Source organism: Sporolactobacillus nakayamae (assembly GCF_900113325.1).
Classification (GTDB): domain Bacteria; phylum Bacillota; class Bacilli; order Bacillales; family Sporolactobacillaceae; genus Sporolactobacillus; species Sporolactobacillus nakayamae.
In genome coordinates, this window is sequence record NZ_FOOY01000024.1 from 1 (window position 1) to 57671 (window position 57671).

62 protein-coding genes, 2 pseudogenes and 1 riboswitch (1 of these 65 running past the window's edge) are annotated in these 57671 nt (G+C 41.6%); of the genes and pseudogenes, 26 read left to right on the plus strand and 38 right to left on the minus strand.

The genetic code is table 11. From position 1 onward, the window contains the following. A partial coding sequence (locus BM003_RS14160) for a helix-turn-helix domain-containing protein (RefSeq protein WP_425441056.1) occupies positions 1-313 on the minus strand: 313 nt, incomplete at its 3' end. An 89-nt stretch (positions 314-402) separates the two neighbouring features. Between BM003_RS14160 and BM003_RS14165 the strand changes: the two genes are divergently transcribed. Further along, the gene (locus BM003_RS14165; protein WP_177184802.1) at positions 403-750 is read left to right on the plus strand and encodes a hypothetical protein; all 348 of its coding nucleotides are present in this window, start codon (positions 403-405) and stop codon (positions 748-750) included. A gap of 60 nt (positions 751-810) precedes the next feature. Here the strand turns inward: BM003_RS14165 and BM003_RS14170 are convergent, their stop codons facing one another. Then, positions 811-2283 carry a nicotinate phosphoribosyltransferase gene (locus BM003_RS14170; protein ID WP_093674190.1) on the minus strand — a complete coding sequence of 491 codons (1473 nt, stop codon included), beginning with the start codon at positions 2281-2283 and terminating at the stop codon, positions 811-813. Positions 2284-2632: 349 nt separating this feature from the next. On the opposite strand from BM003_RS14170, the gene BM003_RS14175 reads away from it, so the two are divergent. The 3 genes from BM003_RS14175 (at position 2633) to BM003_RS14185 (ending at position 5218) form a co-directional block, all read left to right on the plus strand. Continuing rightward, complete coding sequence (locus BM003_RS14175) at positions 2633-3157, plus strand: phosphatase PAP2 family protein (RefSeq protein ID WP_093674308.1); 525 nt, start codon at positions 2633-2635, stop codon at positions 3155-3157. Positions 3158-3301: 144 nt separating this feature from the next. Further along, positions 3302-4111, plus strand: a complete 810-nt coding sequence (yidA, locus tag BM003_RS14180) for a sugar-phosphatase (RefSeq protein ID WP_093674192.1) — start codon at positions 3302-3304, stop codon at positions 4109-4111. Between the two features lie 111 nt (positions 4112-4222). Next, on the plus strand, positions 4223-5218 hold the full coding sequence (locus tag BM003_RS14185; RefSeq protein ID WP_093674194.1) for an asparaginase: 996 nt from the start codon (positions 4223-4225) through the stop codon (positions 5216-5218). 81 nt (positions 5219-5299) lie between these two features. Here the strand turns inward: BM003_RS14185 and BM003_RS17720 are convergent, their stop codons facing one another. From BM003_RS17720 to BM003_RS14195, 3 genes are read right to left on the minus strand one after another with little or no spacing between them, the layout of a single operon-like run. After that, positions 5300-5467 (minus strand): hypothetical protein, encoded by a 168-nt coding sequence (locus BM003_RS17720; protein WP_177184803.1) that lies wholly within the window; start codon positions 5465-5467, stop codon positions 5300-5302. Positions 5468-5497: 30 nt separating this feature from the next. Further along, entirely contained in the window at positions 5498-5911 is a 414-nt protein-coding gene (locus BM003_RS14190) for a DUF4064 domain-containing protein (protein ID WP_093674196.1), read from the minus strand. A gap of 33 nt (positions 5912-5944) precedes the next feature. Further along, positions 5945-6469, minus strand: coding sequence for a YcxB family protein (locus BM003_RS14195; RefSeq protein ID WP_093674198.1), 525 nt, complete (start codon positions 6467-6469; stop codon positions 5945-5947). Positions 6470-7139: 670 nt separating this feature from the next. On the opposite strand from BM003_RS14195, the gene BM003_RS14200 reads away from it, so the two are divergent. Beyond that, positions 7140-8024: a helix-turn-helix domain-containing protein gene (locus BM003_RS14200; protein WP_093674200.1), complete on the plus strand. Its 885-nt coding sequence runs from the start codon at positions 7140-7142 to the stop codon at positions 8022-8024. Positions 8025-8164: 140 nt separating this feature from the next. On the opposite strand, the gene BM003_RS14205 is transcribed toward BM003_RS14200, so the two are convergent. Together BM003_RS14205 and BM003_RS14210 are read right to left on the minus strand one after the other, a co-directional pair. Continuing rightward, a complete protein-coding gene (locus tag BM003_RS14205; protein WP_093674202.1) occupies positions 8165-9784 on the minus strand; it encodes a M20/M25/M40 family metallo-hydrolase in 1620 nt (539 codons plus the stop codon). A 115-nt stretch (positions 9785-9899) separates the two neighbouring features. Beyond that, positions 9900-10460 carry a cysteine hydrolase family protein gene (locus BM003_RS14210; RefSeq protein ID WP_093674204.1) on the minus strand — a complete coding sequence of 187 codons (561 nt, stop codon included), beginning with the start codon at positions 10458-10460 and terminating at the stop codon, positions 9900-9902. A gap of 116 nt (positions 10461-10576) precedes the next feature. Here BM003_RS14210 and BM003_RS14215 point away from each other — a divergent pair, with 116 nt between their 5' ends. Further along, positions 10577-10978, plus strand: a complete 402-nt coding sequence (locus tag BM003_RS14215; protein WP_177184804.1) for an Lrp/AsnC family transcriptional regulator — start codon at positions 10577-10579, stop codon at positions 10976-10978. Between the two features lie 73 nt (positions 10979-11051). Here BM003_RS14215 and BM003_RS14220 read toward each other — a convergent pair whose 3' ends face one another. After that, on the minus strand, positions 11052-12032 hold the full coding sequence (locus BM003_RS14220) for a ketoacyl-ACP synthase III (RefSeq protein ID WP_093674208.1): 981 nt from the start codon (positions 12030-12032) through the stop codon (positions 11052-11054). 132 nt (positions 12033-12164) lie between these two features. Continuing rightward, a complete protein-coding gene (locus tag BM003_RS14225; RefSeq protein ID WP_093674210.1) occupies positions 12165-12650 on the minus strand; it encodes a Dps family protein in 486 nt (161 codons plus the stop codon). Between the two features lie 236 nt (positions 12651-12886). Here BM003_RS14225 and BM003_RS14230 point away from each other — a divergent pair, with 236 nt between their 5' ends. Further along, complete coding sequence (locus BM003_RS14230; protein ID WP_093674212.1) at positions 12887-13882, plus strand: acrylyl-CoA reductase family protein; 996 nt, start codon at positions 12887-12889, stop codon at positions 13880-13882. A gap of 68 nt (positions 13883-13950) precedes the next feature. On the opposite strand, the pseudogene BM003_RS14235 reads toward BM003_RS14230, so the two are convergent. Both BM003_RS14235 and BM003_RS14240 read right to left on the minus strand, forming a co-directional pair. Beyond that, positions 13951-14217: pseudogene (locus tag BM003_RS14235) on the minus strand (hypothetical protein); the annotation flags it as partial. Positions 14218-14403: 186 nt separating this feature from the next. Next, entirely contained in the window at positions 14404-14928 is a 525-nt protein-coding gene (locus BM003_RS14240; protein ID WP_093674216.1) for a DUF4179 domain-containing protein, read from the minus strand. A 230-nt stretch (positions 14929-15158) separates the two neighbouring features. On the opposite strand from BM003_RS14240, the gene BM003_RS14245 reads away from it, so the two are divergent. Together BM003_RS14245 and BM003_RS14250 are read left to right on the plus strand one after the other, a co-directional pair. Next, positions 15159-15608: a MarR family winged helix-turn-helix transcriptional regulator gene (locus tag BM003_RS14245; protein WP_093674218.1), complete on the plus strand. Its 450-nt coding sequence runs from the start codon at positions 15159-15161 to the stop codon at positions 15606-15608. Then, entirely contained in the window at positions 15605-18835 is a 3231-nt protein-coding gene (locus BM003_RS14250; protein WP_093674220.1) for an MMPL family transporter, read from the plus strand. The genes BM003_RS14245 and BM003_RS14250 overlap by 4 nt, the downstream gene beginning before the upstream one ends. A 44-nt stretch (positions 18836-18879) precedes the next feature. Here the strand turns inward: BM003_RS14250 and BM003_RS14255 are convergent, their stop codons facing one another. Beyond that, positions 18880-19305 carry a GNAT family N-acetyltransferase gene (locus BM003_RS14255; RefSeq protein WP_093674222.1) on the minus strand — a complete coding sequence of 142 codons (426 nt, stop codon included), beginning with the start codon at positions 19303-19305 and terminating at the stop codon, positions 18880-18882. A gap of 26 nt (positions 19306-19331) precedes the next feature. Further along, a complete protein-coding gene (locus BM003_RS17725) occupies positions 19332-19469 on the minus strand; it encodes a hypothetical protein (protein WP_177184805.1) in 138 nt (45 codons plus the stop codon). 208 nt (positions 19470-19677) lie between these two features. Here BM003_RS17725 and BM003_RS14260 point away from each other — a divergent pair, with 208 nt between their 5' ends. Next, complete coding sequence (locus BM003_RS14260; RefSeq protein WP_093674224.1) at positions 19678-21000, plus strand: hemolysin family protein; 1323 nt, start codon at positions 19678-19680, stop codon at positions 20998-21000. A gap of 48 nt (positions 21001-21048) precedes the next feature. On the opposite strand, the gene thyX is transcribed toward BM003_RS14260, so the two are convergent. From thyX to BM003_RS14300, 8 genes are all read right to left on the minus strand, one after another. Further along, a complete protein-coding gene (gene thyX / locus BM003_RS14265) occupies positions 21049-21795 on the minus strand; it encodes an FAD-dependent thymidylate synthase (protein WP_093674226.1) in 747 nt (248 codons plus the stop codon). 36 nt (positions 21796-21831) lie between these two features. Next, a complete protein-coding gene (locus BM003_RS14270; protein ID WP_093674228.1) occupies positions 21832-22194 on the minus strand; it encodes a DUF6176 family protein in 363 nt (120 codons plus the stop codon). Between the two features lie 15 nt (positions 22195-22209). After that, positions 22210-22467 carry an alpha/beta fold hydrolase gene (locus BM003_RS14275; protein WP_093674230.1) on the minus strand — a complete coding sequence of 86 codons (258 nt, stop codon included), beginning with the start codon at positions 22465-22467 and terminating at the stop codon, positions 22210-22212. 3 nt (positions 22468-22470) lie between these two features. Further along, positions 22471-22947, minus strand: coding sequence for a dienelactone hydrolase family protein (locus BM003_RS14280; RefSeq protein WP_093674232.1), 477 nt, complete (start codon positions 22945-22947; stop codon positions 22471-22473). Positions 22948-23061: 114 nt separating this feature from the next. Beyond that, entirely contained in the window at positions 23062-23376 is a 315-nt protein-coding gene (locus BM003_RS14285) for a hypothetical protein (protein ID WP_093674234.1), read from the minus strand. Further along, positions 23373-23582, minus strand: a complete 210-nt coding sequence (locus tag BM003_RS14290) for a helix-turn-helix domain-containing protein (protein WP_093674236.1) — start codon at positions 23580-23582, stop codon at positions 23373-23375. The genes BM003_RS14285 and BM003_RS14290 overlap by 4 nt, the downstream gene beginning before the upstream one ends. A gap of 12 nt (positions 23583-23594) precedes the next feature. Then, positions 23595-23807, minus strand: a complete 213-nt coding sequence (locus BM003_RS14295; RefSeq protein WP_093674238.1) for a MarR family winged helix-turn-helix transcriptional regulator — start codon at positions 23805-23807, stop codon at positions 23595-23597. Between the two features lie 553 nt (positions 23808-24360). Further along, entirely contained in the window at positions 24361-24987 is a 627-nt protein-coding gene (locus BM003_RS14300; protein ID WP_093674240.1) for a GNAT family N-acetyltransferase, read from the minus strand. Between the two features lie 108 nt (positions 24988-25095). On the opposite strand from BM003_RS14300, the gene BM003_RS14305 reads away from it, so the two are divergent. Together BM003_RS14305 and BM003_RS14310 are read left to right on the plus strand one after the other, a co-directional pair. Then, a complete protein-coding gene (locus BM003_RS14305) occupies positions 25096-25386 on the plus strand; it encodes a helix-turn-helix transcriptional regulator (RefSeq protein WP_093674242.1) in 291 nt (96 codons plus the stop codon). Then, entirely contained in the window at positions 25387-26046 is a 660-nt protein-coding gene (locus BM003_RS14310) for a helix-turn-helix transcriptional regulator (protein WP_093674244.1), read from the plus strand. A gap of 21 nt (positions 26047-26067) precedes the next feature. On the opposite strand, the gene BM003_RS14315 is transcribed toward BM003_RS14310, so the two are convergent. The 3 genes from BM003_RS14315 to BM003_RS14325 form a co-directional block, all read right to left on the minus strand. Further along, positions 26068-26487: a CBS domain-containing protein gene (locus BM003_RS14315; protein ID WP_093674246.1), complete on the minus strand. Its 420-nt coding sequence runs from the start codon at positions 26485-26487 to the stop codon at positions 26068-26070. A gap of 120 nt (positions 26488-26607) precedes the next feature. Further along, entirely contained in the window at positions 26608-27843 is a 1236-nt protein-coding gene (locus BM003_RS14320) for an MFS transporter (protein WP_093674248.1), read from the minus strand. A 143-nt stretch (positions 27844-27986) separates the two neighbouring features. After that, positions 27987-28322, minus strand: coding sequence for a winged helix-turn-helix transcriptional regulator (locus tag BM003_RS14325; RefSeq protein WP_093674250.1), 336 nt, complete (start codon positions 28320-28322; stop codon positions 27987-27989). A gap of 135 nt (positions 28323-28457) precedes the next feature. On the opposite strand from BM003_RS14325, the gene BM003_RS14330 reads away from it, so the two are divergent. The 3 genes from BM003_RS14330 to BM003_RS14340 all read left to right on the plus strand — a co-directional run bounded on the left by BM003_RS14330 (position 28458) and on the right by BM003_RS14340 (position 32428). Continuing rightward, on the plus strand, positions 28458-29636 hold the full coding sequence (locus BM003_RS14330; RefSeq protein ID WP_093674252.1) for an MFS transporter: 1179 nt from the start codon (positions 28458-28460) through the stop codon (positions 29634-29636). A gap of 183 nt (positions 29637-29819) precedes the next feature. Continuing rightward, positions 29820-31718, plus strand: coding sequence for a heavy metal translocating P-type ATPase (locus BM003_RS14335; RefSeq protein WP_218143271.1), 1899 nt, complete (start codon positions 29820-29822; stop codon positions 31716-31718). Positions 31719-31852: 134 nt separating this feature from the next. Further along, positions 31853-32428 (plus strand): DUF2087 domain-containing protein, encoded by a 576-nt coding sequence (locus BM003_RS14340; RefSeq protein ID WP_093674254.1) that lies wholly within the window; start codon positions 31853-31855, stop codon positions 32426-32428. Between the two features lie 229 nt (positions 32429-32657). Here BM003_RS14340 and BM003_RS14345 read toward each other — a convergent pair whose 3' ends face one another. Together BM003_RS14345 and BM003_RS14350 are read right to left on the minus strand one after the other, a co-directional pair. Continuing rightward, entirely contained in the window at positions 32658-32774 is a 117-nt protein-coding gene (locus BM003_RS14345) for a DUF2000 family protein (RefSeq protein ID WP_093674256.1), read from the minus strand. An 81-nt stretch (positions 32775-32855) separates the two neighbouring features. Then, a complete protein-coding gene (locus tag BM003_RS14350; protein WP_093674258.1) occupies positions 32856-33644 on the minus strand; it encodes a class I SAM-dependent methyltransferase in 789 nt (262 codons plus the stop codon). A 280-nt stretch (positions 33645-33924) separates the two neighbouring features. Here BM003_RS14350 and BM003_RS14355 point away from each other — a divergent pair, with 280 nt between their 5' ends. After that, entirely contained in the window at positions 33925-35850 is a 1926-nt protein-coding gene (locus tag BM003_RS14355) for an acyltransferase family protein (RefSeq protein ID WP_093674260.1), read from the plus strand. A 30-nt stretch (positions 35851-35880) separates the two neighbouring features. Here the strand turns inward: BM003_RS14355 and BM003_RS14360 are convergent, their stop codons facing one another. Further along, on the minus strand, positions 35881-37317 hold the full coding sequence (locus BM003_RS14360) for an aminotransferase-like domain-containing protein (protein WP_093674262.1): 1437 nt from the start codon (positions 37315-37317) through the stop codon (positions 35881-35883). Positions 37318-37504: 187 nt separating this feature from the next. Between BM003_RS14360 and BM003_RS14365 the strand changes: the two genes are divergently transcribed. The 4 genes from BM003_RS14365 (at position 37505) to BM003_RS14380 (ending at position 40618) form a co-directional block, all read left to right on the plus strand. After that, complete coding sequence (locus BM003_RS14365; RefSeq protein WP_093674264.1) at positions 37505-38119, plus strand: LysE/ArgO family amino acid transporter; 615 nt, start codon at positions 37505-37507, stop codon at positions 38117-38119. Between the two features lie 462 nt (positions 38120-38581). Next, entirely contained in the window at positions 38582-39022 is a 441-nt protein-coding gene (locus tag BM003_RS14370) for a PTS sugar transporter subunit IIA (protein WP_177184807.1), read from the plus strand. A gap of 22 nt (positions 39023-39044) precedes the next feature. Then, a complete protein-coding gene (locus tag BM003_RS14375) occupies positions 39045-39341 on the plus strand; it encodes a PTS sugar transporter subunit IIB (RefSeq protein WP_093674268.1) in 297 nt (98 codons plus the stop codon). Continuing rightward, positions 39338-40618, plus strand: coding sequence for a PTS ascorbate transporter subunit IIC (locus tag BM003_RS14380; protein ID WP_093674270.1), 1281 nt, complete (start codon positions 39338-39340; stop codon positions 40616-40618). Before BM003_RS14375 ends, BM003_RS14380 begins: the two co-directional genes overlap by 4 nt. Positions 40619-40778: 160 nt before the next feature. On the opposite strand, the gene BM003_RS14385 is transcribed toward BM003_RS14380, so the two are convergent. After that, positions 40779-41051 carry a hypothetical protein gene (locus BM003_RS14385; protein ID WP_093674272.1) on the minus strand — a complete coding sequence of 91 codons (273 nt, stop codon included), beginning with the start codon at positions 41049-41051 and terminating at the stop codon, positions 40779-40781. Positions 41052-41392: 341 nt separating this feature from the next. Between BM003_RS14385 and BM003_RS14390 the strand changes: the two genes are divergently transcribed. Beyond that, a complete protein-coding gene (locus tag BM003_RS14390; protein ID WP_093674274.1) occupies positions 41393-41878 on the plus strand; it encodes a flavodoxin domain-containing protein in 486 nt (161 codons plus the stop codon). On the opposite strand, the gene BM003_RS14395 is transcribed toward BM003_RS14390, so the two are convergent. Beyond that, positions 41858-42508: a Type 1 glutamine amidotransferase-like domain-containing protein gene (locus BM003_RS14395; protein WP_177184808.1), complete on the minus strand. Its 651-nt coding sequence runs from the start codon at positions 42506-42508 to the stop codon at positions 41858-41860. The two genes, BM003_RS14390 and BM003_RS14395, sit on opposite strands and share 21 nt — an antisense overlap. Positions 42509-43271: 763 nt before the next feature. Continuing rightward, positions 43272-43784, minus strand: coding sequence for a class I SAM-dependent methyltransferase (locus tag BM003_RS14400; protein WP_177184809.1), 513 nt, complete (start codon positions 43782-43784; stop codon positions 43272-43274). 358 nt (positions 43785-44142) lie between these two features. Here BM003_RS14400 and BM003_RS14405 point away from each other — a divergent pair, with 358 nt between their 5' ends. Next, the gene (locus BM003_RS14405) at positions 44143-45051 is read left to right on the plus strand and encodes an AEC family transporter (RefSeq protein WP_093674280.1); all 909 of its coding nucleotides are present in this window, start codon (positions 44143-44145) and stop codon (positions 45049-45051) included. Between the two features lie 59 nt (positions 45052-45110). Further along, the gene (locus tag BM003_RS14410; protein ID WP_093674282.1) at positions 45111-45587 is read left to right on the plus strand and encodes a hypothetical protein; all 477 of its coding nucleotides are present in this window, start codon (positions 45111-45113) and stop codon (positions 45585-45587) included. An 81-nt stretch (positions 45588-45668) separates the two neighbouring features. On the opposite strand, the gene BM003_RS14415 is transcribed toward BM003_RS14410, so the two are convergent. The 8 genes from BM003_RS14415 to BM003_RS14450 all read right to left on the minus strand — a co-directional run bounded on the left by BM003_RS14415 (position 45669) and on the right by BM003_RS14450 (position 53378). Next, positions 45669-46133 carry a flavodoxin gene (locus tag BM003_RS14415; RefSeq protein ID WP_093674284.1) on the minus strand — a complete coding sequence of 155 codons (465 nt, stop codon included), beginning with the start codon at positions 46131-46133 and terminating at the stop codon, positions 45669-45671. Between the two features lie 220 nt (positions 46134-46353). Next, positions 46354-47340 carry a 3-oxoacyl-[acyl-carrier-protein] synthase III C-terminal domain-containing protein gene (locus BM003_RS14420; RefSeq protein WP_093674286.1) on the minus strand — a complete coding sequence of 329 codons (987 nt, stop codon included), beginning with the start codon at positions 47338-47340 and terminating at the stop codon, positions 46354-46356. A 103-nt stretch (positions 47341-47443) separates the two neighbouring features. Beyond that, positions 47444-47773 (minus strand): hypothetical protein, encoded by a 330-nt coding sequence (locus tag BM003_RS14425; protein ID WP_093674288.1) that lies wholly within the window; start codon positions 47771-47773, stop codon positions 47444-47446. Between the two features lie 64 nt (positions 47774-47837). Continuing rightward, positions 47838-47920, minus strand: a riboswitch (cyclic di-GMP riboswitch). A gap of 123 nt (positions 47921-48043) precedes the next feature. Next, positions 48044-48949 carry a VanZ family protein gene (locus BM003_RS14430; RefSeq protein WP_093674290.1) on the minus strand — a complete coding sequence of 302 codons (906 nt, stop codon included), beginning with the start codon at positions 48947-48949 and terminating at the stop codon, positions 48044-48046. A 36-nt stretch (positions 48950-48985) separates the two neighbouring features. Then, positions 48986-49897 carry a D-alanyl-D-alanine carboxypeptidase family protein gene (locus tag BM003_RS14435; protein WP_177184810.1) on the minus strand — a complete coding sequence of 304 codons (912 nt, stop codon included), beginning with the start codon at positions 49895-49897 and terminating at the stop codon, positions 48986-48988. 363 nt (positions 49898-50260) lie between these two features. Next, positions 50261-50779, minus strand: a complete 519-nt coding sequence (gene tpx / locus BM003_RS14440) for a thiol peroxidase (protein WP_093674294.1) — start codon at positions 50777-50779, stop codon at positions 50261-50263. Between the two features lie 158 nt (positions 50780-50937). Then, a complete protein-coding gene (locus BM003_RS14445; protein WP_425441055.1) occupies positions 50938-51330 on the minus strand; it encodes a MarR family winged helix-turn-helix transcriptional regulator in 393 nt (130 codons plus the stop codon). Positions 51331-51965: 635 nt separating this feature from the next. Continuing rightward, positions 51966-53378: an MFS transporter gene (locus tag BM003_RS14450; RefSeq protein ID WP_093674298.1), complete on the minus strand. Its 1413-nt coding sequence runs from the start codon at positions 53376-53378 to the stop codon at positions 51966-51968. A 995-nt stretch (positions 53379-54373) separates the two neighbouring features. Between BM003_RS14450 and BM003_RS14455 the strand changes: the two are divergent. From BM003_RS14455 to leuC, 3 genes and pseudogenes are all read left to right on the plus strand, one after another. Further along, a pseudogene (locus BM003_RS14455) lies at positions 54374-55510 on the plus strand (2-isopropylmalate synthase); the annotation flags it as partial. Between the two features lie 63 nt (positions 55511-55573). Further along, positions 55574-56668: a 3-isopropylmalate dehydrogenase gene (leuB, locus tag BM003_RS14460; RefSeq protein ID WP_093674302.1), complete on the plus strand. Its 1095-nt coding sequence runs from the start codon at positions 55574-55576 to the stop codon at positions 56666-56668. Positions 56669-56699: 31 nt separating this feature from the next. After that, positions 56700-57671 carry the 5' portion of a 3-isopropylmalate dehydratase large subunit gene (leuC, locus tag BM003_RS14465; RefSeq protein WP_093674304.1) on the plus strand. 438 nt of this gene lie beyond the right edge of the window, so the window shows 972 of its 1410 coding nt (coding positions 1-972); its start codon is at positions 56700-56702; its stop codon lies beyond the right edge, outside the window.

Below are 57671 nucleotides of genomic sequence, written 5' to 3' on the forward strand. Positions count from 1 at the left end.
GATTCTTTTTACTCTTAAAGCGAGGATGCTTGGCTTGTTTTTTAAAGAATCGGCCATAAGCAGTGGAAAGGTTCTTTAAACTGTTCTGCAAGGCAAACTTATCTGGTTCTTTGAGCCATGGTAACGCGTGTTTTAGTTGTGTCAAGGCTTTACTGCAAGTGTTATAGGTTAAGCCCTTACCGGTTTGTTGATACGTCTTTTCCCAAGAATCTAAAAAATGATTATAGACAAACCGGCTGCATCCGATGGATTTATTGATCAGAACGGCTTGTTCTTCCGTAGGGAAAAGCCGAAATTTAAACGCTTTTTGGATGATCACAGCCGTTCCTCCTCGTCTGCAAAAATAGTATCTTTATTATAGCGTGTATGTTCGCTTTTTGTAAAAAAAGAGCGTCCTTACTCATGACTGAAGTCACGAGTAAGGACGCAGGAAATCAACCCGAAGACTGGTCGCATATCGATGAAATGTGCCACATCTTTCGTGCGGCAGGCGCGACGATTTACTTTGTTGAATTGGAGGCAGATGTCAACGTGCGTCTGGAACGAAATCGAATGCCGGACAGACTTGCGGAAAAACCGACCAAGCGCAACATTAAGCAATCTGAGCAAAATTTACTTGAATCAATCGGTCACTATCGTTTGAATTCTCAACCAGGTGAAATAAGAGAAACAAATTATTTAAGGATTAACAACACAAATTTGAGTGCGGCACAAGTTGCGCAAAAGATAAAAAACACGTTCCATTTGTAATCATGAAAAAAAGCCCCGGTGAAGCGACAGTCCGCTTCCCGAGACTTTTTTTATACTGATTTACTTACCGCTGAATTCCTCTGAATAACTATTCAACAGATTATGTTTGGCATTCCAAACATTCCAAGAAAGATCCACGAAGTATTGGTGCGGATTTTCAAAACGCAGCACTTCCGCCCATTGACGTTGTACCTGTTCCTGCGCAAATTCACGTATTTCCCTAACGGAAGGATTCTGATAGCACAGTTTACCATGATTATAAATCTGTTTCCGAAGCAGCTCCGCCTTGTAGCGTTTCAGTCTCTTCTTTTTCCATGTAAACACAGGGTCAAATAAAGTAAGTGGTTTTGATTCATCAATCGTCTCCGAATCGTCGCAAATCAAATCGGCAATCGCTTTATCCGCGTCTTTATCATAAATGCGATAGATCTTCTTGAATCCTGGATTCGTAATTTTTTCTTCATTTTCACTAATTTTAATTCGCGGAATAATCTCGCCGTTCTTCTCAACAGCGACCAGTTTGTAGACGCCGCCAAACACCGGTTCCGAACGCGCGGTAATCAGCCGTTCGCCAACGCCAAAAGAGTCGATCTTCGCGCCTTCAGCAAGGACATCTTTAATAATATGTTCATCGAGTGAGTTCGAAATGACAATGACCGCTTTCGGGAACCCGGCGTCATCCAAAGCTTTTCTGACCTTTCTCGTCAGATAGGTAATGTCCCCGGAATCAATTCGAATACCCAACGGCTCATGGCCTTTCGCCCGTAATTCTTTAAAAACCTGAATGGCATTCGGAAGTCCGGACTTCAGGACATTGAATGTATCGATCAAGACGAGGCATTGATCCGGATAAGCATTTGCCCAAGCGCGAAATGCTTCCAGTTCACTGTCAAACAGCTGAACCCAGCTATGCGCCATTGTTCCGGATACCGGGATATCAAACATCATCCCTGCCAGCGTGTTAGCCGTCGCCGCACATCCGCCAATCACCGCTGCCCGAGCGCCATAGATCGCGCCATCGTAGCCCTGTGCACGTCTGGAACCGAATTCCATAACAGGCCGATTTCCGGCGACACGGCAGATTCGATTCGCCTTCGTCGCGATTAGTGTCTGATGGTTAATCGTAACAAGAATCATCGTCTCCAAGAGCTGCGCTTGAATAGCCGGCCCTTTTACAGTCACAAGCGGTTCATTGGGAAATACCGGATAGCCTTCGGGAATTGCCCATACATCACATGAAAATTTGAATGTTGAAAGATAATCGAGAAATTTCTCTGAAAAGGTATTTGTTGAGCGCAAATAATTAATATCGTCTACAGTAAACCGGAGATTTTCGAGGTATTCAATCAGCTGCTCCACTCCGGCCATAACACAATAACCGCCGCCGTCAGGAACTCTACGGAAATACATATCAAAATAAACAATCTGGCCGCCTACCCCTTCTTCGAGATAGCTGTTCCCCATTGTTAGTTCATAAAAATCAACCAGCATAGTGAGATCTCGGTCATTTCTCACGTCAAACCTGGATTCCATGGTCTTGTTTCCTCCAATGTGTCGTTTATGTATTTTCTAAGGGATATATTGAATCGAGTATACTATTGACGAACAATCTTGTAAACTGTGGCTCAATTTTAATATTCTGAGCTGATGTCGCTATACTATGAACTAAGCGCTTAAATAATTGATCTGCATTAGAAAACTTTAACGCAATCTTTAGCATAGGTTTATGTTTTCTCAATAACGATAAATTACTATATAATAATAGAAGAAGCACATTGAATTGATCAAAAAATGAAGACCATTGTCGAATAGATATCGTGGTAACACAATTTGATAAAGACTGGACGCGTGCTCCATTAGGAGGTGACTAATCGTGCAACCCATGAATGAACTATATGAAATGGAATGCCGTATTTTCAGGAAAATTAATCAGCATTTCGAACGGAAAATGTGGAATGCATATTTTCGAACCATTACTAATATCGGCGGCGCCGTATTGGAAATATTGCTCGTTTTATTTCTGTTAATCTTTGCACATGGGCAGTTACGTTTGACTGCCGTCGCATGCGCAGTGTCCTTAGCACTCAGCCATATTATCGTTCAAATTTTCAAGAAATGCTTTCCAAGAAAACGTCCTTATTTAATTCTTAATGGAACGAACCATCCAATTAACGCATTACAGGATCACTCATTTCCATCGGGGCACACAACTGCAATATTTTCAGTTATTATACCACTTATTCTGCTTCACCCGTCGCTATGTCTGATTTTGCTCCCTGTGGGATTCAGCGTCGCTGTTTCACGCATCTTCCTCGGATTGCATTACCCATCAGATGTCTTAGCGGGCATGCTGCTTGGCAGTGTTACAGGCTATATTTGCTTCGTGAAAATTGTCCTGCCGTTCTAACACCATAGACATGTAAAGCAGCTGATCGAAATGGATCAGCTGCTTTGTTTTTGTAATGTATCCAGCAAAATAAGTCGCCATTTCTTTCCTCTGATAAGCAGACGGTTGTATACTTGGAGGAGACCAAAATTAGGAGGGGAAATCGTGATAAAACTGATTGCTATCGATCTGGATGGGACATTGCTCGATGACAAGAAACAAATATCTGAGCGAACGCAGACTGCATTGAAAGCAGCCAAACAAAAAGGGGTTAAAGTTGTTTTATGTACCGGTCGGCCGCTTCTTGGTATTAAAAGCTATTTAGAGCTCCTCGGTCTGACTGACAAGGGAGATTTTGCAATTACGTACAACGGTGGCCTCGTGCAGAAAACCGATTCAGGTGAGGTCATCTCAGAAAAAATTCTGACACGAGACCAGCTGCTCTCGATCTATGATCTCAGCCGGGAGCTTGACGTGCCCATGAACTTCATCGATTTGAAACAGGTCTACTGCCCTCCCTACCCTGAAAGCAGGCCCTCTTTGTATGGCCAGATCATGAAGGCGCTTCCTTTCACCACTATTGAGATGGATCGCATTTCTGACTCGTTCAAAGCAAACAAGGCAATTTTCTGCGCGAGCCAAAAGATATTGGATTCCGCAATCAGTCAAATTCCATCAAGTTACTATGATCGTTTTACAATTATGAAATCCCGGCCATTTTTGCTCGAAATTCTGAACAAAGAAGTGGACAAAGGCAAAGGCTTGCGAGCGCTCGGCGGATTTCTCGGGATTGCGCCCGAGGAGATGATGACCTTGGGTGATGAAGAAAACGACTTGGCAATGATCGATTATGCCGGACTTGGCGTCGCGATGGGAAACGCAATCGAGCCTTTGAAACAGAAAGCGCAGTTTGTGACGCGAACCAATACTGCGGATGGAGTAGCATATGCCGTTGAAAAATTTGTGTTGAACTGAGCGATCTCTTGAAAATGTGTGACACCAGTAATAAAGGTGTCTTTTTTTTTCGCCGAAATATGCAAAAGCCAGTATAATAAAATTATTACGTTCTGAAATGGGGAAGATTTCTTGAAGAAAATTCTTGTTTTGGCGACCGGGGGCACCATCGTTTCAACCGTACAGCAAAACGGACTTGCTCCCGGTCTTAGCTTGAATGAGCTCGCTCATTATTTTACAGATCATCATCAGCCTGATACTGCTATTTCTTTCAAAATATTAATGAATAAAGACAGTACGAATATGCAGCCTGAGGACTGGCTGACGATCGCGCGTGCCATTCAAGCGAATTGCGATAAATTCGATGGTTTTATCATTACACACGGAACAGATACAATGGCTTATACTGCGGCAGGGCTCTCCTACTTGCTCCATGGAATCGATAAAACGGTCGTGATCACCGGATCTCAGATACCTGTAAGTTTTAAAAAAACGGACGCGAAAAAGAATATCAAAGACGCACTCATCTTTGCTGCAAATTCTGATTTACCCGGCGTTTTTATCGTTTTCGATGGAAAGGCAATTTTGGGAACACGCGCCATTAAAATGAGAACAAAGAGCTATGATGCGTTCAAAAGTGTCAATTTTCCATATATCGCTTCGATCAGTGATGGTAAGATCACGGTGGACTATCGGCCGCAACTTGAATCTATACCGTTCCAAAGCAAGATGGATCTCTGTCCCGATGTCTTTTTATTGAAGGCATTTCCTGGTCTCCCGCCCCAATTTTTCGATTTTATAAGTGAACACACAAAAGGATTAATCATCGAAAGTTTCGGAAACGGTGGACTTCCGTTTGAGCAACGTGACCTTGTTTCCGGCGTTCAAAAACTTGTTCAAAGTGGTTTGCCTGTTATCATAACCACGCAATGCCTTGAGGAAGGACAGAATATGGCTCTGTACGAAGTGGGCAAAAAGGTTGCTGAAGCCGGCGGAATCACTGCCGGCGATATGAATACCGAGGCAATTGTCGCCAAACTCATGTGGATTCTCGCAAACACATCCAACCCGGCGGAAATTAAACGCAGACTTCAAACACCAGTCGCGCACGATCTAAGTTACGTGTAAGGTTCTACGTTTTATTCCCAAACGAAAAAAATCGCCCCCATAGTGTAATGGGGGCGATTTTTTGATTTAACTATAGTTCTTTCAATGACGCATTTCCATTAATTGCAAAGCTTCTTTTCTTGAAATGTATTTGTTATCCAATGTAAAGCTCCACATACTCATGAAAGCAGCCACTAGAACCATTAACGCACCGATCCATGTTGTGTTAATTAGTCCAATATGCGCAACAACAACTTGATCACTCGACATTTTTTCTAATTAACTCAATTTTTGTTTTCTTTAGGATTCGTAGGAATCCATCGGCAGCTTTGGTTTTCTTACAAGCGCCATAATCCCGGCAATAATTAAGAGAATACCCGGTACGAGCAGTTCGGGCAAACTTAATACACCGGCAATGAGAATAAACACACCTGCTGTTTTCGCTTTTTTCATTTTCAGCAACAGAAAAAGCCCAATTGTCGTTAACAAAAAAATAACGATTGTAACCGCTAAAATAACATCACCTGCCAATTGAGCAATGTGAACGATTTCATTAAATTGTTGCTGCGTTAAATTTTGCTCCTCACTTGCCGCTTTTAACTGCATTTGAACTTGTGAATAATCTACAGTAACGAGCCGAATGCCTATTAGCAAAGCTAAGAGGTTCAAACATCCTCCGATAACAGTTAATGCAATTTCTCCAGTTCTTTTCAAATAAAGCCCTCCTGTGAGTTATCTCGAACCCAATTATTCTTTTACTACGGATTCTGGAATAATTTTTTTAAGTTGCTCACCCAAATCATGCGCCTCAATCTCGGATTTGGGCAAAATAATTGCCGCCATCGGATTGATATAGAAGTAAAGATAATCATCTGTTTCAGAAATTTTCACAATACCGGACCATGCTGAACGATACTCGCGGTTCGATCCGGCTCCCTCGATCAATCCTTCTTCCGTTATCTCCAGCCTTTCATCCATGGGGAGCTGATCGCCCATTTTTTCATCAATCATTTTTGAAAGATTGCGACGAACACTTCGAAAAAAGATTTTTGGGATAATGAAAAACCACAAGATCGCAAGGATACAAAAGAAGTAAAACAAGCTGGCAATAAACACGCCGGTTATTTGGGAAATGATTAAAGGGAAAATAATGAAGATGAGCGCAAGCAATCGCGTCGTGATTAATGAGCGTTTCATGACTAAAGAATGCTCATACGCGTTAAGATTGAAAGCGATGTAGTCTTCCTTAGTCAGTTGATAGTGAAAATCCAACTGCAACACCCCATTGTGGATATTTCAAGAAAAATATAGCTAAGTTAACTATACAATACTTCCCAATGCAGTTCACGGAATTTCTTCGGATTACCGATTGTAAAGATTAAAGAAAACAAGATCCCACAGAGGCATCTCAGCAGGATCTTATTTAAAAGGATCTATTTTTCAGTCTTGTTCACGTTTATCAGTGGTTGCTAATTGTAAACTGACGTTATTCAATCTATACTGCTCCGAACAACAGATGTTCTTGAACCATTAATGAGCAAGAAGCTTGGCACGAATTTCAGTTGATCAGGTAAGCGCCTGTAAGCGCCTGTATAGTGTCTATATTTAAGACAAAAAAATGAGCTGAGAATCGAATTGGGCCAAGTTCACCCAATAATCAACTCTCAACTGCCACCAACGCCATTTTCTCGCGAGTATGAACTTTAACATGCGATGAAAATATGGCATTGGAAGACTGCAAAGCAGTCCAGATAGGTTTGCTATTGTTAAGGGGAGCACCAAAAATAGCTGAACAAATCAACTTACCAACCAATTTAACAAAACCATACAAGATCAGGACTGAACATGGCCGGCACCTCCTTTTGATAGATTTATCGTAGCATGATTCGACATAAATGTATTAAAATGTATCATATACTCACATAATAGGAGGAACCGACTTATGAAATATCAATTGGGAGACGTGTTAAAGAAGGTTCGTCAATCTAAGCGCTATACGCAAAAATATGTGGCTGGTGATCAAATGTCTCGAGCAACATATGCAAAAATAGAAGCATGTGACATGCAGCCTACCGTAGGAAAATTTATGCATATATTAAAAAAACTAGATATATCCTATGAAGAATTAACCTATATACAGAATTCTTATAGTCTAAACGGTAAAGATGAGATCATTCATGATTTTTTCAAACTCACATCCAGTGCAGACATTCAAAGGGTAGATAATTTAAACAAAAAATGTGAACTCTATTTGAAAAGAAGCTTTGATAATGTTGTTCAAGATATTCATTATGTATGCAGAGCACTTTCTTCAATTCATTCCGAACAAGCATTTGAGCAGGCATTGCCTTACGCAAATAAAGTATGGGATCGCTTAGCAAAATTGGATAATTGGTACTCAGTAGAACTAAAATTGATAAATAATATCTTCTTTTTTTTCCCACTTGAAACCGGCATATCAATCGCCGAACGTGCTCTTAAAGAAATTGAACGATTTACTTACATCATTAGAAATGATGAATTGAAATCTTCATATTTATTAAACTTAACAATTTATCTAATAAAAAATCAAAAATATGAAAAGGCATTACTATATGCCAATAAATCAATAGAAGAATGTATGCAAATTAAAAGATTTGAAGGCTTGGCGGCTGCCTATGTGAGAAAAGGCATTACCTCGATTAAAATAGAGAAATCACACCAAGGACTAGAAATAATAAAAAAAGGTTTATCAATATGCAAAGTTCTTGATTTGAACTCATTGTTCGAAGCCCTAACTCAGGAAGTCCATGAACTTACCTCAATTGATATTGATCTAAAAATTTGATTTCACAAAATATATAAACTTTTTCCTCACTCCTCTTCCCCTAATTTATTTCCCCATCTAATTTTATCTGAATATTCTTTCTACTTAGGCTGCTGCGCAGACTGCGTCAACCCGAATTTTATTTTAATCTTATATATTTCTCAGCTTAATAGTTCACGAATACCAAGGATCAGTAGATCTTTTAGCGGACCGAATGCAAAGTCTGCATCCAATCGTTCCGTCCATTGATGTGCATCGCGCCCAATTGGGCCAAGATTTAATACGGGAACGGAAAGCTGCTCCATAGCATCAAATGGGATTGTATAACCGCGATTCCAAATCGGCATATTTGCTGTCAATTCATTCATAGACGTAAGCTTTGCCGGCATGCCAATGTAACTCAAATCCGAGATTCCGCTAAAATAATGCTGTTCCGTTAAATCTGTTTGGTAGACATCATGTGCGCATTTCTGAATTTTTTCAACCGCATCCTGAATCATTGGGCGATGATGCGATTGTACCGCCGGATAAAAGGGCGGTGTATAGAATAAAATGATCATCGGCGCAAGCGCCTTACAGTGAATAGCGAGTTGATCAACGATTTGTATGGATATCTCCCGATCATCTTTATCGCCACGCTCTTCAACCAGAGCATCAATGAGCGTATCAACCGGTTTATCCCCCATTAACTGCCGTGCTTCGCGAATCAACGCTTCAAAGGTGAGCACACGCACTTTTCGTTCTGCCGCAGTCGAACCAGTGAGCGCCGCGTACTGTTCAGCCTCTTTCTGATATAAAATTTCAATTTTTTCGGCGGCTCGGGCTGCTTTTTCAAGTAATAACGGTGTAACTTCTTCAATTGATCGTTCTAATAAGAACAGATTAAAAAGTGTGACCGACCGGTTCGGAATTTGAACGGAATAGGATTCTTTCAATCCTTTTTGAATCAAGTTAGTTGGGGGCGGTGCAGCTTTTCCCTCATCCTCATCACACAAATCGGTGTTCAGTTCAAGTTCCGCTGTCACAAGCGACGCCATCAGATTGCCATTCAATCCGGAAAACGGCTCGCCAACATGCGTTTCTTTTCCATAGCACATAAATCCCGGCATCACCTTACCGATTGAACCGGTATAAATGTAATTCGTTTGATCTCCCGGGTAAAGAGAAAACATCGGTTCGGAATTTACCGCAGCACGATAGTCTAAATGGTATTTTTCTTTCAACTTAAGAAGATGGGGAACCGCTGCTCGCATACCGACCGAATTCACTTCCTCATCCGGAACAGAAATGAGGAGAAGATTGCCGTCGAAATTTCCTTTACACGCGTTTTCAATTAGGGATAGATGCAGCGCGAGTCCGCTTTTCATGTCCATCGCACCTCTACCGAACAGCCAGTGACCTGACTCGATATCTTCACGAACCGCTTTAGGAAGATCGTCCTTCGCCTCATGAAAGTGATCGGTTAATTTTTCAATATCGAAAGCAACGTCTTTCCATTTTCCATAATCCTGGACATCAACGACATCAAAATGACTGAAAAGAATGACCGTCTTTGCTGTCGGCTGAGAAGCACGCACAAACGCGGAAATAAAAGAGCGCCCATCTTCTGTAGGCATTTGATTCAAAAACTCCGGATGTTTTTGAAAATAGTCTAGTTCAGCCAACTTATGTAAAACAAACTTAGGAAACTTTTTCTCTGCTTGCGAGCCTGAAACACTGGGAATGTTCACCAGTTCGCTCAATAATTTTGTCAACGCTTCTCTTGTCTGCCACTTACTCACCAGAACACCGCCTTAATGCTTGAAATGAGATCTGAATTAATCTTCATTATACATTGAATTGCAGCCTTACGAAGATATTTTATTTCATTGAATCGATGAACAAAATCAACTTAAACTAATCATTCTCATGAGTTTGTAGAAAATCACTCGTTGTACTTACTCTCGCAAAGCTTTGCAAAGCGGCAAGGAAAGAAGCTTGCACTTGATCGGCTCGTACGGTGCCATTTTCTATTACTAAATCTTTCGTTGCACAGGCATCACTAAGCAACGAACAACGATAACCAAGTTCAGCCGCCTGCCGTGTTGTTGAATCCACACACATGTGAGTCATCATACCGCAGATCACTAACGAATCGACTTGATTGCTCGTGAGTATCTCCTGCAATCGCGTCTTAAGAAAACTATTTGGAAAGCTCTTCTGGACAATGAATTCTTTCCCGTAATTTTTGGCAGTCAGCACAGAGTGGATCTCTACGCCAAACGTATCCTCAAGAAAAAAAGTGGCGTTCGCATTTTTTGCGACATGCTGAACAAATACGATCGTCTTTCCTGCCTCACGAAAATGCCTGAGCACTTGCTCAATATGATCAAGCGCAGCTTTTGGATTATCGAGCTGCATCCTTCCTCCTGCAAAATAGTCATTCTGGACATCGATAATAATCAAAGCTTCGTTCATGTTGTCACCCTCCAAAAGATCTGATATGGTGATTGTACATGAATGCGACTCTTGTATTACAGTTGCTGATGAATAGAATTGCTCCATTATTTTTTCAAAATGAAAGGAAATTAATGATGGATGAACTTGACCGGAAAATCATTCGATTATTAACTAAAAACAGCCGACTAACTTGGAAACAACTTGGCGAGAAAATTCATATGACCGGACAAGCAACAGGCCTTCGCGTCCAGCATCTGATGGACCAGGGTATGATTCGCCGTTTTACTATCGAACAGCACTATGATTCCATTCAGTTTATAACCGTTTATATGTCTTCTTCCGATTACAGCGGATTTGAACAAATGATCGCTGAGAATCCGCATTGTATCGAGGCTCATAAAATTTCTGGTGACGGCTGCTACATGTTAAAAGCCTGTTTTCCGGATGCGCCAATGCTTGATAAATTCTGCATGCAGCTTTTACGTTTTGGCAGGTATAAAGTGAACAGTTCACTAAGACAGCTTGATTGTCATTGACCGTATAGGAAAATGGACCGGAAGAAAACAACAACGTTTTTCCTTCCGATCCATTATTTTTCGAAAAAATTTTTTAGATGTTCCATTCAATAATTTGACCGCAGTGACAAAGTCCTCCGCCGAATCCGTATAAAAGCAAACGATCATTTTTCTTGATTTTCCCTGCCTTGACTGCTTCTGACAATGCCAAAGCAATTGAAGCCGATGACGTGTTGCCGTAATACTCTAAGCTGTAGAGAACTTTGTCCATCGGAATCGCTAATCGTTCAAATATTGCTTCAATCAATCGCAAGTTTGCGCTATGCGGGATGAACCAATCAATATCTGAGATCTGTAATCCGCTGTTTTCCAGAAGTGCCGGAATTCCGGCGGTTACTGTCTTAACCGCCCATTTGAATACTTCGCGACCGTTCTGAATCATTTTTCCTGTGTCAATCAGTTTTTCTCCATCCATAACCGTTGATAATCCTGTGCGATAAAGAGCTTTACCGAGACTTCCGTCGGCACCCATATAGGAGCCGAGAAAATCGCCTCTTTTATCCGTATGTTCAACAAGCGTGGCTCCTGCTCCATCCCCAAGAAGCACGCATGTGGTTCGATCCGTATAATCCGTTACCTTCGACATTGTCTCAGCGGCAATCACGAGCACCTTCTTATTCAATCCACTCGTAACGAGCCCGTTCGCTACGTGCAGTGCATATTCAAAACCCGAGCAAGCGGAACTTAAATCAATCACACCTGCATGTTTGAGTTGAAAGGCTGCTTGAACCCTCGCGGAGACACTCGGAAATCCGTAATCCGGGGTGGTGGTTGAGACAATCACCAAGTCTACATCAGTAAGATCACTTGTATAACGGGCAACGAGATTATGCACCGCTCCGCAGGCCAAATCACTGGCAAATTCTTCAGGACCTGCGATTCGGCGTTCTTTCATTCCCGTCCGCCTTACGATCCATTCATCTGATGTATTGACAAGTTGTTCTAAATCGTGATTCGTCATTCGCTGTTCCGGAACATATGCCCCAATGGCAGTTATTGTCGCTCTTGATTCCAATTAATATCCACGCTCCTTGTTGCTTCCTATAAACATTATATCAGATATTAGTACCAGGTATAACACAAAAAGCAAAAAAATAAATCGAGATGCGTAAATGCATCCCGACAATTTTTCAATTAAAATTCATTCTCATTTAGGATTGTTTTGCGGTACCGGATCTTTGCCAAGAAAAGCGGTGTAGAACCAAATTTCCTTATCCAGCTTATTCTTCACCGCGATCAGCATATCGTTCGTCACGGCGTCACCTTCGTTATCCGAAAGAACAATTCCTTCGGCTAATTCATCACGTAATTGCACGAGATCGTCAACAGCGACCTGTACCATTTCAAGTTCCGTCATCGGATTTGTGTACGGTTTTTCCTTCAAGCTTGCATGTTCCAAGAATTCCTGTAAAGTTGAATAGGGTTCGCCGTTAATTTGCAACAAGCGTTCTGCCAGTTCGTCAAGAATGGCTGTCGTCTGATCATAGAGCTCCTCAAATTTAACATGGAGTGTGAAAAAATTATGTCCTTTGACGTACCAATGCAATTGATGCAATTTTGTATAGAACAAACCATAATTTGCCACCTGTTGATTTAGAAAGGTTTTTGTTGTTGTGCCTTGTGCAACTGCCATAGAAATCGCTCCTTTTTATTTGTAATCATTTCTTTAATATAATCATTATAATTTAATAAACGATTTTTGTCTACACCCTTGCTTACTCGTGAGGGCTATGACACAAAATTGACATAAATAGTAAACGTACGCGCGCACATACAAACCTCATGACCGATGCGTGACCAGTAGCATTGCTTATTAAGCAAGCAATGCCGTATCCTATTTTTAGAATCATTTTATAGGAGGTCAACTAAATGTCCCAATCCTTTTCCGCCTTCGTTGTTGACAAAAAAGCCGACCAGCACACCGTAGAAATAAAACAACTCGAATTAGGCAACCTGCCAAAAGAAGATGTGCTCATTAAAGTTCTCTATTCTAGTGTCAACTATAAAGATGCGCTCGCATGTACTCCTGATGGGAAAATTGTTACTGCTTATCCGTTTATCCCAGGAATTGACCTTGCCGGAGTGGTCGTCTCATCGAAGGATCACCGCTTCAAATCAGGAGATCAGGTTATAGCGACTGGTTTTGAAATCGGTGTCACTACCTTTGGCGGTTTTAGCGGCTACGCTTCTCTCCCGGGTGACTGGATTGTCCCCTTGCCCTCGCAAATGACTTTGGAAGAATCAATGATTTTCGGAACAGCGGGTTTCACGGCCGCACTTGCCATTGCCAAGCTCGAACAAAATGGACTCACACCGGAAAAAGGAAAAGTCCTTGTCACCGGAGCGACCGGTGGTGTCGGAACAACAGCTGTAGCCATGCTTTCGCGACTAGGCTATGATGTGATTGCAAGTACCGGCAAATCTTCGCAAGCCGACTATTTAAATCAACTTGGCGCTACTGCCGTCTTACCGAGAACTGCCATTTATGATGGAAAGATTAAGGCTCTAGACAAAACACAATTTGCGGCAGCGATTGACCCGGTCGGTGGAAATCAACTTGCCTCACTATTGAGCAAAATTAACTATGGCGGATCAGTGGCTGTATGCGGCTTGACTGGTGGCAGCAAAGTGCCGACGACGGTTTTCCCTTTTATTCTTCGGGGAATTAATCTGCTCGGTATTGACTCTGTATATTGTCCAATGCCGTTGCGGAAAACACTTTGGAACCGTATGGCAACAGAATTAAAAGACAGCCAGAAGCTTGCGATGATTAAGAAAGAAATACCCTTTCAAGCGCTTCCGGAGGTCCTGCCAAAACTGCTTGAAGGGAATTCTGTCGGTAGGATTGTTGTAAAGATGGTATAATACCATTCGACAATGGTTAGAAAAAACACATTACCCTTGGAGAAAATTCCGAGTAATGTGTTTCTTTCTTAATTCATTTTCTTTTTATCCTTACTTCTGATCACAATATTATAGTTGTCGTCGCCGATTGCTTTTATTGCTTCATCCGAAGTTAAAAACTGTTGCACATGATCTTCAATCTTCTTAGTGATCTTTTTAACATCTGGATCCGTGGAATTTAAAGACATTGTTATATAAAGGTTCATGGTATTCGATGTTGCTTTATATCCCACTCCTTTGACTCTATATTCTTCTTTTGCCATTAACTCTTCGGCAATTGATGTGAAGACATGATTCCATCTATTTTCTAAATTCCGTTTCTACAGGTTAAATTTGTATATTTTGATAGGATAATTTTCAAAATTAAATTTTCGGGCTACAGAAGTGATTTTTTGTTTAATTTCATCTGTTCTTTTCTCAGTAGTCGGCATTTCAACCTCAAAATGGAAATTAGATTTTTCACTAATCCTGCCGATACCCACTTAAACATTCGGATACTTTTGAAGTTCAACTTGAATTTCCATCAATGCTTTACTTGTTTTATCCATACTTGGATTTTTTTCAATCTTGGAAATGTCTCTTTTCCTTTCCACACGTACTACAAATGCATCATAACCTCTTGATTCCATAATCTGCTCGACTTGTGCTTTAATGTCTTCTTTAACCTGGTTAAAGTACTGCTCCGAACCGTCGACCCAAACGCCAATCTCCTTTCTCGGGCTATAACGAATGCCCGTTCCTTCAATCTGATAATGTTTGGCTTTTAAATCGTTCGTAATCACTGTTAGAATATTCTTCGAGTGAAAGATCCTATTGAAATTGGGGATTTTTGATGCGACTTCTGCCATCGCAGGTGATATAAAAGCAGAACCGACAAACACAGCAATAACTATTGCAACAGCCGCTGCGATAGCTAAGCTCTTTTTCTTCAAGCTCCATTCCGGACTTTTCGCAGACTTCTTATCCTTAATCGCCTGATCAACCCCAGCAACAACTCTCTGGTGCAATTCACGATCAAAGAATTTGAGCTTAATTTCATTTTAATCATTTATTTCCTCCTTTTTGATTCATCTATTATTAGACGGACGAGAAGTAAGTTTAGACGAACCAAAAAATATATTTTTTTAATCGGATCAGATCATCGAAAAATCATTCATTTTAGTTGACTGTATAAACCAAATATTGTTACCCTATAAAATAGTTAACACAGTTATCTATTTAAGAAGGTGAGAAAGAGTTGGAATTGGATTCGGTAAAATCCTTGATTAGCGCTTATGAAGATGTATCCATTTATACATCTAATAGAGTTCACGAAGCTGTTGAAGGGGTCATCAAAACCCATGGCATCACTTTTGAACAGCTTTGCCTGCTCAGGATGCTGGAGAAGAAACCGGGCATCAGCCCGATTCAAATTGCGAATCTGCTGGATATTAATAAAAGTGGCGTCAGTATTCGCGTCAGCCGTTTAGTGGATAAGGGGTATATTGAAAAACGGATGATCGATAACCGCAGCTTCGGATTATACACTACACGCACAGGAAGATCTATTTTTCTTGAAGGAGAACGTAAGATTCACGATCTTGTAGGTAAATGGATCGAAGAGGTCGGTGAACAGGACAGCAAGGAATTTGTTCGCATCTATTTGAAGATCAATGAAATCATCATGAGACAGAAGGAGAAAAAATGAAAAAAATTATCACATTGCGGTGGGTTCTGCTCGGTGTTTGGATTATCGGTCTGGCTATCCTTATTTTTACTGCACCAAATTTTAATGATTTGGTACGTGATAAAGGCGGCTACTCAATACCTAAAAATTATCCGACGCAGCAAGCCGCTAATTTAGAAAAGAAGTTCAGTGACAGTAAAGATACAACCACCTATGTGGCAGCTTTTCACTCGAGTAAAGGGTTGTCCCAAGAAAAATTAAATGCTATTGAAAAGACGTTAGATCATGTCAAAGAAAACAAAAAGGATCTTAAGATTGAAAGTGTCATCGATGTCTTTGATCATAAAGATTTAAAAGATCAGCTGCTTTCAAAGAACAATAAAACGTTAATGGCTGCCTTCCAAGTCCAAAATGTAAATCCGACCACCGTTCACACACTTCGTAATAAAATTGATGCTGAGATTAAAACAGACGGTGTCAAAACCTATTTAACCGGCCAGGAATTGATTAATGATGACATGAGTTCAGCTGCTGAAGCAGGTGTAAAGAAAACAGAAGGTCTTACACTGATCTTCATACTCGTTGTTCTTTTCCTTGTTTTCCGTTCAGTTATCGCACCTTTTATACCGCTTGTTACAGTTGGTATCAGTTATGTCGTTGCACAATTTGTTGTTTCTTTCCTTATCAACTATTTCAATTTCCCGGTTTCGAACTTTACACAAACATTCATGATCGCTGTCTTATTCGGTATCGGTACCGATTATTGCATTCTCCTTTTAAGTCGATTTAGAGAGGAGCTTGCAAAGGGGAATGACAAATATCAGGCCACCCAAGCAACGTTCCGGACGGCCGGGCTGACTGTACTGAAAAGCGGAATTCCCGTTTTCATCGCCTTTCTCTCGCTTGCATTTGTTGAGTTCAGCCTGTACCGAAGCGCGATTGCTGTGGGCGTAGGGGTCATATTCCTGCTGCTTGCTTTGTTTACGTTGCTCCCGCTTTTCATGGTCACACTTGGTAAACACCTCTTTTGGCCGATGGGTGGAAAAATAAAAGAACCTAAAAGTGACCTATGGGCAGCTGCCGGCAAGCTCGCGTTTGCGCGCCCACTCGTCGCGCTGCTGATCGTCGCTTTATTTACTGTCCCACCGATCATCACCTATAATGGGGCGCTTTCATTTAATTCCCCTGAGGAATTACCGAACACTTATGGAGCAAAAGCCGGCTTTAATGTCATTTCCAAAGACTTCGGTGCGGGGAACATGTCTCCGGCTACGATTTATTTGCAAAATGATGATAACATGCGTTCATCAGATTATGTTGCGCTGATCGAACGCATTTCCTTAGCAATAAAAAAAGATCCGAATGTTGAGAAAGTGATGAGCGTTTCACGTCCGTTAGGTAATCGACTGAATGACATCTATGTAACCAAACAATCAGACACTGTTCATAAAGGATTGAAAAGTGCCTCCGGCGGATTGGGAACCTTGCAGAACAGTCTGCAAACAACGAGTAAGAAAATAGACAAATCACAGCCGCAATTAAATTCAGCGCTAACCAGCATCGACAAGCTGCAAAGCGGAACTTCCGCTACAAAAGACGGGGTTCAGAACATACAGTCCGTACTGGCGCAAATCTCAGACGGAATCAAATCAGGTTCAGCCGGAACTTCGGAAATCAGAAAAAATGTTCAAGATGCGCAGAAACAGCTGAAACAGCTCCAAAGCGGTCAAGAACAGATTCAGAATGGCTATCAACAGGTTGCTGAGAACTTGCAAAAAGTCTCAGACCAACTCGGCCAATTCTCATCATCAAGCTCCGGCGGCCAGCCCGCCATTGACACAAGCGACTTAGAAAAGACACTTGGCCAGATTCAGGTAAATCTGCAAGCGTACATTAAGGCTCATCCGGAAGCGATGCAAGATCCGAATTTTGTTCAATTAGCAACTGGATTAAAGCAGTTACCGACAGTTATGGAAAATCTTCAGAACAGCATTCAAACGGAAATCGCCAATCAAACGAAAACAGCAAAGGCTCAGATTACTCAACTGAACAGCGGCATTCAGAAATTGGCGGATGCGATGAACCAACTGAACAGTCAGTCTGCTAAAGTGACGCAGGGCATCAACAGCTTTCAATCCGGTCTCACCCAATTAGATACCGGTCTCGGCAAATTGGAAAACGGATTGAATCAAGCAAGCAGCGGCCAGGATCAAGTCATCCAAAATACGCCACAGCTGACCAATGCGCTCACACAAATTGCTTCCGGTCAAAAACAGTTAAAGAGTGGATTCAGTGATGTTCAAGACCAAATGCAGACATTGTCCGGTGGGCTTGCAAAAGGTGCGGATGGTGCAAAAAAGATTCAAAATGGCGTTAACTCGGCAAACAATTTCATTGGCAACTGGACTAAAGTTTCCTATGAACAGTCAGGAATTTATGTACCGGATCAGATTTTCACGAACAAAGAGTTTAACGATGCTCTAGATCAATATATGAGCAAAGATGGAAAAATCACAAGTATTCAGGTGACTTTGAAAGATGATCCTTATACAAATAAGGGAATTGCTCATTTTCAGGAATTCAAAAAAGAACTTCCGTCCATCTTGAAAGGAACGAAACTTGAAAACGCACATGTAGGGATCAGCGGCATCTCCAGCTTTAATAGTGATTTGAAGCAGCTTTCAAGCTCTGACTATCAGAAAGCCGTTACTTTTGTCAGTATCGGTGTGTTCATCGCTCTTGTAATTGTCTTGAGGTCGCTGACTATGCCGATCTATTTAATGGCATCGCTGCTCTTGACCTACTTCTCAGCGATGGGCTTTTCAGAATTGATATTCTCGAAACTGTTCCACTACTCCGGACTAACGTGGACAACTCAGTTCTTCGGATTCATTGTGCTCGTCGCCTTGGGCATCGACTACTCCATATTTGTTATGGCTCGATTCAATGAGTACGCCAATCGAGCCATTCGTGAACGCATGTTGCTGACACTCTGGCATATGGGCAGCGTAATCTTCTCAGCGGTGATCATCCTGAGCGGAACCTTTGCGGCAATGATGCCTTCGGGAATGCTCTCACTTGTTGAAATTGCCAGTGTTGTCATTATAGGTTTGGTCCTTTACGCGGTGGTCATTATTCCATTCTTTGTTCCCGTAATGGTCAAATTTTTCGGCCGCGGCAATTGGTGGCCCTTTATACCAAATAAAACAAAAGTTATTGATTCAAACAATTCACAACTGTATAAATGAAGTAAGAAAGCCTGGTACAGCGATTAAACTGTACCAGGCTTTTTTTAATAGTTGAGCATTTTTTGCAATATGTACTGGCATTCTCCCTTGGCAGGGTAATCACCAATTCTTCCGATGATCTGGAATCCAAGCTTCTGATAAAATAAAGGCGCCTGATAACTCATGGTTTCGAGCAGAACCATATCACATTGATTTGCACGTGCTTCCTGTTCAATGCGGTTGATCAGCATACTGCCCACACCTTTGATACGAAATTCTTTGCTTACGCCAAGCAAACTGACGTGCAGCGCGTTCCAATGAAATTCAGCAGCCGCACCACCGATCACATTGCCTTGATCATCATACATCGCAAAACTAATCGGCCTGATTTTTCGATCTGCAAAAGCAGGTCTTTTCTCTTCCGTATTCAATTGGAGCTGATGATCGACCCAATTTTTTATTTCATCATAATCTGCTTGCTTTATTTCCATGCCTAAAACCCCTTCCAAGCAACAAATCAAAACTTAAACGCGCCTGAGGCGTAGTAATAAATTAAAGTAGCGACCACATCAATCGCACAGACAACCGCAATGATGGTCACAACTTTACTTTTCTTTTGCTTTCCCTTGCCTGCCTTTATATCTTTATTTTCCATTCATTTTCCCTCCGACATCGACCATATTTCTATAGTTTATCACAAAGTTTTCAGTACCGCCTGATGAAACCGGCATCTATGAAATAAACCTTAAATTTTTCAGTCCCATTTCAAAAAGTTAACTTTTCCATGAGAATTTATTGATTAGATGGGTATAGTACAGATGAAGTCTCATTCAATTTTTAAATACATACTAGGGAGCGATTTTTTGGATACTCCATTGGGCGACAGCGGAAACTCTATTCTCTTCCAACTTATTCTTATTGCCATTTTAACATTAGTCAACGCCTTTTTTGCGGCGGCTGAAATCGCATTTGTTTCACTAAATAAGAAACATATCGCTCACCAAGCGGATCAAGGTGATCGAAAAGCCATGATCCTAGAAAAATTGATCGCTGACCCGGGCAAATTTTTGGCAACAATTCAAGTTGGTATAACATTCGCCAACCTGTTTTCCAGCGCCTCGGCTGCGACGGGTCTTGCTAACCGCTTCGCCGATATCTTGCCGGTACCTTATGCCCGAGAAGTTTCGATCGCGATCATTACGATCCTGCTTTCCTATGTCACGCTCGTTTTTGGCGAATTATTTCCGAAAAGGATTGCACTGCAAAACACAGAAAAAATCGCCCGTTTTTCCGCATCTCCAATTCTTTTTATTAGTAAATTTGCTAAACCCTTTGTCAAGCTGCTCTCGTTTTCCACAAATATATTGGCAAAGCTGACACGCATTGAACGAAATCATACGAGCGAGATTACCTCGCGCGAAGAAATTCAATTATTGACTCAGACCGGCGAAGATGACGGCTCGATAAATCCGGATGAACTTGGCATGATCCGGGGTGTTTTTGAACTTGATGTCAAAAAAGCGCGTGAAATTATGACACCTAGAACTGAAACTTTTGTGATCAGTGTAGACACACCATCTGATGCGCTTGCTCAGATGCTTTTGAGCGAAAATTATTCCCGTATTCCGGTGTATCAAACCGATAGTGACACGATCGTTGGCGTCTTGAACATGAAGGATTATTTTAAAGCCGCAAGCGACGTCGGGTTCGATCACGTCGATCTCACATCACTATTGCGCGAACCTTTATTTGTCCCGGAAAACAAATATATCGACGATTTGCTTCATGAAATGCAAAAAACACATAACCATTTGGCAATCTTAATTGATGAGTATGGCGGCTTCTCCGGTATTGTCAGCATGGAAGATCTCATCGAAGAGATTGTCGGTGAAATTGATGACGAACATGATGAAGAGGAACGAAAAATCACTCGAATTGATGACCGCACGTACCTCATCAGCGGTTTGCTAGAGATTGATGAATTCAATGAATACTTTGGAACGTCTATTCAAGGCGCGGATATAGACACAGTTGCCGGATTTATTTTGAATCAGATCGGATCCATTCCCGAAGAGAACGAGCAAGTCATCGTTTCTCATGAAAATATGGTTTTTAAAGTGGCCTCTGTTAAAGACAACCGGATTGAGAAAATTCACGTTACGATTCAAGAACACGATCATAATTGAATCATAAAATTTTTAATAAATGATAAGAGCCCCATAAAGAAGCTCTTATCATTTTGTATTCTCAAACTCAAAAAACTGCTCAGTCCATGTTTCCGCCTCAACGACGCAGTTCCGTAATGCTTCAGCAAGTTCCGCAATTTCCCATTGTGCACCATGACCATGCCTGCGTTTTTTATAAAAATCGAGCAAAGCACGAAGATTGGCTGTCATCACAATATTTGTTACCGTGGCATTTGGCAACAATGATCGGCTGTCTTCAGGCGGAATCCCCTGTTCTCGCAGCGTATCGTAATTCTCTTGTAACTGCTTCATCGTTGATTCAAAAACAGCCAACGTATCACCGCCCGCTCGCTTCACCGACTCCGGCACAACATAATGGAATCCACCAGATTTATCATTGCTTCCAAGCCTTGTATATCTTTGGCTTTCTACAGAAAAAGAGAAGCCGATTCGATGTCTGGTCAGCTGGGCAAGTAGCGCGCGGCTGACATTCTGGATGGAGAATGTGAAAGATAAATGCTCCATTGTACTGAGATGACCGCTATGTATAATTTGCCGAAACAACCGCTCGGCATCTGTGCCGCTTTTTCCGTCTGTTGCCTTCTTGCCAAAATACTTTTTGTATTCTTTCATAAATATTTCACTTGGATATGTTGAAGAATAACAATTTCTGATTGCGGTCAACGCAACCACTTGTCCATCGGACGGCTCACTAGTTAATTGTGCTAATTCATTTTTAATCCTATCTCTGAATGCTGAACTTAATTGTGTGTGCGCAAGTAATTGTACTTCCAATTGGTTACCTCCATTATGCCGTTTAATTCATTAGTATTAATGATTGTTCTCCATTTTATTGATCAGTGTGCCTAACTGATCAGGGATCATATGCACCTCTGTCGTTATTGACGGTGCATGATAGCTTTCATCGATGCATTCACGCCAATAAGCAAGATGTTTCTTATCAATTTCCATGCTTGACTCTTCTACCTGTGCGCCATTATCTCCCTGAACTGAATACCAATAGAGATATTCCTCGTCTTGATTTTTCTCTCTGAAAATTGTTTCAATATACATTTTCTCATTTTCTAAGGTTAAGAGTACTTCAGGCATATGTTCATTAAGCATGTTCATCCATTGATCAACCTGCTTTGTCTTGCCTTTCTTTACACGAAATTTGCTGAGTTCTATTTGCATGACAGCCTCCGTGATTTATTTGTCATATCGCTTTAACCAAGTCCTCAAATCGTCATACATTTGATCGGTAAATTCATGATTTACATGTTCGTAGACTTCTAAGTCAATTTCCGAATCAGGTTGCCCGTTCATATACTTATAGTAGTCCTTCTCTCCATCGATAGAAACAATCTGATCATGATCCCCGTACATTAGCAATTGCGGGGCAGCGTTAATAATGGATTGATACCTTGGATCATATCGATAAAATACATCGACCTGTTCTTGTGCCAAAGGTTACCTTCCATCCTGCTCTCGAAAAATAGATTCCGACAACAAAAATGACCCTGAACCGTTAACGATAATTAAGCCGTCAAAACCGCTCAGTCGAGCAAAAATTTCTGCAGCAATAAAACCGCCCATAGAACTTCCGATCAATACATGCTTGTGCGAATCATTATTAAATCGTTCATAAAAGTTTGCTGCCTCATCGATACTACAGAAGATTGTTTTCCAAAAATACTCTTTAGTTATTCTAGAATTAAAGTGATTGCCGATGTTCTGCCTGCTGTCATGATAAATGATTTCGGGCAGGATCACTTCATATCCTTGTTCAGCAAGCGTTCTTGCTTTTAAATCAAAGTCACTTATTGTTGTTCCCCAGCCATGATAGATACATAGAGTGACATTTTTCGATTTTGATGGCATGTACTTAGTGAATTTAAAGGGATCTGAATTGATTTTTTCTATAGTACATGCGCAGTTTATTGTCATCTATTCATACGACCGTCCTTTCAAAAATGCTCTGTAAATGAGCCTAAAGATATTTTATATCAGTAAATAAATAAGAAATGCGATTACAGTCACAATGGCAAAACCTGTGGTTTTTCAATACTTGTAATAGAGCGCCTCGCCGATTCCATAAATCATAAACAGAAACATTGAAATGACAATCGGTGCCTTCACGTAAGTATGAAGGAAATATGAGCTTAATGAAACGATTGCAAACACAAGCCCAAAGGCACCCATCACGACTACTTTTACTCTTATATTACGATCCGGTAAATGAGGAGGCAATTCTCCATGTTGTTTTCTCGCTAAAGTGAGTCCATTACGTTTCACTAAATAAGAACCATTTAACGAAAGCTCAGTTAAGCCCAATACCAATAAAAAAGCTCTTAAAATTTCCTCAGCTAATGTCATCTGTTTGCCGCCTCATCTAAATTTTGAATGACTCTTTGTAATGCTTGAATGAGCTGTACTTGTTCTTCTTTAGTGAATCCCACTAAAACATTTCTTGATGTGCGGTGAGCCAGTTTTTCAATTTGCTTCACCATTATTTTTGATTGTTCTGTCAGACTAATCCTATTGGCGCGACTGTCCTTCACACTTAAACGCTTAACTACCAAATCTTTTTTACTTTATCTAGCAACAATGAAACCAACGGTTGCCTTGTCACTTTTCAACTTATCTGCGATTTCGGTCTGCGTGAGCTCTCCCCATGAATCAAGCAGCTTCAGCACTGCCCACTGTGCCGTCGTTATGTCAAAGTCAATGAGTTGTTTCTCCATGTCATGTTTGATTAGTCGCGCACTTGTATTCAGCAAATAGCCAAGTATCTTTTCAATATCCATAAGAAACACTCCCAAAAAATAGTATGTATACACGTTATATGTATACATACTATTTAACGCAAGTTCAATCTGTTTCATCAAATAAAATTCATCACATTTACGTATAAAAGTATAAAGATTTAGAAGAATTTGTAAGTACACTAGGTCTTCGCCTTCGTCAGAGGCTTGGTAAAGCCAAGTTTTCTAACAAGATAAAAACGTTTAACATTCGGCCTGTCGATACAACGATAAGGTCATACAATTCAGTTGGGGGATCAGGTAAGTACTAAATCAAGAAATAGACGGAAAAATTCCGCTTAATTCGAAAATGAATAGAAAAATTGCTTAAATAGGCGGAGAAATTCCCCTTATCGAATGGAAAAACGTGAAAATGGAGGGCTTTTCTTTAAATAAGCGGAAAAACTACCCTTATTTACCCGTGAAACAAGGATCATGATGCAAATAAGCGGAAGATCTCCGCTTATTTTATGTGCGGCAAGGGGCAACAATCACATCCTGAGAAAGTAAGAACCGGGCGCTTTTTGCCCGGTTTTTCTTATCCATTCCGCAGGTCTTAATTAGATGCACTCAGACTTTTAATCAAATAAGGATGTAAGGTTTCCCCATTAGACTCATTACTGCTAAACCCATGTTTGTCCAATACTTTTCTTCTTTCCCTATCGCTTACCAAGCATTGAACGATCATCTGTTTTAAACCGAAGCCCTCAAAAAAGCTTTGTGTTACTTTGAGTATATCGTCAAAGATTTGTTCTAGTGCATATTCGGAAATAACATCAATTCTCAGAACGCCGTTTTGAACCCCTTGCTCAAATAAATGAGTCGGATTATCGACGAACGTCCCCGGATTTTTATTGATAACGCGTTTTATATAGTCCGTAGTGTTGGGAATAGACGCGATCTCAATCGTACCAATCACTCGATTTTCGTCTTTCGTTTCGACCATCCATCGAAAATAGCGATTCTCTTCCCATGCCTGTTTCCATTCCTCAATACACCGTGCCATTGCGTCTTTATTTTTGAATTGAAAAATCGTCTCACAATTATGATCATCAATGTATTTTTGAAGGTAGTGATCGGTGTAACAGGAGTAGAGTTCATCCTTCCATTGCTCACTTATTGGAACAAATCGTAAAAACGATCCTGAATACGTTTGCTTTGCAATGTTCATCTTTTCGTTCATCATCATCTCTCCCTATTCGTTTCTTTTATTATAGAATGATAATAGTGACAACAATATGGCACCTTTATTATTTATAATTAATTGAATTAGCATGAGGGAGCGTGCAAAATGAAAACAGATCGTCTTCTAGGCATTGTCATTTACCTGATGAATCACCAACAGACTACCGCTCATGAGTTAGCTAAAAAATTCGAAGTCTCGATTCGTACCATTAAACGTGACATGGAGACGATTAATCTAGCGGGTATCCCCATCCGCTCTGTTTTGGGAGCACATGGCGGATACAGCATTGAACCGCGATTTACCCTAAACAAACAGTTTGTTAAAAGGCAGGAATACATGACCATTATTACTGCACTTATGGGCTTGCAGTCGTCCTTTCACAGTAAGAACTTCTAAGTGTTGCTCGACAAATATAAGAATCTAGTCGGGAATTCAAAGAGCAACAGCATCTTTCTTGACTACAGCGCGGCGCAGGAAAGCTCTAACGTTCAGCAGAGCCTTGAAATTTTGGACAATGCCATCCACCAGCACCGTCATATACTAGTATCCTATCGAAACGCACAGCAGGATACCTCGCAAAGAAAAGTGCAGCCGCTTGCTTTAACTTATCAATGGTACGCCTGGTATCTTTTTGCCTATTGCGAGCACGCAAATGATTATCGGCTGTTTAAAATCACGCGTATAAAAAAGGCCACCATGCTTGATAGCCAATTTCAGAAACATATAAATATAGAGGCGCTTATGAAAAAGCATAATCATTTTTATTCAGAGAGCAGCGTTGACATTGCACTCCTGATCCAGGATAAAGATCGTGATCTGTTCGAAGAATTTTTTCCAAAGGGGACGTTCGAACCCATAGATGAAAAGAAATGGATCATGCATATTCGTTTGCCTGAATATGAACAGATGTGGAAAGCGAAGTTGATCGCATTAGGCGATCGTGTAAAAGTGCTGAAACCCGAATCCTTGAGAAAAGAATTAGTCTCTGCTGCGCGCACGTTTATTGAAAATAATGAAGCAGCTTCTTTTTCGCAATCAAAAACCTCCCCTGAATAATCATCAAGGAAGGTTTGAGCATCATACATGGTTTATTGTGCTTGCCCGCAGTTTAAGCAAGTAAGCAATAATTTCACGTCTTCGAATCATTCCGATAAATACACCGCTATCATCAACGATCGGAACAAAGTTCTGTGTTAAGGATGTTGCCATAATGTCTTCAATTTCAACATCAATTGAAATCGCTTTGATGTCCCTGTATCGCGGCACATCCTTCAATGCGATGTTTTCAGTATCTCTGAAATCTAGATCTTCATTTTTTTTCAGATTCCACAGAATATCGCCTTCAGTTAAGGTACCAACATAAATGCCCTGCTTATTCAAGATTGGAATGGCCGAATAGCGATAGTGCTCCATCTTCTCCAATGCCTGCCTGATTGTCCAATGCTCATAGACAAATTTCACTTCACTTTTCGGCGTGATTAAAAATGCAGCGTTCATTCTTGATCCGCTCCTTATTCATTAACAACCTTATCCTCTAATTGTTCGTTGTAATCGTTTACTCTATGTCCATTGCAATGGATGATTAACTATAGAGACAATTTGCCACTATGTGACTGTTTAATTCGTTTCTTTATTCCATCGTCTAATTTTTAGATCACCGGGCAGTAACACTGAAAGCAATCCGAAAAGTGGAAAAAGGCTGCACAAAATCATGACAAATCGGATACTGAACAGATCTGCAAGGTTGCCAAACAATACGGCACCGATAGCGCCCATGCCAAAAGCGAAGCCAATTGTTAACCCGGAGACCATACCGAGTCGTCCCGGCATTAATTCTTGGGCGTAGATGACGGTAACACTAAAGCTCGATGTAATGATTAAGCCGATCAATAAAAATACCGGTGCAATCAAATAAAGCGGCAAATAAGGCAGCATCAAGGTCAAAGGCGCCGCACCAACGAATGATCCGAGAATAACGGTTTTTTTACCGAACCGATCAGCCAGCGGGCCACCTAGAAACGTGCCGACCACACCGGATACCATGAAAATAAAAATAAATAGTTGTGCAACTGGAATCGAAAGCCCATAATCATGAATCAAATAAAACTGATAAAAGTTTGAGATACATGTCGAGTACCATGAACGTGCAAAGATGATAAAAATGAGCAGTACCATTGCCGTAACGACCCTTTTATGTACAAAAATCTCGCGTTTATTCCGTTTTATTTGTTGGGCATGCTTGTCACGCGGAGTTCGAATCGTCTGATGTTTTTTATACCAAAGTGAGACAAAGAATAAGACGATCATGCCGATAAATGCAAAGCTCGAAAAGGATAAAACACCTTTCTGTCCAAATGGCAGAAAAATCAGCGCGGTCAGCACGGGTGCCATCGATTGGCCAAAATTGCCTCCAACCTGATAAATGGATTGGGCAAGTCCTCGCTTTGATCCGGCGGCCATATGTGCCACACGCGAACCCTCAGGATGAAAAATTGATGATCCGATGCCAATAAAGAAGACGGCGAAGAGCGCCCATGCATAGCTGGGCGCCAGCCCAAAAATAATTAAACCAACCAAGCTGGTTAAAATCCCAATTGGCAGTAAAAACGGTTTGGATTTAATATCTGCATAGTAACCAAAAAAAGGTTGAATAACCGAAGCAGTCATATTAGCAACAAAAGCAATCCAGCCAATTTGCCCGTAATTCAAATTTAACGTTTGTTCAAGGATCGGATTCATCGCCGGAATCACAGCTTGAATCGAATCATTAAAAAAATGACCACATCCGATGGCGAATAGTACGCCATAAAAAGTGCGTTGAGCATTGATTTGTTGTTTCTTTGCTTTTTCCATTAAATTTCTCTACTCTCTCTTGTTGTTTTAATCAAAATAGTTCAGAAATTACGAAAACAAAATAATTATACAAAACCTTTAAGTAAATTAATAGTTAATTGTTCAAATTCCGATCACAATCACTGGAGATGTTTGTCGTGATTTCACATATGAAATCGCGGACAATTTTCTTTTCCCCATTCGGCCATTAATTCAAGAATAGGGATCAAACTTTTTCCCCGCTCATTTAATTGATATTCCACCTTTGGCGGGACCTGAGCATAGTCTATCCGTTCAATCAAATCATCACTGTGCAACTCTTTTAAAACTTGACTTAACATTTTATGAGTTATGGAAGGAAGCTCTTTTTTGATTTCACCATAACGCATGACCCTATTTTTAAATAGCTTATAGAGTATAAGCCATTTCCATCTTCCCCCTGCAACGGACAGTGTGTATGAGATGGAACAATTTCCTTCATCTATAGACCATTTCTTCATCTTTACTTTCCTTTCATATAGTATCCTACTTTAAAGTACATACTGTCTTTTATTACTACCAATATATACACTTAGTAACGAAACCACAAGGATAAATGTTACTTAATTAATTTCACATTGGGGGATTGACTGCAATTGAAAAGCATGTGGAAAGTATACGTTCTAGCGCTTATCAGTTTTCTCATTGGTACATCACAATTTGCTACATCCGGATTTCTTGATCAGATCGCTTCGTCAATGGGAATTACTGTTTCGAAGGCCGGGCAATTCACAACCGTCTATGCCTTAACCTATGCCATAGCTACACCGTTGCTCATATCGCTTACAGCAAAAATGGATCAACGTAAACTCACACTTTATTCGCTAGGTATTTTTATCGTTGGCAATTTGCTATCTTATTTTTCCACTAGTTTTGTATTGTTTACTAGTTCACGAATTATCTGTGCCATAGGGGCAGGAGTGGTTATTGTCACCGCACTCACTATTGAAGCAAAAATTGCACCTGTCGGAAAGCAGGCGAGTTCCATCGCTACCGTTACAATTGGCTTTACCTTGGCGCTTATTATTGGTGTGCCTTTTGGTCGATTACTGTCCTCTGCCTTTGGGTGGAGAAGCGTTTTCTTAGATATTTCCTTATTTGGTGTTATCGCAACAATTATTATCATTGCTGTGATACCCAAAGTGCAAGGAGAAGAACCGATTCCGCTCATTAAACAGCTGGCTTTATTAAAAAATCCAAAAGTGCTGCTTGGGCTGTTCATTACGCTTTTCTGGTTAAGCGGCTATGCACTGGTGTATATTTATATCTCTCCCTATTTATTAAAAGGACTAGGCTTATCTGAAGATTTACTGAGCCCTGCATTGCTCGTATTTGGTGTTGCATGTTTCGTTGGTTCAGAAGCTGGCGGTTACTGTGCAGATAAATATGGAATTACCGGCACACTACTTGTCAGCATGAGTCTAGATATTAGTTCACTTATCTTTCTTTCATTATCTGCATATCACTCAATCATCATATTTGTTTTCCTTTTTCTTTGGTCAGCCTCTGTATGGAGTATCCAGCCTGCACAGCTCTTGAATCTAGCTACACTTGTACCCGCCCAGTCAGGCATTATGCTTAGTTTGAACCAATCGATTAGTCAGATTTCGATGGCCATTGGAGCTGCTCTAGGTGGAGCTATGATAAACACGTTTCCCCTAGTTTCTTTATCATGGTTTGGAAATATCGGAGTAATTATCGCTTTGTCTCTCGTCTGGCGGCTACACCGATTGAAAACGATTAAAGGAAAGCAAAATAATTCTTCCGCAATTTAACTTTGAAATTTATTTGAAATAAATAAGAAACGGCTTGGATCTATTCTTCTGATTCCAAGCCGTTTCTTTCTGAGTTGATCAAATTTAAATGAAATAATATTGTCAACAATTGATATTGATAATCATTTACATTACTACTAAACTAAACTTATCATTAGTAGAAAACACAAGGAGGAATGCTATTTGAGTGAGTTAGCGCAATCGAACATTCAAAATACAAGATTATACATAGTACAAAAAAACAAAGGGTTAATACTAACGCTGCTTTGTCTCGTTTCTATTTTGCTCGCGTGGCTATTTGGGACTGTTCAACTCGTTTTTCTTGAAATTCTTTTCTATAGTTTAGCGTATCTTTCCGGTGGTTTTCAACAGGCTTATGATGGGTTAAAGACATTAATCTTTGAAAAAGATCTCGATGTTGACCTATTAATGGTTGTCGCCGCAATTGGTGCGGCGTGCATCGGCTATTGGATGGATGGCGCCATTCTGATTTTTATCTTCTCGCTCAGCAATACGCTTGAAGGATTCACCATGGAGAAAACCAATAAGGATATCACATCAATTATGAATCTCCGCCCCGAAAAGGCAACTCTTATCGTTGAGAATAAAGAACAAACGGTCAGCGTCAGTCAATTACATAAGGGCGATCTCATTCTTGTAAGACCGGGAGAACGGATTCCTGCTGACGGCGTCATCGTTGAAGGAGCGTCTGCCATTGATCAATCATCGATAACGGGTGAATCAATACCTGTTGATAAAACAATTAATGATGATGTATTTGCGGGAACGATGAATCGTCAAGGCGCTTTAGAAATCAGTGTTTCAAAGTTGGCGAATGATACTATCCTCTCCAAGATCATTCACCTCGTTCAGGAAGCGGAAAGTGAACTGCCGCCGAGCCAAATTTTTGTGGAGAAGTTTGAACGTATTTATGCCAGAATTGTCGTTTGCGGCGCACTTTTGTTAATGGTTCTCCCGCCTTTCCTGCTTGGCTGGAGTTGGGACAATACCATTTATCGAGCCATGATTTTTCTTGTGGTTGCTTCACCCTGTGCGCTGGTCGCCTCCATTATGCCCGCTTTTCTATCCGCAATATCGAACGCTGCTCGTCAGGGTCTGCTCTTTAAAGGCGGCATCCATTTGGAAAATCTAAGCCGCGTCACTACGGTCGCTTTTGACAAGACGGGTACATTGACAGAAGGAAAACCGAAAGTGACAGATGTCATTCCTTTTAATCGTTACTCAAATGATGAATTAATTTCGTTGGCAGGTTCACTCGAGAAACTATCGGAACACCCTATTTCAAAAGCCATCGTTCAATTTGCAGAACAGAAAAAGTGTCCGCTGAGTCCGGCAGCTGATTTTCAATCGACCATGGGCATGGGTGTCTCAGGCAAAGTCAACGGTATTGCCTGTGTGATTGGGAAAATGGACTTTATCCATTCAAACCTGAATGCATCACAGCAAACAGCTGTTGATCAACTTGAAAACCAAGGAAAAACGGTTATCTTTGTTGAAGCCGATCAGCAGTTGATCGGCATATTTGCTATACAAGATACGCTTCGCGGCAATGCAAAGGAAACCGTTGCTCAACTTAAGAAAGCGGGTATCAAAACCGTCATGCTTACCGGTGACAATCATTCCTCAGCTTCGGCGATTGCACGACAGGCTGGCGTCGATCATGTCTATGATCAATTACTGCCGGAGGATAAAGTAACTATTATTAAGAAACTGACGGAACAATACGGACATGTGGCGATGATCGGCGACGGTGTTAACGATGCTCCGGCACTGGCAACGGCCACGGTTGGGATCGCCATGGGCTGCGCCGGGTCAGATGTCGCTTTAGAGACGGCTAATGTTGTCCTGATGGGCGATGATCTCTCAAAGATTCCAAAAGCTGTACAATTAGGAAAACGAACAAGCAGAGTCATTAAGCAAAATGTAACCTTTGCTATTGCAGTTATTCTTGTTCTGATTACGATAAACTTCATTGGTGACATCAATTTACCTTCCGGCGTGATCAGTCACGAAAGCAGTACGATATTGGTCATTTTAAGCGGGTTAAGGCTGCTCCGCTAAATATCTTTCAAGCTAAAGGAATCAAGATCCTCTTATGCGCACATGCATGAGAGGATCTTGATTTTTCTGTTGCTTTTTCCATTTAATTAGTCTATTATCTAATTAGACATTAATCAAATTAGGAGGCGGGCTTGATGCAGCTGACTCGCATCGTTGAATTTCACAAAGTTCTTGCCGATCTGACGCGTATCCGAATCATTGCTTTATTAAAACAGGGCCCGCTTCATGGTCAGGCCATTGCCGGAAAACTCTCTTTGACGCCGCCGACAATCACACACCACATGAGCAAGCTTCGTGAAGTCGGATTAATCAATGAACGCCGCGATAGAAATACCATTTACTTTTCGCTAAATGAAGATGTACTGGAAAGCTGTGCAGCCGCTATCCTATCAATAGGGAATGGAGAGGGAAACATGGATATGTTTGTAACAGAATCTGAACGCGCCGCCATTCTGAACAACTTTATCACTGCTGATGGTAAGCTGAAAACGATTCCTGCACAAAGAAAAAAGCGATTAGTTGTTCTTTCACACCTTGTAAAAGGACTCGAATTCGGAAAAATCTACTCCGAAAAGGAAATCAGTGATTATTTAAGAAGCTACCATCCGGACTATGCGACACTTCGCAGAGAACTGATTATACACCAGTTCATGTATCGCAAGGACGGGCAATATGAATTGAACCCACCTGAACTTTGGAGCCTGCACTGATCTTTTTCATCCCGTCTATGATTACGGTATCAACACTTTTCGGAAGCTCATTCAGTAAAACAGTCCATAATTCTTTAGCCCGATTGATCTGATCGGGCATTTTGATTGCTGCTATGATTTCATTGACCGAAATCTGCCACTTTGGAGCGACAACTATGATTAGCCACTCTATTTTAGGTAGTCCTCTCTCAAAATACCGTAGTAAATACGATCATCATATTCATTTTCATTACTTCACCGAACCTTTGCCCAGTGTACATCCAAGGATTGCCGCCGTGTTGGCAATCACGCCGATCGGCAATTCATGGTCAATCACCATCACACATTTCTTTGCTGAATCATTCATGCTATTCCCTCCCACTCTTGTACCCACTTATATTATCTTGAGGTAGACAAACAGGATAGGAAAAAATTGAGTTATAGGTGTTCACTTAGATTCAAAGAGACCTGTGGCCTTTGTGATTTTAATAAATCCACCGTTTTTCTCTTTTTCATGATTCAGAAAGCCGAGAAATTGTTCGCGTTTCTTACCGGACAGTGCTTTATTGGCATTTGTTCCTGATGAACAAATGTAATCACAGATCGCCTGCACATCATCGATTAAGAGATCGCCTGGAAAACGAGTTAGTTTTACGTGCTTAAAATAATGATTCAATTGCTCGGCGCCGTTTTCCAAACCAAAGGCATCCGCCTGAACATTGGTCAGATCAAAACCAAAAGTGGGATCAAATCGTGTCAATAAGTCATTAAACCCACCCATGTGCTCTTTTCCGATCGTTGAAGAGTAAAAAATACCTCCCGGTTTTAGCACGCGACGTACTTCTTTGAGCGCTCGCTCTCGGTCGGGAACATGATAGAGCATGTGGTTAGCGATAACTACGTCAAAATAATGATCGTCAAATGGAATCTGTTGAATATCAACGATTTGATACGTAACGTTTGGCAAGTTTCCAATTCTTCTCTGAGCATCCGCTAACATTCCTGATGAAAAATCAGATAGAGTGATCGCACAGCCTTTCGGAAAACGTTCTCCGTTCTTTTTCCAAAATGTCCCGTCTCCGCAGCCGAGTTCAAGAATTTTACTTTCGGGCTTAACGTCGTAATGATCAAACAGCCACATATGCCAATCTTCCTTATTCGTGCTGAAACGCTCATGGATTTTGATCCGGATATTTAGATTTGATGAATCCTGGTATTGCTCGTTTAACTCTGTCATAAGGGCACAGCTCCTAAAGTATCGTTTCTTGTATTCTATCACTGACTAAATTCCATGCAATTCTGGATTTTTTCAATTCGATTATATATTGGTAATAATTACAACCAACTTTTAAATAGATTGCAAAACTTTTTTCATACCTCATGCGTTAAACTAGATATATGGCTAATTACTTTACTTGAAAAGTTATACTATGCATGAACATTAAACTGAACGTACATAGCACTCGCCTACTAATCAGCATCTTGATTCAGAACAACTATTTGGAGGGCGAGCTCAATTGAACGATAAACAAAAACGCCGCTATATGGGCGGTTTGGATGGTCTCCGAGCACTTTCGGTTTTAGCTGTTATCGCTTATCATATGAATTTTCCATGGGCAGGCGGCGGATTCCTCGGGGTCGGGATTTTCTTTGTGCTGTCCGGATACTTGATCACAGATCTATTAATTCAGGAATGGAATGATACGCATACAATCAATTTAATAAACTTTTGGACTAGGAGAGCGAAAAGGCTGCTGCCTGCCATGATCTCTGTCGTCATTGTTGTCATCTGCTATGTCCTCGTTTTTCACCGATCCTTACTTCAGGAAACATGGATGGATGCTCGAGCGGCACTTTTTTACTTCAGTAATTGGTGGTCCATTTTTCATCAGCAATCTTATTTTGACAGTTTCGCAAATCCATCACTTTTGAAGCATTTCTGGTCGCTCGCAGTTGAGGAACAGTTCTATCTCATCTGGCCTTTGCTCGTGCTGCTCGTATTACGCTTAAGTAAAAGTGTTAAATTGCTCTATGTCATGACACTACTTCTTGCAGCCACATCAATTATTGGCATGGGATTGCTTTACCAAACGGGGACTGACCCGAGCCGTGTCTACTATGGCACTGATACGCGGGCATTCGCACTGCTCTTCGGCGCAATTCTCGCCTGCATTTGGCCAAGTCAACATCTTTCTGCAAAAGGTAACAAAGCTGTTGGTATCTTTTTAGACAGTGTTGGTACCTTAGCGTTGATCTTTCTGCTCTTGTGTCTCAGTTACGTCAACCAATTCGAGGAATTTCTATACAGTGGCGGTTTAGCACTTTTTTCATTAGTGGCTGTCGTGCTCATCTCAGCGCTCGCTCATCCGTCTACCCTGCTTGGCAAATGGTTAGGCATCAAACCATTGCGCTGGATCGGCGCGCGCTCCTACGGGATGTATTTATGGCATTATCCGATCATTCAGCTTACAACACCAGCCGCACAAGCCAATGAGATTCAACCGCTGCGCATCGCTATCCAGCTCACTCTCATAGTTGTGGTATCTGCACTCTCTTATCACTTCATAGAGGATCCGATTCGCCGTTCCGCAAAGGATTTCGGACGATTGCCGATCAGAAAAGTAACGCTCGGACTCTGTGCCTTGATTCTTATTTTTTCCGGGACATCCGTTCTTGCACAACAAATATCCACGAGCCCGCTTGCTTCTGAAAAACCATCTCATAAAGCAATTAACCATGGATCAAATGAGAATAAACCCAAGTCAATTTCAAAGAAAAAGATAACGGCTGCAAGTGGCATGAAAGGATCAGTGGTTTCCAAACATCCAACCCATGAGAAGAACAAGACAAAAAATAAGCCGCGCGACAAAAAGAAACAGCAAACGATAAAGGCGCAAGAAAAAAAGCAACCGCAAAAAACAAATACGCCAACAGCGAAACAAAAGACGGCTCAGGCAGCCTCCCCGATTACGGATCAGCAAGTGACCGCGATTGGCGATTCAGTCATGCTTGGCGCTGAGCCTTATCTAAAAAAATCGATCGTACATCTGGTCATTGATTGTAAACTGGGCAGACAATTCAGCGAAGCATTCACGACACTAAACCATTTGAATCAGCAAGGCAAGTTGAATCACTATGTAGTGATCGAGCTTGGAACGAACGGACCGTTTACAACTGAGCAGATGGACGAATTGATCGCGTTGATTGGCAAGCAAAGAAAAATAATTCTTGTCAACACGCGCGTACCCCGTCCATGGGAGGCAACTGTGAACAAAGTCATTCAAAAAACAGACGAAGCATATGGCAATGTAGTTTCTGTTGACTGGCATCGTGCAAGCGAGGGTCAACGTTCTTATGTTGGTAACGACGGCGTTCATTTGTCGGTCTCCGGCGCAGAAAAATATACGGAGCTGATTGTGCAAGCGATCCACTCGTTGAAATAAATGAGCCTTCAGTCCGTTTTAATTCGCAGATCATTCGCCTAATTCAATGACCAGATTTCTCAATGCGGGTATGGCACGTTCCATGTCCTTCATTGACGCGTAGGCATACGACAGGCGCAAATAGTGACGCGCCCTGCGATCATACAAAACACCTGGATTTAGGAGAATGCCCTGTTTGCGTGCACGATCAAATAATACACGCGGGTCGATAGTCGGGACCAGCTTCAGCCAAATATAAAAGCCGCCGGAAGGTTTGCGCCACTCAGCAAGATCTTTAAAATAGGTCGACAGAAGATCCAATAAGTAATCGCGTTTTTCTCTTAGCCGACTTCGAACAAAAGAAGCGTGGCGCTCATACATGCCCGTTCGCAAACATTCTTTTGCTGCCCATTGTGATAAAGAACTTGATCCGTAATCGCTTTGCATCTTAATATCAGCTAGTCGGTCAATCACAGGCCTAGCGCCTACCACCCAGCCGATCCGCAGTCCTGGGCTTAATGTCTTCGACAGGCTGCCTATATAGAGCACATTGCCAGAGTGATCCATACTTTTTAATGGTGGCGGAGGGGGCGCGTCGATCCATAGATCATGATATACATCGTCTTCGATCAGCGGTAGACGCTCCTTATTACAAACGTCAAGAACAGCTTTTCTGCGTAGTAAATCCATCAGAGTGCCGGTAGGATTGTGAAAAGATGGAATGGTATAAACAATGGCCTTGCCTGCCTCTTTCTTCACAGCAGTCAATTGATCAGGAATGAGTCCCTTTGAATCCATTGGCAACCCGATGAAACGCATCCCGGACGATTGGAAAACATGTACTGAATAAAGATATGAAGGTTTCTCAAGTAATATAGTCGAACCCCGATCGAGCAATCCGATTGATATAAGCTGCAAAGCTTGAAGCGCCCCGGAAACGACAAGTATTGAATCAGGATCAGCTTTGATGCCATGACGTTTCAGGTATCTCGAAATCTCTTCCCGAAGCCTTAGATTTCCTTTTGGCTCAGAGTACCCCAATGATATGACTTGGGACGGCATCCCTGAAAAGAGTCTGGTCAAATCATCATTTGGTATTAATTCCGGACCCAACTCTCCCGTTCCTAAGCGAATAATGTCCGGTATAAATTCTGCTTCATTGATTGTATGAATCATCGGAAGATTAGGCTTGAATTGTCCTGACTCAACATGGGCACCCCAATCCGCAGGCACTCGATTAGCCATGATTCCCCATGTATTATTGATTACTTTTGTGCCGCCACCATGATGTCCGGCAATCAGTCCTTGGGCTGTAAGCTCTTCAAAAGCGGCCGTTACTGTGCTTCGATTGACCTGAAGCTGCTCGGCCAATAGCCGCTGTGAAGGAATACGCGAACCGACCGCCCATTCCCCTTTAGTTATCTTTGTTACTATGTATTCCTCTACTTGTCGCCTAAGCGGAAGAGATGAGGCGCGATTCATTTCCATGGGTGTCCCCTTCTTTAAACCCCGTTCCATTAATTAAATGTAATTATAGCATGTAGTTCAGCATGCAGTGGACCAGATAGAGAGTTGCTGCTTTTCATTTGGTTGGTGTGCCATTTGCTGTTTGGCTGGTGACTCAGACCAGCTTTTGTTTAACAATAGAAAGGTGATTTCATACAGGAGGTGTATCATGATAGCAGCAGCAATCCATGGATTTCTTTTATCATTTAGTCTTATTTTGCCACTTGGCGCACAAAATGTATTTATTTTTAATCAAGGCGCGCATTCAAAGCATCTTTCAGGAGTACTGGCGGCAATTCTAGCAGCATCACTTTCTGATACATTCCTTATATGCTTGGCTGTTGGCGGAGTTTCCGTGTTGCTCTTGACTTTTCCATGGCTAGTCACCTCTCTACTCATTGCAGGTATTCTTTTTCTCGCATTCATTGGATGGACAATCTGGAATGACTCCTCTGCACAAAAAAGCCAAAAAACGGAGCAGCTTTCAGCAAAACAACAGGTGCTCTTTGCACTGTCTGTTTCTCTACTCAATCCACATGCGATTCTTGATACAATTGGCGTGATCGGAACAAATGCGGCCCATTACCAAGGCGTCAATCAATGGCTTTTCGCCCTTGCCTGCATCTCTGTTTCATGGGTTTGGTTTTTCGGACTGGCATTCGCAGGCAATCTGACCGGAAAAGCAGCAAATAAAGGTCCACTCATGCAGCTCATTAATAAAATTTCCGCGCTGATGATCTGGGGTGTGGCAATTTATCTATGCTGGAAACTCGTAAACTCGTAATCTCAAAGCCACTGAAATTATGGGTTGACTTCAAATAGGTTGTAGTATATGATCTATATAATTTAAAATTGCTCATCAAACCAACGACGTGGAGATCAAGACAAAACGTGCACTTGCAGAGAGCCGGTGGTGCTGAAAATCCGGTAGAACGCAGCTTGTTAAATGGACCACTGAGGGCGCAGCTTAACGAAACGTGTTTCCAGTATGCTGCGACGTGTTGATATACGTTAGTTATCGGGAGTATGCTTGTACTCTGCTAAGATGGAACTCATTGATCAGCATTAAAAGCTGTTCCAATGTTTCCAAATTAAGGTGGCACCGCGGAAATCAAACCGTCCTTGACAATATTTTTGTCGAGGACGGTTTTTTGCATTGGAGGAACGATTGCATGAAACAATGGCAAAAATGAAAAAACGAGTCATTTAAAATGATGAGGAAATCTTGAAAAAAAGAGGAATGTCCATGCTATCCGATTGGTTACAAGCAAGTGCCATTTTACCGCAAGCTGATTTGACCACTAGCGAGGCAGCAATACAAGTAAGCGGACATTTATTAGTTCGAAATGATTATGCAGATAAGTCATATGTCACTGCAATGCTCGAAAACTACTCCAAGAACGGGAATTATATCGTCATTGCGCCGGGTATAGCGATTCCCCATGCCGCACCCGGATCCATGGTTCACCATCAAGGACTGAGTCTCGTAACGTTGAAACATCCACTTAATTTTGGTCACCCGCTTAATGATCCCGTCTGTCTCGTATTTGGCTTTTGTGCACCCGATCATGAAGGCCATCTAGATATGTTAATGGACTTAGCAGCCCTATTAGAGCAGCCGCAATACGTAACACGGATTCAAAATGCTGCGACAAAGGAAGAAATTTTACAAATTATATCAGAGTGAATTTAATTAGGAGGAGAAAAACATGTTAAAAATTGCAACTGTATGCGGTGCCGGGGTAGGCAGCAGCATGATGTTAAAGGTGTTCGCGCAACAAATTCTTGATCAGAAAGGTGTCGAAGCTGAAGTGACAGCAACAGACATTAGTTCTGTAGATCCTCATGCCTACGATGCTCTGATTACCGCTTCTGCATTTGCCGATTTACTTGATCCTACAGCAACACGAATCATTCGAATTGATAACATGCTGGATAAGATATATCTCAAGCAACAGCTGGAAATTGTCGTCGCCGATATTGCGGGAAGTGATCATAACTCATGAATTTTTTCATGTATTTAATCAATTATATCTTCAATCAGGCGGTATTCGTCATTGGTATTGTGATCATTATCGGCACAATAGTTCAGAAGAAAAGTTGGAACCAGATCATCTCGAGTACCTTTAAAGGAATGATTGGTTTTCTAATGATCACCACCGGAGCTCAATCCTTAGGAATGGCTTTGCTCCCGCTTCAGCCCATGCTGGCTAAAATTTTTCATTTTCGTATTACGGTGCCAGACATTGCGAATGTGCAGATGCATAGCATGGTCGGGATTGGCACGGAAATGGCATTGATCTTTACCTTTGGCTTTGCCATGAATATTTTACTCGCACGATTCACGCGATTTAAATATGTGCATTTATCGGCACATGTGTCCTTTTTTTATGCCGGACTAATCACAGCACTATTAAAATTCGGGACACAATTGCCAACGGTCCCTTTAGTTATTATTGGCTCGGTTCTTCTCGGTTGTTATATGACATTTACTTGCGCCTATATCGCCCCATTAATGAAAAATGTCAAAGGCGGAGAAGGATTTACGCTTGCACACTCAAGCTCAATTGGCATTCTTATTTCGGCACTGGTCGGCAAAATTGTTGGCCACGGTTCAAAAGATCTTGAGGAATTGAAACTGCCAAAAAGTTTGAATTTTCTTCGAGACATGACAACCGCATTAACTTTTGTTATGACCCTTATGTTTCTCGCCATCGCATTAATAGCAGGACCAAACTGGGTGATGTCTCATGCCAGCAACGGGCGTGACATCATTAGTTTCAGCTTGATGAACGGACTGCAATTTGGTTTATGGATCACCGTCATCATTACTGGGGTGCGAATGATGCTCTCGGAAATCATACCGGCCTTTCACGGCGTCGCCGAGAAAGTGATTCCAAACGCTACGCCCGGCCTGGATATTCCCCTTCTCTTTCCTTATTATCCAACCTCGGTGATTGTCGGTTTTATCATGAGCTTAACATCAGGTCTGATCGGAATGAGCATTCTTGGTTTCATTCATTATCCGGTTGTCGTTTTCCCAGCCTTGATCCCAACATTTTTCACCGGAGCAATTACAGCTATTTTTGGTAATTCAACCGGCGGACGACGCGGTGCCATCATCGGTTCATTACTCAATGGATTTATTTTAATCTTCGGGCAAGCATTACTACTGCCCATGATTGGAACCTATGCTCCGGTGATGCGCATTCTGAGCGAAACAGATTATTGCTTCTATGGGCCAATATTAGGCGCGCTATTAAAAATGCTGGGATTGATTTAACAATAGTCCCCATTAAAACTGATGCCATTTCTTTAAAACCCAACAATCATTTGATTGATTGGGTTTTTCTTAATGAATGCGAAAAAAATATTTCGGCTTAACCCAGTTATATGTAAGGGCTTACATATATTTAGCCGAAATAGTTCAACCGAAGTGCCTATTATTCATTGAATGCCATTAGTTGTTCAAACCAGTCTTTGTCATACGTTGCAAGTGCCAAATCAATTAGGCTGTCTAGTTCTGTTCGTGTAAAATAATCACTGTCAGGAATAATATCCCCAAAAGAAATTTCCAACCATTTCATACGTGGGTGATTTTCGCACTGAGTAACGCGTAACTTGCATCGCTTAAAGTCCGGATAGACCGAAGTGACAAACCCAATGCAATCATGTTTCCCCATATATTTTGTGTGAATCCACTGTCCAACTTCCATGGCTGATCGCCTCACTCTGATTCAGGTTGTCTGGCCAACATCACACTCCCAATGATCTGAGTAGCTGTTAATAGCATATGAATGAAATTCCCGCTATGCCACAAGTCTGCGCCTGTTTGAGATTAAATTGTGCGCGATACCATTCGTTCATTGACAGACGTATGAAGGCGATCTATATTCAGACTATATTAAACACTGTTCACTATTATTATGATTGTCAGAAGGAAGCACAACCAATCAGTAAATCTGACCGAAAAGAGCAGCAGACAACTGAAATTTGAGCGACTATTTTGGACTCTGCTCGAAGTGATATTAAAATTGATTCATTAAGGAGTCTATGCATGAAGACAGTAATCCTGTACGCGACAAAATACGGATCAACTGAGGAGGTCGCTCGAAGACTGCGTGAACAATTAGACGGAGAAGTCGATTTAGTTAATGTGGTAATGGATTCCTTTCACGCCCCAGTGTCCTATGACACGGTGATACTCGGGGGATCAGTCTACATGGGTAAAATACAAAAGCAGCTCACAAATTATATAAGAAAAAACATCGATGTTTTAGAACAGAAAAGGATCGGTCTTTTTATTTGCGCGGCTCATCCCGAGGAAAAAAAACGAATCATTGAATTACAACAAGCTTTTCCCACTTCATTGAATCAAAGAGCCACCGCAAAAGCCGTTCTTGGCTACACAATAAACTTTGATAAAATGAGTTTTATTGACAAATTCATCATGCGAAAAATTAAGGGTGACAACAAAAACGTTGCTGAATTCTATGATGATCGAATTAAATCCTTTTCAGCATCATTTCGCAACATGGCTTAATTCTTGTTTACCGTTCTGATCAAAAACGAAAACCGGGTCATTCCCGACTATTTGAAACATTTCTTCTCGTGTTTGATACAGAGCAGTTCCTTCAGGCAGCGCGATAACTTTCTGGTTATTGCGCTGTACGTATCTGCTGATCAATGAATGATGTTCCTTTTGATAATGGCATGACAGGGAATAATCAGAGACAATGTTTAACCCATCTAAATCATTTTCCGCTTGATCAAAAACATTTATCGTTTTTCCAAGAACAATAGCTCCGGCACTTTGCCCATATATGATTCCACCGTTCACGAAATATTCTTTTAATATCCTGCGAAAATGTACACCAAAATGGGAAAGTAGTTTAACTGTCGATCCCCCGCTTAGATACACTGCTGAAAAATTCAGGAGCTGCTCAAGTGTTTTATTGTCCAGCTCTGTCCACATCGTAATCCTATCAATACCAAGTGGATTGAAAACTTTTTTTACATAATTGAGACACGACTCATAAGATCTGTTTTCTGGATCTCCGGCTAACGGAATATAGAGTAAAGGTTTCGCTTTGTTGTTTATCGATGCAAAAAAAGCGTTTATTTCTGATGACTGTATTGCATCTCCGCCACCTGACAAAAGAAGTTTCCCCAAATAAAACACCATCCAGTGTAGAATCCGTTGTTATTGAAATACTAGCACAAATAGTTGTTTATAGGGCAAAATATGACCTTTACTGAGTACGATTATCTGTTGCGAAGTAACGACGAAGTGCGAAGTAAATTCGTTACAAGTTTGGGTTCGTTCGCTACGATTTTCGATGAGTTCGTTACGATTTTGAGCTCTTTCGTTACGATTTTTTCATGGTTCGTTACGATTTTCCTTCGGTTCGACTTTTCCTGTCTTGGGTTCAACTTTGGTCGTGTTCGGTTCGACTTTTCGATGGTTTGGTTCAACTTCGGGTCTTCGGTTCAACTTTTCCTGTCTTGGGTTCGACTTTGGTCGTGTTCGGTTCGACTTTTCGATGGTTCGGTTCGACTTCCACTCTTCGGTTGAACTTTGGGCTCGTTCGGTTCAACTTTTCAATGGTTCGGTTCAGCTTCGGGTCTTCGGTTCAACTTTTCCTCTCTTGGGTTCGACTTCCGCTCTTCGGTTGAACTTTGGGCTCGTTCGGTTCGACTTTTCGATGGTTCGGTTCAACTTCTCCTCTCTTGGGTTCAACTTCCAAGGGGTTCGGTTTAACTTTTAACTCTTTCGGTTGAACTTCTCTCTCAGTTGAATTCGGTCTCACTTCATAGTTTTCGGTCTAAATTTCGCAGTGTTCGGTCTAACCTCGAATCTTACGCTTTACACGTCAACTGTGCAACATAATAATTTCTTTAATTATAGATCTGCAAAGCAAATTATAATAATGATACTATCGATCTGCACGAATAAAATACCCGCTCTTGTACCAATCGAGTGACTCAAGATGGACGGTCCAGCCTCTTTGCCGATATTCGTGTGCAATCTGTTCGGGTCTCAGATGATTCTTCATCCGTCGGCTATCTTTCATAAACCAGCCCATCTGACGGATGCCGCAATTCACCAGCTTCGTCACATCATTAAAATAACGGTCTGTATTCGAAATAAACATGAAGACATCACGGCTGACAAGAAAATCAAGCCTGCGCTCCGCAAACAAATTATTTAGGTGACTGACATCCGCCTGGATAAATTGAAATTTACCATTCTTGGTTAAGTCTGCCAACTCATTCGCACATTCTTCACCTCGGTCAAGTCCATAGACTTTCGTGACTGGGTTGTTCGCTAACATGAATCTGCTTAAAAAGCCGCCTCCACAACCTAAATCAAGGACTGTTCCATGGATCGTTTGAAAATAACTGTAGATTCGTTGATTATAATAATCTTCAGCAGCCTTTTGATCCACATCGTTTTCGCAACCACATTGTGGGCAATTTATTTTTAATCTAAAAGTTGTTTCATCCCATGGATGATGTTTTTTCTGTAACATGCCGCAAGGAGTTCCGCACTGTCTGCATTTTGTACCCCATATAACGTTTGCGTGTTCTTGAAACAAGAGAAATCACCTACATCAAATTAGACTTTTGCCTCTCATCAAATAAGTTCAGTTCTCGCTAATCTAAACTTCCAGGTTATTATTATACTACATAAATTTTCCTCTTCATAAGAGAGTATAAATCAAAAGAATCGATGTATTTCCTATTAAAATGGTATGATAGAGAAAAACTTTTTTGCCAAAGAACAGATCTTTTGGAGGCGTGTTCATGACCGCATATTTTCATCTATTGACATCAATCAGTGTCCCAATTCTGATTATCTGCATTTGTGGTGCAATTTTGCAAAAGAAACGCAGCGTTGATACTAAGCTACTTGCTGACATCAGTTTATACATACTCGCGCCGGCACTGATTTTGTCCGCTCTTTCTGAATCCCATCTGAAGGGCGATAATGTCATTCATATTTTTATGTTCTCAATCATCATGACTGCTGCCCTGTGGGTTGTCGCGATCATTACCGCAAAAATCATCCATTTACCGGAACCGAGTGCACGAGCGCTGACTTTGACAACTGTTTTCAGCAATGCGAATAACTATGGACTCCCTGTATTGCTTCTGGCGTTCGGACAAGCTGGTTTTTCTCTTGGAGCAGTTTATGTCATCGGTCAGATCATTCTCGTTAACATCCTTGGTATGTACATTGCTTCGCGCTCAGAACTGAGCGGCAAGCAATCCATTGTGCATATTCTGAAATCACCACTTATCTATGCTTCCCTTGCCGGAACACTGCTTGTCTTGACACAACTGCATCTGCCCGTGGGAACTGCTACAGCTGCTCACATGCTTGGTGCGGCTTACCCAGTACTTGTTCTCTTGATTCTTGGCATTAAACTTGGCAATACCAAAATGTCGGGCATTCGACGTCCCGAAGTATGGATCGGTGTATTCCTTCGTTTGATCATTGTACCCATCATCGCCAAGGGTGTATTAATTGCACTAGGTATCCACGGTATGCTCGCATCCGTTCTGCTCGTCGAAATCAGCATGCCTGCCGCGGTGAACAGCGTCATGTTGATTGAGAAATTTGATGGAGATTCAGAGCTCGCCTCATTAATCGTCACCATTACAACCATTCTCAGCTTTATCTATCTTCCATTATTAATTTCCATTGGGTAATGGTTAGACAGAACATAGTCTGAGAAAGGGGCTGTGTTTACTATGAAAGGAACTATCCTATGTTAGGACACTTAGGGTTTTCGTATGTTGGTCTAATCTATTTATTGATGCTATTTATTCCCAACATCGTTTGGAGTAAGCATCAGCCGATAGATTATGATTACAGCCAAGAAGACAAACGATTATTAGTGTTGGAACGTATCGGGCAAGTATGTTGTACATGCAGCGTATTGATTTTTAGTGATTTTAACATTGCTCCATTTTCACTATGGAGTTTGTGGATTATCGTATCATTTGTGCTAATGTTAGTCTACGAGATTTGTTGGGTTCGCTATTTTATCGATGAACATACAGAAAATAATTTTTACCGTAGTTTTTGTGGGGTTCCTGTACCACTTGCGAGTTTGCCTGTTACAGCTTTTCTTCTCCTGGGCATTTATGGGAAAGTTATTTGGCTTATCGCTTCTGCTCTTTTACTCGGTATCGGTCTTATAGGCATACATATTCAGCATTTAAAATCAATAAAAAAAAGATAATGAATTCCGAAGTCGTTTACAACGTGACCCTAAAAAAGCAGACCATTTGATCTGATCTGCTTTTCGATTACTATTTGTAGTTCAATTTTTTTCTTCTTGTTTTGCGAGAAGCTTTTTTGCAAAAGATTCGCCTAATTGTATTGCCTGTTCGCATTCCTCTTTCGTCATTGAGAGTTCAACTTTGAAATTATCCTCAATAATTTCTGCTCCACAACGTGCAAGCGTTTCTTGAATAGTATCAACGGCAGCCGCAAAAAGCCCGTAGCTGCTGTCACCCGAACCAAAGCATGCGGCAGCTTTCCCTTGGAGATCATTATCGTTGAGTGTATCAAGGAAGTCTTCGACGGAGTAAGGCAGGTCGCCCATTCCATCAGTGAAGCTGCCAAACATAATGCCATTGTAACCATCAAATTCCGACACAGATAGTTGTAGGACATCCTTAACAACCGGATTAACTCCCGCCCGCTTAACACCTTCAGCTATTTTCTGCGCCATTTCTTCAGTGTTGCCTGTCTCACTGGCAAAGACAATTAGAACATCTGCCATTTTATAATAACCTTCTTTCAACTATAAGCTTTAGATGAAAATGAATATCATTGTCATTTAAATAATAACATTTTTATTTTCCTTATTAAATACCCAATGTTACTCTGGATAAAGACACGTCAAAATTATGCAAAAAAAAATCCGGCCCAATTGTAGCATTGGGTCAGATTTTAATACATTTTTCACTTTAAACCGTTTATTATCCAAAGCTTTTCTTAATTCAGTAGCGTAAAAGAACAGCAATATTTTGTGAACCGGCACCAATCGTCCAGAACATCACATAGTCGCCACGCTTCACACTTCCTTGTCTGAGTGCTTCGTAAAAAGCAATAAATGGACTGCTCGCTCCGGTGTAACCATATTCGCTGCCAATAAACAGCGAGCGTGATTCATCAATACCTAGTAATTCTCGAAGATCAACAACATTGGCATAGGCATACTGTGAAAAACAGAACATGCTCACATCGCCCGGCGTAAGGTGGTTTTCCTGAAGCAGATCGCGCATGTTCTGTGCCGCTGAATCAAGTGAAACATTTTCAAAGGGTTTCCAATCAAGCAGCCATTCATTACGAGCTGTATCATGCAATTTAGATACGCCACAACCGGGAAACAAAATGTTATTATGTTCAAGCGAATTAATTCGACATTTCGCACCAAGAAGTCCACGATCTTCTTTTGTTTTCTCTAGTATAATGGCACATGCAGCATCACCAAAATGTCCATAGCAAAGCTCATTATCCGGATTAACTACCGAATTAATGTAATCGGATCCAACGATCAACGCTCGATTTACGTTCTTTGTAACCGACATATACTTTGTGACATTATCAAGAGATAATATCATTCCGGCGCAATTTCCATTAAGATCAAGGCAGACACATTCGGGTTTTGCACCGATAGCCTGGTGCAGTTTAATGGAGCTTGGTGGTACTGTAAATTCCGGGAAAAAGCTGGAGAGCACAATCATATCAAGATCAGTGCCTCTAATCCCCGCTTTATTGAGCACTTTTTTGGCGGCGGCTATCGCCATAGTCAGACTGTTCTCAGTTTGCGAATCAATCAAATACCGCTTGTCCATTCCTATAACATCTTCGAAAAAATGTGTGTAGTCCTTTCCTTTTTCCTTAAAGTGGTTGATGTATGTATCATTGGAAACAATCTTTTTACCGTGATACACGTCAATCCCTAACACGTTCACATTGATCACACGCACTCCTCCATAAGCAAAGTTAATACATTGATAGATTTGGCCTCTCTATTCAGCATAGTCTGATAAATGCATAGCTCAGCCTTACTTCATTTGATTTTTTTCAAAGCAATTTGAATTGAGTAAGCCCGGCTTCTTTAGCTAAACGCCTAATTTGCATTTTAACGACCGCACTTTTACCTAAATCCATAGTTATGTCCTGGAAGCCCATATCCTTGTACATAGCAATGATGTTCGTGAGCATACCAACCATTTCCTGTGAAGAGACTCTCAGTTCGGAACCGTCAAGCACCAAATGACTGGTTGCCGGATTGACTTGAGCAGCAGCTTTTTTGAATTCTTCCACATACCCTGATGCGTCCTCCATCGTAAAAACACCTTCACACACGACACTGATGTCATTCCCCGTTGTCACAACACTGTATTTCCCCATCGTAAAACCTCCACTATTTATTAACAAAAAAAGCCGTGACATGTTGATCACAGCTTCTATGTCCAATGGTAACCCGGCTGTCATCGCTTTCGCATTAGACCCGTGGCTTTGCGTCCTAAACTTTCGGTTAGTTTGCTTTTTTCATTTATTCAATTGGTAATTATTAGCATTTTTCACTACTATTTTATCATATAATTTTGAGCGAAAATATTGAAGGGTATTTAGTATCGGTTCTTTTTTCATACTATATTTCATCAATGCCTTGTAAACTTAACGAACAATCACAAATTCTGCGAGAAATGTGGTAGGAAGCTGTTTTCCCCAAACACGAATCTTTGCATTTTCATCAACTTGCCGCATTCGGTTTACCGTTATTTTTTTTAGAGCTGCGGTTTTTGATGAATCACCATAATCTGTTGCCTTTTCCAAATACAGTTTCGTTGATTCATTAATCGAAATGGTCACCTGTATGTTCCCCTGATCAGGATCGGTTTTCATAATCAAATCATGCTTGTTTCCTCTGAGAAATGCCCCAGTATACTCGGGAATACCCAGAGTGACGCCAATCGTGTCTCTGTTGATATCTGCTGAACCGTCGAATGTCATTCCATCATAATTAAATAACAACAGGCAAATGCTGATTAATAGAGTTATTAGGAAAATGCGAGTATAGCGATTTATGCGATGCATCGGAATCCATTCGCAGAAAAGATGCCAAAGCGCAAAACCGAGCATGCTCCCCAAGACATTCAGAATTAGGTCATCCACATCACTGCGTCCGGTCATCAATACATATTGGGCAAATTCGATTGAAAGAGCAATAGCCAAGGGCACGCCGATAAATTGTTCGAATTCCATTGCTTTTTTCCTTAATGCTGGCACAAGAAAACCCATAGGTATAAAGATTGCAAATGATTGGAACGTGCGCAGCAAAGCGGTTTGATAGCCTGGATCATGATGATCCGATAAATAAAAAAGAGTATTGATCCGATTCATCGGTACCCAGTTAACAGAATGAGATTCTACCCAACTCCGACCTTGTTCAAACAGATCAATTTTCAGCAAGACAAACAAGTAGATGAAGAACAGCAGCCACAACAGGCCTTTTAAGAAGAGCTGCATATCCACCCAATTTCTTGTCTTTACCCATTCATTTACTTTCAATCGATGAATCATTCTGCGTTCACTTCCTTATCCGCTTTGCTTGCGCTCCTATTCGAATTGGTTGTAGATTAACTTGGCATCTTCAATGTCGTACTGGATTGTATTATGATCACCCGGAGCACCGAGTGTGACCAGGATGTATGTTTGTCCGTTTCTTTTTGCAAGTGTGGCAAGGCATAGGCCGGCTTCATCTGTATATCCGGTTTTTCCACCTATAATTGCGCCTCCATTAATTGAACTATTCCCCATTTTTTGAAAAAGTGTGCTTTGAACGATCATTCCGTTCGGGTGAAAATTTGTTGGGGAGATCTGATAGCTATGAGTTGTAAAAATCTGGTGAAATACAGGATTTTTTAAAGCGTATAGGAGGAGTAGTGACATATCCCTCGCCGTTGTATAGTGATTGGGATCGTGCAGTCCGCTCGGATTTGTAAAATGCGTGTGCTTCATGCCGATCTCGGCCGCTTTCCGATTCATCATCGAAACGAAGGCATTTTCCGATCCGGATACAGATAGAGCAAGTGTCTCGGCAGCGTCCGCGCCTGAAGGAAGCATGGTTCCATAAAGCAAGTCACTAATTTTCGGCTTTTCATTGGGTAAAAATCCAGCCATGGAGGCTCCCGATTGATTCAATGAATTATACAGTTGCGTAGGGATTCTTACTGTTTTTTGCAAATCATTGTAGTGTTCGATTGCAAGGATTGCCGTCATCATTTTCGTCAACGATGCCGGATACGCTTTTTCCCCGCCTCTTTTTTGAAACAGAACTTTTTTTGATGAAACAGCGACAAGAACGGCTTGTCGGCTATGTATTTGCGTTAATGAAGAAAACGGCAGAACGTCTTTATCTAGTTCACGCTGCACCCGGGGGGTAGAGATGGCAGGTAATTTCCAGATCTGAAAGCTAAAGAAAATGAAAACAAATAAAAGCAATAGAAAACCCACACTTTTTCCACGCACATGAACTAACTCCCTTCTGAACACTATTAAAGCATTCAAAAAGGAGCTTACTGTTTAACAACTTCTTATTAAATTCTTAAGATTTTTCCTTATGAGCTTAAATACGATGTTATTAAACTGAAAAAAGGCATCATCTTCTCTAATCGAAGTGATGCCCTTTTTCTCTATTTATGTCCCCAAATTGATTTTACATAGTCTGCTTGCACATTGCACCTTCGTGTTTCTTTAACTGCTTCGTCTTCCATCCGCTCTTGATACCCCATCCCATGTATGAAAGAAATAATTGAACAAGGCAATCACGAGAAAATCACAGCTGACCAGCCATTAATCTCTTTTTTCATCTGAAATGCGTATGCAGTCCGATTACAACAGAGCTTTTACCGCGTTGAGCGCGGCATCATAATCAGGATGCTCGGTCATTTCCGTAAGATATTGCACATACTGAATCGTATTATCTTTATCCAGAATGAAAATTGACCGCATATCAAGCTGCAGCTCCTTGATCAGAACGCCATAGCTTGTTCCAAATGAATGGAATTTATAATCGGAGAGCGTATCCAAGTTCTCAATACCCGCCACAGAACAGAAACGACTCTGCGCAAAAGGCAGATCAACAGATATGGTAAGAACAGCCACTTGATCCCCAAGACCTGCAGCCTCTTGATTGAAGCGGCGGGTCTGTGCATCACAAACAGATGTGTCCAAAGAAGGTACTACAGAGATCAATTTAATTTTTCCATCGTAATCAGCAAGGCCCGCTTCCTCAATCAGATCTTTGTTGATCGTGAAATCCGGTGCCTTATCCCCTATCTTCAGCTCGGGTCCGATCAAAGTTATGGGATTGCCCTTTATTGTTGCGACTCCTGTACGTTCTTCGCTCATTCTTTTCCCTCCAAAATTTTTCAAAATATTTTTTCAGTATCATCCTTTTCAAGCAACGTAACTGTTAGCAGTACCAAACTACCTGTTTGCCATCACCCCCTTATTTGTATTGCACGAGATTATATTTTGCACAATTTTTATCTCAAAAAAAATAGAATTCATTCTTCACTCTTATTTGATTGCAATGCTCCGTTAAACCGTGTCACATGCTGCGTCAATACTTTTATCGTCTGATTTAATTTTTGAATCTCCCCGATCGCCATGCCACTCGATTGAAGGAGTGACGAAGGAATGCAGGCAGCTTCAGATTGCAGTGCCGTTCCCTTGTCCGTCAATTGAGCGGTCACAACGCGCTCGTCTTGCTGGGAACGTTTCCGAACAATGAGTCCTTTTCCTTCCATTCGTTTGAGAAGAGGGGTCAATGTACCAGAATCCAGGTCGAGCAGTTCGCCCAATTGCTTTACCGAACACTCATTTTTCTCCCATAAAACAAGCAGAACAAGATACTGTGGGTAAGTAATGTCCATTTTCTTCAATAATGGCTGATACATTCGCGAAATTGCGCGAGAACATGCGTATATAGAAAAACATAAATGATCCTGAAGGAATAAAGACTCCAATTGCATCCCGCTCTCTTTGGTTTTGCACAATCAAAGTGTACACAACCATGATCTTGACTGTCAAATCATTTGAATTCTTACGTATGAAAAACCGGGCAAAAAGCGCCCAGTCTTTACTTCCGTAGTATGTGATGACTTTCGCGTTGCATACAGGACGTATGCGTAATTAGCGAAAGATCCCTTACACTTAGCGAAAGTTCTTCTATTGCTAGCGGAGGTTCCTTACAGCGGAATAAAATAAGCGGAGATTTTCCGGTTATATGCATCCTGGCACTTGTTTTACAGGTACATAAGGGTAATTTTTCCGCTTATGCACAGAAAAATACTCCATTTTCACGTTTTTCGATTCGATAAGCGGAATTTCTCCGTCTATTTTTCATATTGGGCGCTTACCTGATCGCCCAACCGCATCTTATAACCTTATCGTCGTACCGGCGAAGCCAAAGACTTAGTTGCACTTACACTCGTTTCCTTGAATCTTTAATTTTTTTATACTTTCTTATCAGTGCAAAAAAGGTATCCACAGGACAACACAGTGGATACCTTCACTGAAACTGAGAATATAATTACTTAAGAATTTGTTGCTTTGTTTCCGGTCCCCAAAGGATTGTTAATACCGCAACAACCGCCAGCAATACGCCAATACTAATAAAAACAGATAGAATTCCTTGGTAGGTGATCAGCCAGGCAACCAGGTATGGCGTCACAATAGTAAAAAGGCGTCCAACCGCCTGTGCCGTTCCATTCCCACGCATACGAAGACGTGTGGAAAAGAGTTCAGGAACATAGATAGAGAGTCCGACAGCCATAAGGATATACAGGCAAACGGTCATCAGAAAACCAATGATCATGAGTGCGACAGGTTGATGCTGAAACGCATAGACATAGCCCAGAATTGCCGTCATCACGAATGCGCCGACAATCATCCATTTACGACCAATGCGATCAACGGTTATGCGGCCAATAAAGGCGCCAACCGGAGCGCCGATCATCATAAGTGCCGTGTAGCCAAGTGACTTAGAAATAGTGATTCCGCTGCCTACGAGCAATGTGGGAACCCAGGTGACAAAAGTGTAGGCGGCAGTATTGATTGCCGCTAATATCAAGCACCCAAGAATAGTCCGTTTGATCATCGATTTAGTAAACAATTCACTATAGCGGCTCTGCTTTGTAATAATCTGATTAATCGAATGCTGATCATGACTGACCGCAGTTTTTCCACTAGCTCTAGCCTCTGTTTCAAAAATTTCAACAATTTTTTCCGCTTTGCTGAATTTGCCTTGAGAAAAATACCATCTAGGCGATTCCGGAAGACTGCGTCTGAAATACCAGACAATAATTGATAATACACCGGCGATCGCAAACATCCAACGCCAACCGATTGTTGGAATGATCATAAAGCCTAGGAATGTAGCGATGGGAGCGGAACAGTTGGCAAAAACAGATAGACTGCCTACCCATTTTCCACGTGAACCTGCAGGGACAAATTCGCCTAATAACGCAAAACCCGTAACAATTTCAGCACCCAGTCCAATGCCGCTGATGCCTCGAAATATAATAAGTGTCGTCATATTTGGTGCAAAAAAACTCGCGAGCGACGCGATGCCGAAGATGAATAAATTGATCTGATAAGCGAATTGGCGTCCTTTCCAATCTCCGACAAATCCGGTAACCACTGATCCAATAAATAAGCCGATAAATGTTGTTGAGATAAAGGCGGCATTGAGTGTGAGTGATGACCAACCGGATTGCACGAGCTGGCCAAGCACACCGCCTGCCAGGTAGACGTCAAAGCCGTCAAGGACCATACCTAATGTAATCAAAGTAAAAATACGATACATCGTTCTAGTCACCGGAAGATTATTAATACGCGCCTCTAATTCCTGTTTCTGCTTTTCAGAATAATGCTCCGTTTCAACTTCATAGGATTTCTGTTTTCTTTGAACCTTTTGATTACTGATGACACCTTCTGCATCCATAACGATTACTCCTCACCCTATTTGTTTTCTAAAAAAATATTATCTCTCTATCATTCTGCGAGGTACGCGTTCTCATGATGGTTTTCATCTGTCTCTACTTTTTTCACTTTTCCTCCCCACCTTAACGAGCAAACGACTAAAAAAGTGTAAAAAAATAACCCATTCATGAATGAATGGGTTTTACGAAAGTTATGTCATCCCATACAGCACATGAACAGGACACGAAACCTCCTGCTCATCTCCGCACGATTGCTGTGTCCTACTAAAGAATGAAGTTAGGCTGAGTCAAAGCGGCTAGCCCTTGCAACAATTCATTCAGCAGGTTTTGCAATCGACGGACAATGCTCATGATAAGACTTCCTTTCGCTTCGTTTTTTTCGAGTAACGTCAGTCTACTACTCGAGATTGGCTTCTGTCAACAACAATTTCAAAACAAATTAAGCAACAGTGTTTAGAGTTAAGACTGCGGCCTTCTTTCTGAACATCAAATTGATCGATTACAAAAAAATCTATTGACAAAAAAAATAATCGCCGTATTATTGGGGTCACAAACATTTTTCCAGCAACTTGGTGAAATAAGAAAAGCAATGATGAGGAATAAGTGATCTGTTTCGATATTCGCAGAGAGTCGGAGAATGGTGAGAATCCGGCAATACGGCAGATCACGAACTCACCTCTGAGTGCCGATTTGAACCTCCTTAGTAGAATCGGCCAAGTGTGAACCGCACTTGTTATCAAAACAGACATTCCGAATCAACGGATTGCCGCTGAGTCAATACTTACGAGAGTATTGAAAAGCCGGGTGGTACCGTGAAATGAATTCATACGAGTCCTTTCACCCCTGCATCTGATCGCTTTTTGCGATTAGTGCGTGGAGTGAAGGGACTTTTTTATTTATTTTGATGCGCCGAGAATTCAGCATTGCCGTATTCTCTGACTATAAAAAAATGCGCAAAAACAAAAACAGGACAGTTTATCAGGAAAGGAGAACGAAAATGGAAAAGGTTGAAATTTACGATACAACACTCCGTGATGGAGAGCAATCCCCAGGCTGCAGCCTGAACGAACACGAAAAAGTGCAGGTGGCTCAGCAATTGGAACGACTGAATGTGGATGTGATCGAAGCTGGATTTCCCGCAGCATCACCGGATGATTTCAAAGCCGTTCAAAACATCTCGAAAATCATTAAAAACAGTACGGTTACCGGTCTTGCCCGATCAAAAAAGAGCGATATTGATGCGGCATGGGAAGCACTGAAACAGACCGCAAACCCGCGAATTCACGTATTTATTGCCACATCACAGGTACACATGGCCTATAAACTGCGCATGAAACCTGAAGAAGTATTGGAAACGGCTGCTGCATCCGTTAGATACGCACGCCAATTTTTTCCCCAGATTGAGTTTTCGTGTGAAGATGCATCGCGCAGTGATTATGCCTTTATGTCACGAGTCGTCCAATCAGCAATTGAGGCCGGCGCTTCGATCATTAATCTGCCGGATACTGTCGGTTACTGCTCTCCTCAAGAATATGCAGCAATGTTTCAATACGTTAAAAAGCATGTGCCGGATATTGATAAAGTCCGGCTCTCCTGCCATTGTCATAATGATCTTGGCATGGCAACGGCGAATACCCTTGCCGCTGTAGACGCAGGCGTTAGGCAAATCGAATGTACAGTCAATGGTGTCGGCGAGCGTGCGGGAAATGTGGCACTCGAAGAAATCGGTGTCGCGCTTCACATTCGCAAAGACATTTATAAAGTCGCCACACAATTAAAACTTGATGAAATCTCTAAGACAAGTAAACTAGTCAGTCACTTAATGAACAGTCCGATTGCAGCAAATAAAGCCGTTGTTGGCGCCAACGCCTTTGCTCATGAAGCAGGCATTCACCAAGACGGTGTCCTAAAGAATCCAAAAACCTATGAAATTATTTCACCTTCTCTCATTGGGCTTGATTCCGGGCGGCTCGTACTTGGCAAACATTCCGGACGGCATGCCTTCAGAAAGAAGGCAAACGAAATGGGCGTTCGCTTAACTGAAGAACAAGTGGATCAATCCTTCCAAGCCTTCAAGAATCTTGCCGATAAAAAGAAAAAGATTACGGATGACGACTTCCGTACACTCTTTTCAAAATATAGAAAAACAGTCGCTCGTTAAAAAAAGCAAAACTCCAGGTAAAAGAGAGGTGATTCATTGATGAAAACTATTACAGTACTTCCTGGCGACGGTATCGGTCCCGAAGTCACAACTTCAGCCGTACGTGTCCTCCGCGCTCTATTTGAAAAAAGCGGCCGCGATGTCCAATTTATCGAGAAGAAAATTGGCGGAGCCGCCATTGATACATTCGGAACGCCGCTCCCGCAAGAGACAATTGATCAGTGCCATAACAGCGATGCAATTCTATTAGGCGCAGTTGGTGGTCCAAAGTGGAATGCTCAATCGATGAATGTTCGACCGGAGCAAGGATTGCTTGGAATTCGAAAAACCATGGGTCTGTTCGCGAATCTTCGTCCTGTCGAAGCATTTGACACCCTGATTGATTCTTCGCCAATTAAACGATCTTTTGTTGAACATGTTAACTTTGTCATCGTCCGCGAATTGACCGGCGGTTTGTACTTCGGACGTCCTAGCGAACGACGAGGTGCGCATCATGAACAGGTTGTCGACACCCTCTCCTACAGCAAGAATGAAATTGAGCGCGTCGTTGAAAAGGCATTTCAACTTGCTATGAAAAGGAACAAAAAATTGACGTCGATCGATAAAGCAAATGTATTGGAATCCAGCCGCATGTGGCGTGAACTTGTAAATCAAATAGCAGAACGTTATCCGGAGGTCACAGTCAGCCATCAGCTTGTTGATTCAGCGGCGATGCAATTGATTACGAATCCTGCGCAATTCGATGTCCTTGTCACCGAGAACATGTTCGGCGATATTTTGAGCGATGAGGCTTCAGTAATCACTGGATCGCTTGGTATGATGCCTTCTGCCAGCTTAAGATCAGACAAAGTCGGATTGTACGAACCGGCTCATGGATCCGCACCGGACATTGCCGGTCAAGGGATTGCAAATCCGCTCGCAACGATTTTATCGGCCGCTCTCCTCCTTCGTTATTCACTGGATATGGATCAGGAAGCTGCTCAAATTGAAAAAGCCGTTCGCAATGTATTGAGCCAGGGCTATCATACATGTGACTTACAAATGGAACAACCAAACAATCACATTGTAAATACAGCAGAAATAACAGATCTTGTGATTAATGCAGTGAATGAAAACCAAACAATTGCATGATTAAAAACTAGTTTATGAGGAGGAATGCATCATGAAATCACGCAACATCATTGAAAAGATCTGGGATCAGCATCTGATCCACAAAGAGTCGGGCAAACCAGATCTGCTTTATATCGATCTTCACCTTGTTCACGAAGTAACGTCTCCTCAAGCATTTGAAGGGCTGCGCATGAATCACCGAACGGTTAGACAGCCGGATCGAACGTTCGCAACCGTTGACCATAATGTTCCAACCTCCGAGAATAGAGAAACAAAGGATTCGATTTCAAAAATCCAAATAGAGACGCTGCAAAACAATTGCAGGGAATTTGGTGTTGAACTTGCCGATATTTACAGTCCCCATCAAGGAATCGTCCATGTCATCGGACCTGAACTCGGCTTAACACAACCCGGAAAAACGATCGTCTGTGGTGACAGCCATACGTCAACCCATGGTGCGTTCGGTGCAATCGCTTTTGGAATTGGTACAAGTGAAGTGGAACATGTCCTAGCGACACAGACCCTATGGCAGAAACCGCCGAAAACGATGCAGATCAAGGTTAACGGAAAGCTGGGCATTGGTGTTGGGGCAAAGGATTTGATTCTTGCCATTATCGCTAAATACGGTATTTCTGTCGGAACAGGACATATTATCGAATACACTGGTGAAGCGATTCGAAATCTATCGATGGAAGAACGTATGACCGTGTGCAACATGTCCATCGAAGCCGGCGCGCGTGCTGGTTTAATCAGCCCTGATCAAACAACTGTCGCGTACCTTCGCGGACACCGGTTCGCGCCAAAAGATGCGGCGTTTGATCAGGCTGCTGGCAGATGGTTGGCGCTTGCCAGTGATGAAGGTGCTTCTTATGATCGCACTATTGAGATTGATGCCTCAGAGATTAGACCACAAGTAACCTGGGGTACCAATCCATCAATGGGAACATCTGTTGACGCAACAGTACCTGATCCTGAATCTTTTGACTCAGAAGAAAAAAAACAAGCTGCAAGAAAAGCGATTGCT

Bases quoted from the DNA above. Each gene is read 5' to 3' on its own strand.
- BM003_RS14315 (WP_093674246.1), bottom strand. From the start codon at position 26,487: ATGAACGCTGCATTTTTAATCACGCCGAAAAGTGAAGTGAAATTTGTC.
- BM003_RS14305 (WP_093674242.1), top strand. From the start codon at position 25,096: ATGAAAACAGATCGTCTTCTAGGCATTGTCATTTACCTGATGAATCAC.
- BM003_RS14285 (WP_093674234.1), bottom strand. From the start codon at position 23,376: ATGACATTAGCTGAGGAAATTTTAAGAGCTTTTTTATTGGTATTGGGC.
- BM003_RS14210 (WP_093674204.1), bottom strand. From the start codon at position 10,460: ATGAACGAAGCTTTGATTATTATCGATGTCCAGAATGACTATTTTGCA.
- BM003_RS14350 (WP_093674258.1), bottom strand. From the start codon at position 33,644: ATGACAGAGTTAAACGAGCAATACCAGGATTCATCAAATCTAAATATC.
- BM003_RS17720 (WP_177184803.1), bottom strand. From the start codon at position 5,467: ATGTCGAGTGATCAAGTTGTTGTTGCGCATATTGGACTAATTAACACA.
- BM003_RS17725 (WP_177184805.1), bottom strand. From the start codon at position 19,469: ATGGAAAATAAAGATATAAAGGCAGGCAAGGGAAAGCAAAAGAAAAGT.
- BM003_RS14425 (WP_093674288.1), bottom strand. From the start codon at position 47,773: ATGGGGAAATACAGTGTTGTGACAACGGGGAATGACATCAGTGTCGTG.
- BM003_RS14200 (WP_093674200.1), top strand. From the start codon at position 7,140: ATGAAATATCAATTGGGAGACGTGTTAAAGAAGGTTCGTCAATCTAAG.
- BM003_RS14345 (WP_093674256.1), bottom strand. From the start codon at position 32,774: ATGAATGATTCAGCAAAGAAATGTGTGATGGTGATTGACCATGAATTG.
- BM003_RS14225 (WP_093674210.1), bottom strand. From the start codon at position 12,650: ATGGCAGTTGCACAAGGCACAACAACAAAAACCTTTCTAAATCAACAG.
- BM003_RS14215 (WP_177184804.1), top strand. From the start codon at position 10,577: ATGGATGAACTTGACCGGAAAATCATTCGATTATTAACTAAAAACAGC.
- BM003_RS14375 (WP_093674268.1), top strand. From the start codon at position 39,045: ATGTTAAAAATTGCAACTGTATGCGGTGCCGGGGTAGGCAGCAGCATG.
- BM003_RS14340 (WP_093674254.1), top strand. From the start codon at position 31,853: ATGCAGCTGACTCGCATCGTTGAATTTCACAAAGTTCTTGCCGATCTG.
- BM003_RS14325 (WP_093674250.1), bottom strand. From the start codon at position 28,322: ATGAAGAAATGGTCTATAGATGAAGGAAATTGTTCCATCTCATACACA.
- BM003_RS14360 (WP_093674262.1), bottom strand. From the start codon at position 37,317: ATGGAAATGAATCGCGCCTCATCTCTTCCGCTTAGGCGACAAGTAGAG.
- BM003_RS14430 (WP_093674290.1), bottom strand. From the start codon at position 48,949: ATGATTCATCGATTGAAAGTAAATGAATGGGTAAAGACAAGAAATTGG.
- BM003_RS14255 (WP_093674222.1), bottom strand. From the start codon at position 19,305: ATGGAAATAAAGCAAGCAGATTATGATGAAATAAAAAATTGGGTCGAT.
- BM003_RS14370 (WP_177184807.1), top strand. From the start codon at position 38,582: ATGCTATCCGATTGGTTACAAGCAAGTGCCATTTTACCGCAAGCTGAT.
- BM003_RS14380 (WP_093674270.1), top strand. From the start codon at position 39,338: ATGAATTTTTTCATGTATTTAATCAATTATATCTTCAATCAGGCGGTA.
- BM003_RS14270 (WP_093674228.1), bottom strand. From the start codon at position 22,194: ATGCAAATAGAACTCAGCAAATTTCGTGTAAAGAAAGGCAAGACAAAG.
- BM003_RS14300 (WP_093674240.1), bottom strand. From the start codon at position 24,987: ATGAACGAAAAGATGAACATTGCAAAGCAAACGTATTCAGGATCGTTT.
- BM003_RS14385 (WP_093674272.1), bottom strand. From the start codon at position 41,051: ATGGAAGTTGGACAGTGGATTCACACAAAATATATGGGGAAACATGAT.
- BM003_RS14445 (WP_425441055.1), bottom strand. From the start codon at position 51,330: ATGTATCAGCCATTATTGAAGAAAATGGACATTACTTACCCACAGTAT.
- BM003_RS14450 (WP_093674298.1), bottom strand. From the start codon at position 53,378: ATGGATGCAGAAGGTGTCATCAGTAATCAAAAGGTTCAAAGAAAACAG.
- BM003_RS14320 (WP_093674248.1), bottom strand. From the start codon at position 27,843: ATGGAAAAAGCAAAGAAACAACAAATCAATGCTCAACGCACTTTTTAT.
- BM003_RS14230 (WP_093674212.1), top strand. From the start codon at position 12,887: ATGTCCCAATCCTTTTCCGCCTTCGTTGTTGACAAAAAAGCCGACCAG.
- BM003_RS14295 (WP_093674238.1), bottom strand. From the start codon at position 23,807: ATGGATATTGAAAAGATACTTGGCTATTTGCTGAATACAAGTGCGCGA.
- BM003_RS14280 (WP_093674232.1), bottom strand. From the start codon at position 22,947: ATGACAATAAACTGCGCATGTACTATAGAAAAAATCAATTCAGATCCC.
- BM003_RS14410 (WP_093674282.1), top strand. From the start codon at position 45,111: ATGTTAGGACACTTAGGGTTTTCGTATGTTGGTCTAATCTATTTATTG.
- BM003_RS14415 (WP_093674284.1), bottom strand. From the start codon at position 46,133: ATGGCAGATGTTCTAATTGTCTTTGCCAGTGAGACAGGCAACACTGAA.
- BM003_RS14165 (WP_177184802.1), top strand. From the start codon at position 403: ATGACTGAAGTCACGAGTAAGGACGCAGGAAATCAACCCGAAGACTGG.
- BM003_RS14390 (WP_093674274.1), top strand. From the start codon at position 41,393: ATGAAGACAGTAATCCTGTACGCGACAAAATACGGATCAACTGAGGAG.
- BM003_RS14405 (WP_093674280.1), top strand. From the start codon at position 44,143: ATGACCGCATATTTTCATCTATTGACATCAATCAGTGTCCCAATTCTG.
- tpx (WP_093674294.1), bottom strand. From the start codon at position 50,779: ATGAGCGAAGAACGTACAGGAGTCGCAACAATAAAGGGCAATCCCATA.
- BM003_RS14175 (WP_093674308.1), top strand. From the start codon at position 2,633: ATGAATGAACTATATGAAATGGAATGCCGTATTTTCAGGAAAATTAAT.
- BM003_RS14365 (WP_093674264.1), top strand. From the start codon at position 37,505: ATGATAGCAGCAGCAATCCATGGATTTCTTTTATCATTTAGTCTTATT.
- BM003_RS14250 (WP_093674220.1), top strand. From the start codon at position 15,605: ATGAAAAAAATTATCACATTGCGGTGGGTTCTGCTCGGTGTTTGGATT.
- BM003_RS14170 (WP_093674190.1), bottom strand. From the start codon at position 2,283: ATGGAATCCAGGTTTGACGTGAGAAATGACCGAGATCTCACTATGCTG.